Source organism: Mesobacillus sp. (assembly GCF_057785455.1).
The window spans coordinates 57,672-115,342 of record NZ_JBYNSB010000033.1 but is presented as its reverse complement, the minus strand read 5'-3'; the positions used below and the strand labels follow the sequence as shown (position 1 = coordinate 115,342).

57 protein-coding genes, 1 tRNA gene, 1 riboswitch and 3 other annotated features (2 of these 62 cut by a window edge) are annotated in these 57,671 nt (G+C 44.3%); of the genes, 6 read left to right on the top strand and 52 right to left on the bottom strand.

All coding sequences use genetic code 11. The features are described 5' to 3' along the window. The 19 genes from AC3EBE_RS13150 to AC3EBE_RS13060 form a co-directional block, all read right to left on the bottom strand. On the bottom strand, positions 1-628 hold the start of the coding sequence (locus tag AC3EBE_RS13150) for a 2-isopropylmalate synthase (protein WP_488595488.1). It extends 911 nt beyond the left edge of the window; 628 of the gene's 1,539 nt are visible here — the first part of the coding sequence; it begins with the start codon at positions 626-628; the stop codon falls past the left edge of the window. After that, on the bottom strand, positions 615-1,637 hold the full coding sequence (gene ilvC / locus AC3EBE_RS13145; protein ID WP_488595487.1) for a ketol-acid reductoisomerase: 1,023 nt from the start codon (positions 1,635-1,637) through the stop codon (positions 615-617). The genes AC3EBE_RS13150 and ilvC overlap by 14 nt, the downstream gene beginning before the upstream one ends. A gap of 83 nt (positions 1,638-1,720) precedes the next feature. Beyond that, the gene (gene ilvN / locus AC3EBE_RS13140) at positions 1,721-2,236 is read right to left on the bottom strand and encodes an acetolactate synthase small subunit (protein ID WP_488595486.1); all 516 of its coding nucleotides are present in this window, start codon (positions 2,234-2,236) and stop codon (positions 1,721-1,723) included. Further along, positions 2,233-3,948 carry an acetolactate synthase large subunit gene (gene ilvB, locus AC3EBE_RS13135; RefSeq protein ID WP_488595485.1) on the bottom strand — a complete coding sequence of 572 codons (1,716 nt, stop codon included), beginning with the start codon at positions 3,946-3,948 and terminating at the stop codon, positions 2,233-2,235. Before ilvB ends, ilvN begins: the two co-directional genes overlap by 4 nt. A gap of 103 nt (positions 3,949-4,051) precedes the next feature. Further along, positions 4,052-4,306, bottom strand: a binding site (T-box leader). Positions 4,307-4,317: 11 nt separating this feature from the next. After that, positions 4,318-5,220, bottom strand: coding sequence for a branched-chain-amino-acid transaminase (gene ilvE, locus AC3EBE_RS13130; protein ID WP_488595484.1), 903 nt, complete (start codon positions 5,218-5,220; stop codon positions 4,318-4,320). A gap of 393 nt (positions 5,221-5,613) precedes the next feature. Then, positions 5,614-5,690 (bottom strand) — tRNA-Arg (locus tag AC3EBE_RS13125). Positions 5,691-5,810: 120 nt separating this feature from the next. Next, positions 5,811-6,335, bottom strand: coding sequence for a metallophosphoesterase (locus AC3EBE_RS13120; protein WP_488595483.1), 525 nt, complete (start codon positions 6,333-6,335; stop codon positions 5,811-5,813). Position 6,336: 1 nt separating this feature from the next. Continuing rightward, positions 6,337-6,933: an XTP/dITP diphosphatase gene (locus tag AC3EBE_RS13115; RefSeq protein ID WP_488595482.1), complete on the bottom strand. Its 597-nt coding sequence runs from the start codon at positions 6,931-6,933 to the stop codon at positions 6,337-6,339. A 13-nt stretch (positions 6,934-6,946) separates the two neighbouring features. Next, a complete protein-coding gene (gene rph, locus AC3EBE_RS13110) occupies positions 6,947-7,702 on the bottom strand; it encodes a ribonuclease PH (RefSeq protein ID WP_488595481.1) in 756 nt (251 codons plus the stop codon). A gap of 124 nt (positions 7,703-7,826) precedes the next feature. Beyond that, positions 7,827-8,897, bottom strand: a complete 1,071-nt coding sequence (locus AC3EBE_RS13105) for a GerMN domain-containing protein (protein ID WP_488595480.1) — start codon at positions 8,895-8,897, stop codon at positions 7,827-7,829. A 44-nt stretch (positions 8,898-8,941) separates the two neighbouring features. After that, a complete protein-coding gene (locus AC3EBE_RS13100) occupies positions 8,942-9,139 on the bottom strand; it encodes a hypothetical protein (protein WP_488595479.1) in 198 nt (65 codons plus the stop codon). A gap of 28 nt (positions 9,140-9,167) precedes the next feature. Continuing rightward, positions 9,168-9,965, bottom strand: a complete 798-nt coding sequence (racE, locus tag AC3EBE_RS13095; protein ID WP_488595478.1) for a glutamate racemase — start codon at positions 9,963-9,965, stop codon at positions 9,168-9,170. Positions 9,966-9,975: 10 nt separating this feature from the next. Next, positions 9,976-10,434, bottom strand: coding sequence for a MarR family winged helix-turn-helix transcriptional regulator (locus AC3EBE_RS13090; protein WP_488595477.1), 459 nt, complete (start codon positions 10,432-10,434; stop codon positions 9,976-9,978). Between the two features lie 212 nt (positions 10,435-10,646). Further along, positions 10,647-10,871, bottom strand: coding sequence for a spore germination transcription factor GerE (gene gerE / locus AC3EBE_RS13085; RefSeq protein WP_019154738.1), 225 nt, complete (start codon positions 10,869-10,871; stop codon positions 10,647-10,649). 140 nt (positions 10,872-11,011) lie between these two features. Then, positions 11,012-11,479 carry an acyl-CoA thioesterase gene (locus AC3EBE_RS13080; RefSeq protein WP_488595476.1) on the bottom strand — a complete coding sequence of 156 codons (468 nt, stop codon included), beginning with the start codon at positions 11,477-11,479 and terminating at the stop codon, positions 11,012-11,014. 125 nt (positions 11,480-11,604) lie between these two features. Continuing rightward, positions 11,605-12,186 (bottom strand): class D sortase, encoded by a 582-nt coding sequence (locus AC3EBE_RS13075; RefSeq protein ID WP_488595475.1) that lies wholly within the window; start codon positions 12,184-12,186, stop codon positions 11,605-11,607. 540 nt (positions 12,187-12,726) lie between these two features. Beyond that, positions 12,727-13,488, bottom strand: a complete 762-nt coding sequence (gene sdhB / locus AC3EBE_RS13070) for a succinate dehydrogenase iron-sulfur subunit (protein ID WP_488595474.1) — start codon at positions 13,486-13,488, stop codon at positions 12,727-12,729. 6 nt (positions 13,489-13,494) lie between these two features. After that, positions 13,495-15,252 carry a succinate dehydrogenase flavoprotein subunit gene (gene sdhA, locus AC3EBE_RS13065; RefSeq protein ID WP_488595473.1) on the bottom strand — a complete coding sequence of 586 codons (1,758 nt, stop codon included), beginning with the start codon at positions 15,250-15,252 and terminating at the stop codon, positions 13,495-13,497. A 48-nt stretch (positions 15,253-15,300) separates the two neighbouring features. Then, the gene (locus tag AC3EBE_RS13060; RefSeq protein ID WP_488595472.1) at positions 15,301-15,909 is read right to left on the bottom strand and encodes a succinate dehydrogenase cytochrome b558 subunit; all 609 of its coding nucleotides are present in this window, start codon (positions 15,907-15,909) and stop codon (positions 15,301-15,303) included. Between the two features lie 853 nt (positions 15,910-16,762). Here AC3EBE_RS13060 and AC3EBE_RS13055 point away from each other — a divergent pair. Then, entirely contained in the window at positions 16,763-17,218 is a 456-nt protein-coding gene (locus AC3EBE_RS13055) for a YslB family protein (protein WP_488595471.1), read from the top strand. Positions 17,219-17,300: 82 nt separating this feature from the next. On the opposite strand, the gene AC3EBE_RS13050 is transcribed toward AC3EBE_RS13055, so the two are convergent. The 17 genes from AC3EBE_RS13050 to AC3EBE_RS12970 form a co-directional block, all read right to left on the bottom strand. Then, complete coding sequence (locus AC3EBE_RS13050; protein WP_488595470.1) at positions 17,301-18,335, bottom strand: nuclease-related domain-containing protein; 1,035 nt, start codon at positions 18,333-18,335, stop codon at positions 17,301-17,303. A 362-nt stretch (positions 18,336-18,697) separates the two neighbouring features. Beyond that, positions 18,698-19,930, bottom strand: coding sequence for an aspartate kinase (locus AC3EBE_RS13045; RefSeq protein WP_488595469.1), 1,233 nt, complete (start codon positions 19,928-19,930; stop codon positions 18,698-18,700). A gap of 394 nt (positions 19,931-20,324) precedes the next feature. After that, a riboswitch (Lysine riboswitch) is annotated at positions 20,325-20,503 on the bottom strand. A gap of 70 nt (positions 20,504-20,573) precedes the next feature. After that, positions 20,574-22,346, bottom strand: coding sequence for an excinuclease ABC subunit UvrC (uvrC, locus tag AC3EBE_RS13040; protein WP_488595468.1), 1,773 nt, complete (start codon positions 22,344-22,346; stop codon positions 20,574-20,576). A 16-nt stretch (positions 22,347-22,362) separates the two neighbouring features. Beyond that, complete coding sequence (locus AC3EBE_RS13035; RefSeq protein ID WP_488595467.1) at positions 22,363-23,823, bottom strand: hypothetical protein; 1,461 nt, start codon at positions 23,821-23,823, stop codon at positions 22,363-22,365. 107 nt (positions 23,824-23,930) lie between these two features. Further along, the gene (locus AC3EBE_RS13030) at positions 23,931-24,845 is read right to left on the bottom strand and encodes an FTR1 family iron permease (RefSeq protein ID WP_488595466.1); all 915 of its coding nucleotides are present in this window, start codon (positions 24,843-24,845) and stop codon (positions 23,931-23,933) included. 36 nt (positions 24,846-24,881) lie between these two features. Continuing rightward, positions 24,882-25,634: a hypothetical protein gene (locus tag AC3EBE_RS13025; RefSeq protein ID WP_488595465.1), complete on the bottom strand. Its 753-nt coding sequence runs from the start codon at positions 25,632-25,634 to the stop codon at positions 24,882-24,884. A 47-nt stretch (positions 25,635-25,681) separates the two neighbouring features. Beyond that, complete coding sequence (locus AC3EBE_RS13020) at positions 25,682-26,464, bottom strand: glycosyltransferase family 2 protein (RefSeq protein WP_488595464.1); 783 nt, start codon at positions 26,462-26,464, stop codon at positions 25,682-25,684. 1 nt (position 26,465) lies between these two features. Then, complete coding sequence (locus AC3EBE_RS13015; RefSeq protein WP_488595463.1) at positions 26,466-27,932, bottom strand: alkaline phosphatase family protein; 1,467 nt, start codon at positions 27,930-27,932, stop codon at positions 26,466-26,468. Continuing rightward, positions 27,929-28,900 (bottom strand): lysylphosphatidylglycerol synthase transmembrane domain-containing protein, encoded by a 972-nt coding sequence (locus AC3EBE_RS13010; RefSeq protein WP_488595462.1) that lies wholly within the window; start codon positions 28,898-28,900, stop codon positions 27,929-27,931. Before AC3EBE_RS13010 ends, AC3EBE_RS13015 begins: the two co-directional genes overlap by 4 nt. After that, entirely contained in the window at positions 28,845-29,795 is a 951-nt protein-coding gene (locus AC3EBE_RS13005; protein ID WP_488595461.1) for an NAD-dependent epimerase/dehydratase family protein, read from the bottom strand. The genes AC3EBE_RS13010 and AC3EBE_RS13005 overlap by 56 nt, the downstream gene beginning before the upstream one ends. 132 nt (positions 29,796-29,927) lie before the next feature. After that, entirely contained in the window at positions 29,928-31,133 is a 1,206-nt protein-coding gene (locus AC3EBE_RS13000; RefSeq protein ID WP_488595460.1) for a hypothetical protein, read from the bottom strand. A 204-nt stretch (positions 31,134-31,337) separates the two neighbouring features. Next, positions 31,338-31,652: a thioredoxin gene (gene trxA / locus AC3EBE_RS12995; RefSeq protein WP_488595459.1), complete on the bottom strand. Its 315-nt coding sequence runs from the start codon at positions 31,650-31,652 to the stop codon at positions 31,338-31,340. Positions 31,653-31,844: 192 nt separating this feature from the next. After that, positions 31,845-32,822: an electron transfer flavoprotein subunit alpha/FixB family protein gene (locus tag AC3EBE_RS12990; protein WP_488595458.1), complete on the bottom strand. Its 978-nt coding sequence runs from the start codon at positions 32,820-32,822 to the stop codon at positions 31,845-31,847. A gap of 39 nt (positions 32,823-32,861) precedes the next feature. Then, entirely contained in the window at positions 32,862-33,635 is a 774-nt protein-coding gene (locus tag AC3EBE_RS12985) for an electron transfer flavoprotein subunit beta/FixA family protein (protein ID WP_488595457.1), read from the bottom strand. A gap of 89 nt (positions 33,636-33,724) precedes the next feature. After that, entirely contained in the window at positions 33,725-34,498 is a 774-nt protein-coding gene (locus AC3EBE_RS12980) for an enoyl-CoA hydratase (protein WP_488595456.1), read from the bottom strand. A gap of 150 nt (positions 34,499-34,648) precedes the next feature. After that, positions 34,649-35,239, bottom strand: coding sequence for a fatty acid metabolism transcriptional regulator FadR (gene fadR / locus AC3EBE_RS12975; RefSeq protein WP_488595455.1), 591 nt, complete (start codon positions 35,237-35,239; stop codon positions 34,649-34,651). Positions 35,240-35,454: 215 nt separating this feature from the next. After that, positions 35,455-37,158, bottom strand: coding sequence for a long-chain-fatty-acid--CoA ligase (locus AC3EBE_RS12970; protein ID WP_488595454.1), 1,704 nt, complete (start codon positions 37,156-37,158; stop codon positions 35,455-35,457). Positions 37,159-37,406: 248 nt separating this feature from the next. On the opposite strand from AC3EBE_RS12970, the gene AC3EBE_RS12965 reads away from it, so the two are divergent. Further along, positions 37,407-37,817, top strand: coding sequence for a hypothetical protein (locus AC3EBE_RS12965; RefSeq protein ID WP_488595453.1), 411 nt, complete (start codon positions 37,407-37,409; stop codon positions 37,815-37,817). 771 nt (positions 37,818-38,588) lie between these two features. Here the strand turns inward: AC3EBE_RS12965 and AC3EBE_RS12960 are convergent. The 5 genes from AC3EBE_RS12960 to zapA all read right to left on the bottom strand — a co-directional run bounded on the left by AC3EBE_RS12960 (position 38,589) and on the right by zapA (position 44,272). Next, positions 38,589-38,993, bottom strand: coding sequence for a DUF350 domain-containing protein (locus tag AC3EBE_RS12960; RefSeq protein WP_488595452.1), 405 nt, complete (start codon positions 38,991-38,993; stop codon positions 38,589-38,591). Between the two features lie 119 nt (positions 38,994-39,112). Continuing rightward, positions 39,113-41,467 carry an endonuclease MutS2 gene (locus tag AC3EBE_RS12955; protein ID WP_488595512.1) on the bottom strand — a complete coding sequence of 785 codons (2,355 nt, stop codon included), beginning with the start codon at positions 41,465-41,467 and terminating at the stop codon, positions 39,113-39,115. 67 nt (positions 41,468-41,534) lie between these two features. Continuing rightward, complete coding sequence (gene polX / locus AC3EBE_RS12950) at positions 41,535-43,256, bottom strand: DNA polymerase/3'-5' exonuclease PolX (RefSeq protein WP_488595511.1); 1,722 nt, start codon at positions 43,254-43,256, stop codon at positions 41,535-41,537. Positions 43,257-43,460: 204 nt separating this feature from the next. Next, complete coding sequence (locus tag AC3EBE_RS12945; RefSeq protein ID WP_488595451.1) at positions 43,461-44,003, bottom strand: CvpA family protein; 543 nt, start codon at positions 44,001-44,003, stop codon at positions 43,461-43,463. A gap of 8 nt (positions 44,004-44,011) precedes the next feature. After that, positions 44,012-44,272, bottom strand: a complete 261-nt coding sequence (gene zapA, locus AC3EBE_RS12940) for a cell division protein ZapA (RefSeq protein WP_488595510.1) — start codon at positions 44,270-44,272, stop codon at positions 44,012-44,014. Between the two features lie 139 nt (positions 44,273-44,411). Here zapA and rnhC point away from each other — a divergent pair, with 139 nt between their 5' ends. Further along, positions 44,412-45,341: a ribonuclease HIII gene (gene rnhC, locus AC3EBE_RS12935; protein ID WP_488595450.1), complete on the top strand. Its 930-nt coding sequence runs from the start codon at positions 44,412-44,414 to the stop codon at positions 45,339-45,341. A 197-nt stretch (positions 45,342-45,538) separates the two neighbouring features. On the opposite strand, the gene pheT is transcribed toward rnhC, so the two are convergent. The 3 genes from pheT to AC3EBE_RS12920 all read right to left on the bottom strand — a co-directional run bounded on the left by pheT (position 45,539) and on the right by AC3EBE_RS12920 (position 50,142). Continuing rightward, positions 45,539-47,953 carry a phenylalanine--tRNA ligase subunit beta gene (gene pheT, locus AC3EBE_RS12930; protein WP_488595449.1) on the bottom strand — a complete coding sequence of 805 codons (2,415 nt, stop codon included), beginning with the start codon at positions 47,951-47,953 and terminating at the stop codon, positions 45,539-45,541. Between the two features lie 19 nt (positions 47,954-47,972). Continuing rightward, positions 47,973-49,010, bottom strand: coding sequence for a phenylalanine--tRNA ligase subunit alpha (gene pheS, locus AC3EBE_RS12925; RefSeq protein ID WP_488595448.1), 1,038 nt, complete (start codon positions 49,008-49,010; stop codon positions 47,973-47,975). Between the two features lie 62 nt (positions 49,011-49,072). Beyond that, positions 49,073-49,316 (bottom strand) — a binding site (T-box leader). Between the two features lie 70 nt (positions 49,317-49,386). After that, positions 49,387-50,142, bottom strand: a complete 756-nt coding sequence (locus tag AC3EBE_RS12920; RefSeq protein WP_488595447.1) for a TrmH family RNA methyltransferase — start codon at positions 50,140-50,142, stop codon at positions 49,387-49,389. Positions 50,143-50,266: 124 nt separating this feature from the next. Between AC3EBE_RS12920 and sspI the strand changes: the two genes are divergently transcribed. Next, complete coding sequence (gene sspI / locus AC3EBE_RS12915) at positions 50,267-50,479, top strand: small acid-soluble spore protein SspI (RefSeq protein ID WP_488595446.1); 213 nt, start codon at positions 50,267-50,269, stop codon at positions 50,477-50,479. Between the two features lie 87 nt (positions 50,480-50,566). Here the strand turns inward: sspI and AC3EBE_RS12910 are convergent, their stop codons facing one another. Beyond that, positions 50,567-51,652, bottom strand: a complete 1,086-nt coding sequence (locus AC3EBE_RS12910) for a M42 family metallopeptidase (RefSeq protein WP_488595445.1) — start codon at positions 51,650-51,652, stop codon at positions 50,567-50,569. Between the two features lie 74 nt (positions 51,653-51,726). Next, positions 51,727-52,218 carry a dUTP diphosphatase gene (locus AC3EBE_RS12905; RefSeq protein WP_488595444.1) on the bottom strand — a complete coding sequence of 164 codons (492 nt, stop codon included), beginning with the start codon at positions 52,216-52,218 and terminating at the stop codon, positions 51,727-51,729. 399 nt (positions 52,219-52,617) lie between these two features. Between AC3EBE_RS12905 and AC3EBE_RS12900 the strand changes: the two genes are divergently transcribed. Further along, positions 52,618-53,019: a sigma-w pathway protein ysdB gene (locus tag AC3EBE_RS12900; RefSeq protein ID WP_488595443.1), complete on the top strand. Its 402-nt coding sequence runs from the start codon at positions 52,618-52,620 to the stop codon at positions 53,017-53,019. Positions 53,020-53,158: 139 nt separating this feature from the next. Here the strand turns inward: AC3EBE_RS12900 and AC3EBE_RS12895 are convergent, their stop codons facing one another. The 5 genes from AC3EBE_RS12895 to infC form a co-directional block, all read right to left on the bottom strand. Next, positions 53,159-53,629: a TVP38/TMEM64 family protein gene (locus AC3EBE_RS12895; RefSeq protein WP_488595442.1), complete on the bottom strand. Its 471-nt coding sequence runs from the start codon at positions 53,627-53,629 to the stop codon at positions 53,159-53,161. Positions 53,630-53,689: 60 nt separating this feature from the next. Then, positions 53,690-53,968 (bottom strand): DUF1294 domain-containing protein, encoded by a 279-nt coding sequence (locus AC3EBE_RS12890; RefSeq protein WP_488595441.1) that lies wholly within the window; start codon positions 53,966-53,968, stop codon positions 53,690-53,692. Between the two features lie 541 nt (positions 53,969-54,509). Beyond that, complete coding sequence (rplT, locus tag AC3EBE_RS12885) at positions 54,510-54,869, bottom strand: 50S ribosomal protein L20 (protein WP_488595440.1); 360 nt, start codon at positions 54,867-54,869, stop codon at positions 54,510-54,512. Between the two features lie 37 nt (positions 54,870-54,906). Further along, entirely contained in the window at positions 54,907-55,107 is a 201-nt protein-coding gene (gene rpmI, locus AC3EBE_RS12880) for a 50S ribosomal protein L35 (RefSeq protein WP_023627047.1), read from the bottom strand. Between the two features lie 16 nt (positions 55,108-55,123). Beyond that, on the bottom strand, positions 55,124-55,627 hold the full coding sequence (gene infC, locus AC3EBE_RS12875; protein WP_144477486.1) for a translation initiation factor IF-3: 504 nt from the start codon (positions 55,625-55,627) through the stop codon (positions 55,124-55,126). A gap of 129 nt (positions 55,628-55,756) precedes the next feature. Beyond that, positions 55,757-55,883, bottom strand: a sequence feature (ribosomal protein L20 leader region). A gap of 243 nt (positions 55,884-56,126) precedes the next feature. Between infC and AC3EBE_RS12870 the strand changes: the two genes are divergently transcribed. Continuing rightward, a complete protein-coding gene (locus AC3EBE_RS12870) occupies positions 56,127-56,330 on the top strand; it encodes a hypothetical protein (RefSeq protein WP_488595439.1) in 204 nt (67 codons plus the stop codon). Positions 56,331-56,431: 101 nt separating this feature from the next. Here the strand turns inward: AC3EBE_RS12870 and thrS are convergent, their stop codons facing one another. Further along, positions 56,432-57,671: the 3' portion of a threonine--tRNA ligase gene (gene thrS, locus AC3EBE_RS12865; RefSeq protein ID WP_488595438.1), read on the bottom strand. Its footprint extends 692 nt past the window's final position; only the last 1,240 of its 1,932 coding nucleotides appear in the window; its start codon lies beyond the right edge, outside the window — the gene reads right to left on this strand; its stop codon occupies positions 56,432-56,434.

The window sequence follows — 57,671 nt, the reverse complement described above, 5'->3', positions numbered from 1 at the left end:
TCGCCATTCCCAGGTCATCATGGCAGTGAGCCGAAAGCTCTACCTTACTAATAGAAGGAACATGCTCCTGTAAGTATTTAAAAATATTGCCATACTCCATCGGCGAAATATAACCGACGGTGTCAGGTATATTGATTACCTTTGCTCCAGCTTTGATTACTTCTTCTACGATTTCAGCCAGGAATTCAGGCTCGGTCCTGCAGGCATCCTCGGCTGACCATTGGATAATCGGAAACTTTGCAGCGGCATATTTTACCGTCCTGACGGCTGTTTCAATCACTTCGGCTTTTGTCTGCTTCAGCTTATGTTTCCTGTGGATCGGAGAGGTAGCGATAAACAGATGCAGCCTTGGTTCTGCACCAGTCCTGAGCGCCTCCCAGGCTGCATCAATATCTGAAACTACCGATCTCGCCAGGCCTGTTACTGAACAGCCCTTTATCGTCCGGGAGATTTCGGCTACTGAAGCGAAATCTCCCTTTGAGGCAGCTGGAAATCCAGCCTCAATAATATCGACGTTAAGCCTTTCAAGCTGTCTTGCAATCTCCAGCTTTTCGGAAAAATTAAGGTTTACTCCTGCTGATTGCTCTCCATCTCTTAAGGTTGTGTCAAAAATCTTAATTCTTCGCACTGGCAGCCACTTCTCTCTGCTTATGTTTATTGACAAAAGGCATCATGCTTCTCAGTTCGCGGCCCACCTCTTCGATCTGGTGCCTGTTCTCTCTTTCATTGATTCCGTTGAAATCAGGACGGCCAGCTTCATTTTCGGCAATCCAGCCCTCAGCGAACTTTCCGTTTTGGATATCCTCTAACACCTTTTTCATTTCTTCCTTAACCGCTGCATTTACAACTCTCGGCCCGCTGACAAAATCTCCCCATTGTGCTGTATCTGAGATGGAGTAGCGCATCCCTTCAAGCCCGCCTTCATACATCAGGTCTACGATCAGCTTCAGTTCGTGCATCGTTTCAAAATAAGCCAGCTCTGGCTGATATCCTGCTTCTACGAGAGTCTCGAAGCCAGCCTTTACAAGTGAAGTCAGGCCGCCGCATAATACCGCCTGTTCACCGAATAAATCTGTTTCTGTTTCTTCTTTAAATGTAGTCTCCAATGCGCCCGCTCTCAATGCACCGATGGCTCTAGCGTAGGCGAGCGCCAATTCAGTGGCTTCTCCCGAGACATCCTGATGGATAGCAAATAGTGCAGGTACGCCGGCTCCTTCCTGATATGTCCGTCGTACAAGATGACCCGGACCCTTAGGGGCTACAAGCAGAACATCACATTGCTCCGGCGGTACAATCTGGTTGAAATGGATATTGAAGCCGTGGGCAAACATAAGCGCCTGGTTTGTAAGATTAGGCTCGATTTCGTTTTTGTACACCGCAGGCTGGAGTTCATCCGGGAGAAGGATCATGACCACATCCGCTTGTGCAACTGCTTCGGAAACCGTCTTGACTTCAAAACCGTCCTGTTCCGCTTTATCCCATGACTTACCTTTTCTTAAAGCAACAACAACCTCAACACCGCTGTCCCTCAGGTTTTGAGCATGTGCATGGCCCTGGGAGCCATAACCTACCACTGCCACTCTCTTTCCGTTAAAATAAGCCTCGTTCGCATCACCGTTATAATACATTTTCGCCATTTTTCCTCTTCCTCTCTTTTTTTAAAATAATTTTAAAAGTTTATATATGAAGAATTACTTGTTAACAAAGTTACGAAAAGAGCTTAAACAAAAGACAAAGATTTCTGCTGGCTGGATGGCTGGTATCCCCTCGGGAACGCTGTTGTACCGGTCCGTGCCATTTCTCTGATTCCATATGGTTTGATCAATTCTATGAAAGCTTCGATTTTCTCTGACTCCCCTGTCAGCTGGATGATGATGCTATCCTTGCTGACATCGATCACCGAAGCGCGGAATGGCTCAATCAGTGAATAAATCTCTGAGCGATTATGCGGCAGCACTGGTACCTTGACCAGGACCAGCTCCCTCGCAACAATCGCCTGGTCACTGATGTCGGCCACCTTAAGGACATCTATTTGCTTGTTCAGCTGCTTGGTAATCTGCTCAGCCACCCTGTCACCCTCAACATGGACAACACATGTGATCCGTGATACTCCCTCCTGTTCGGTATGTCCGACGGAGATACTTTCAATATTATAATTTCTCTTAGTAAACAAATTCGTGATCCTGTTCAGGACTCCCGGTCTGTTCAGTACAGTCAACGTTATGATCCGTTTCATTTCTTCACACCCACCATTTCGTGGATTCCTTTTCCTGGAGCGATCATAGGGTATACATTCTCGTCCCCATCCACCCTGAAATCCAGAAGTACAGGTTCCTTATCATGCATCACTTCGTTCAAAACAGCATGGGCCTCCTCTTCTGTCCTGATCTCGAATCCTTTAATTCCATAAGCTTCTGCCAGTTTGACAAAGGAAGGCTGAACCGGATTTTTGCTATGGGAAAAACGAGAATCATAGAAAATCTCCTGCCATTGCCTTACCATGCCTAAAGCTTTATTATTGAGAATCACTATTTTAATAGGGAGCTGGTACTCAGCGATGACTGACAGCTCCTGTGTGGACATCTGGAAGCCGCCATCACCCACCACGGCGATGACACAGGCCTGTGGATCGGCAAACTGTGCGCCAATGCTGGCCGGAAGCCCGAAGCCCATTGTGCCAAGTCCCCCTGAAGTCACCCAACGGTCTGCTTCCTTTAAAGGATAGTACTGGGCTGCCCACATTTGATGCTGCCCCACATCGGTTACGACAATCGCCTCTCCTGCTGTTTTTTCATATAAGAGCTCCAGTACTTTTTGCGGCTTGAGCATCCCGGTATTTTCATAATGATATGGGTATTCATTTTTCCAGGACGCAAGAGTTTGACTCCACTCATCCTGTTCAGGAGGCGTACCGTCCTGGAGGAGCAGCTGATTGAGGGCTGCTCGAGCATCGCCAACGACAGGGATATGTGTCGTGATATTTTTGCCGATTTCAGCTGGATCGACATCAATATGTGCTACCTTTGCATTCGGGGCAAAGTGCTTTAAATTCCCTGTCAGCCTGTCATCGAATCTTGCCCCGATATTGATCAATAGGTCACATTGATAGAGCGCCATATTCGCTGCATAGCAGCCATGCATCCCTGCCATCCCCAGGAATAATTCATGATTTGCAGGAAAACCTCCCAAACCGAGAAGGGTATGAACGACGTGAAGTTTTTGCTGCTCTGCGTATTCCTTTAACAAGTTAGAAGCTTTTGCATGCAGTATGCCAGCACCGGCAAGGATGACTGGACGCTTCGCCCTGCTGACTGCTTCCGCCAGTTTTCTTACTTGAAGGTAATTCGGCTCGATTGTCGGCTGATAGCCTGGGAGCGAGATCTCCTGCTCAGCAGGCTCTTCAGCTGCCGCGATTGCCATGTCCTTCGGAAAATCGATGACGACTGGACCAGGCCGTCCGCTGGTTGCAATATAAAAGGCTTCCTTGATGATTCTTGGGATATCCTTCACATCGCGCACCTGATAGTTATACTTTGTAATTGGAGTCGTGATTCCCAGGATGTCAGCTTCCTGAAAGGCATCCGTCCCAATCACTCCTGTAGCCACCTGGCCGGTGAACACTACAAGCGGCAGGGAATCCATCATCGCATCTGCCAGGCCCGTTATGATATTGGTTGCCCCGGGACCCGATGTAGCAATTACAACACCAGGTTTTCCGCTGATTCTTGCATATCCTTCAGCTGCGTGTATTCCGCCCTGTTCATGCCGCGGAAGCACATGAAGGATTTTCGAATCATAAAGTTTGTCATAGATTGGGAGGACAGCACCTCCTGGATAGCCAAAAATGACTTCAACATTTTCCTTTTCCAACGCTTTTAACAGTAAATCTGCACCGCTTAGCCCGGTTGCATGGGACTTTTTTTCCTTCAAGGCCGCTTCCTGCAACATTTTTACAACTCCCCCCTAATTTACGAGTTTTTCAAGTAATCTTTACCAGGATCAAACAAAATAAAAAAGCCTGTTCCATCTCCATATGCCTGGCTGTGCCAGACAAAGGGATGGAATAGGCTTTAGCTCCTGTTCCACGGTACCACCCTTATTCACGCAAGATTGCGTGCACTCGTGACAGCCTAGGCTGCCGGTTTTGGTAACGAGTGATAGACACTCGGCAGATTTTACTTGGTTGCCCTTTCAAATCCGCGCTCCAGGGTGAGTTCATTTGATGCGGCATGGCCGGTTCTCAGCATTCCCGGCTCTCTGTTCATGCTTATCGCAAAAAATTACTTGTCCCTGTCTCCGCTTTTAACACTATGCAATTTAGCTGACTTGGTGTGCTTCCTGTTCGTAAACCTGTATTCCTTCCGCTACTACCTTCGCACGGAATTCACGCAGGATATTTTGCGTGTGTCTGCCTGGATTTCCTTCCCCGATGACTCTGCCATCAACTTTTACAACGGCAATGACTTCAGCTGCAGTCCCTGTCAGAAAAACTTCATCTGCGGTATATACATCATGGCGGGTAAACGGTTCCTCCTTCACCTCATACCCAAGGTCTCTGGCGATTTCAATTACTGCGTTTCTCGTGATCCCTTCCAGCGCACCTACATATCCTGGCGGTGTGAGGAAGGTGTTCCCTCTGACAATGAAAACATTATCAGCAGAACCTTCCGCCACATATCCCTGGTCATTCAGCATCAGTGCCTCGCTGACATTTGCGAGATGGGCTTCAATTCTTACAAGCACATTGTTCAAATAATTCAGTGATTTCACTTTAGGACTTAGCACATCCGGGCGATTCCTTCTAGTCGCGACTGTTACGATATCGAGGCCGCGCTCATAAAGTTCCTTCGGAAAAATAGCCAGCGGTTCAACAATGACCACGACATTTGCATTTGGGCATTTGTAAGGATCCAGTCCCAGGTCACCGACTCCTCTTGAAACAACAATCCGGATATAAGCATCTCTCAGTTTGTTCCGCTTTACTGTCTCGACTACGAGATCTGTAAAGTCCTCTTTAGAGTGTGGCATGTTCAGCATAATGGATTTCGCTGACCGATAGAGCCGGTCCATATGCTCTTCCATCCGGAAGATGTTGCCGCTGTATACCCGAATCCCTTCAAAAACACCATCTCCGTATAAAAAGCCATGATCATATACAGAAACCTTAGCATTTTCCTTGGTGACAAATTCACCATTCAAATAAATCCATTGCTCGGGCACGAATAACACTCCTTTAGTAAATAGACGCTTTAAATTATTAAAATTTAGTTTTAAAAAAATACAATTTTACTCAATTCGAAATTGATATAAAACTGTGTTCCCAATTGGCTGTGTACCAACTTGTTCTTATATTTGAGGATTATCTTACGCCCAATTTCAGCCCTCGTCAACCGGTATTTTTTAAATTATTTGATAATTTCGATTAGTTAGTTTATTTGTATACGCTTACATTGTTGATATATTCACATTTAAGAAAAAGAAAATTTTTTTTGCTGAAGCTAGATTTTATGGCGAATGATACTGCGAAACAGCGAAGATCAAAAAGAGGCTCATCCAGGAAAGGGCAAAAAAAAACTCACCTGCGATAGGTGAGTTTAAGGTATGTAGTTTAAATGGCGTCCCAGGAGAGATTCGAACTCCCGACCGCACGCTTAGAAGGCGTGTGCTCTATCCAGCTGAGCTACTGGGACATAATTGTTTTTTAAAGACAAGATTTATTATATTAGCCAAATGACTAAATGTCAACAGAAAATGAAAAACTTTTTTGAGGAAAGCCGGATGACTCCCCTCAAAAAAATATTATAGTGGTTTTATTGATTTTTGTGAAGGGAAAATTCCTGCCTCAAGCCGGGCAATTCACCCTTTTGGTACTCATAGATTCGCACAGTCGCCCGCTCGCCTTCAAGATCAAGGATGACATATGTCTGTTCCTTTCTTCCCCGCGGGAGCCTGATGCTCCCCGGGTTGATAAAAAGGACATCTTCAATCATTTCCGCACCAAGAAGATGGGAGTGCCCAAAACAAACAATCTCCGCTCCTGCTTCTTTAGCCTTATAAAATAAATTGACCAAAGTGCTCTTCACTGAGTATAGATGCCCATGTGTCACGAGGATTTTAGTCCCGCTGATTTCATGTATTTCTTCATCAGGAAAATCACCGTAAAAATCACAATTTCCTTTGACGGACTTAAAGTTTTTGATGGCTGGATCACTTTCAGCTAACTCAGAGTCTCCGCAATGAAGCATCAGATCAACATGCGAACCATGGAGCTGCCCGATGTGCTCAAGCATCTCCGCAGAGCCATGGCTGTCACTGACAATCAAAATTTTAGCCATGTTAAAAATCCCGCCCCTTTAGAGCCTTCTCTAATTCTTTTATAGCAATTGCCCGGTGACTGATTTTATTTTTTTCTTCGGAAGGAAGCTCCGCCATCGCTTTTCCCAATGAATCCACAAAGAAAATAGGATCATAGCCGAAACCGTTTGAGCCCCTCCGCTCCCGAAGGATATGCCCTTCACAAGTTCCAAAGACTGTCAGCGTCTCCCTGCCCGGTTCTGCCATCGCCAGTGAACAGCAAAATCTTGCAGACCGCTCGGAATCTGGCACCTCTTGAAGCTCTTTGAGTACCTTGTCGATGTTTGCCTCATCATCTTTTTCCAATCCTGCATAACGTGCAGAATAAACACCTGGACGGCCCTCCAGTGCATCCACCTCAAGACCTGAATCATCTGAAATGACTCTTGCTCCCAAAGCCCTGGAAATTGTTTCGGCTTTTAACACTGCATTCTCCTCGAATGTCGTTCCTGTTTCTTCAACATCCTCAAGCTCAGGAAAATCAATCAGCGTTTTTACCGTAAGGCCATATGGTAAAAACAGCTTCTCAAATTCCTTTGCTTTTCCCTTATTTTTTGTAGCGATAATGACTGTTTCCATTGAAGTACCTCTCCTAAGCCTTTTTTGCACTGTTGATCTTTGCAGAAAGTTCTTCGCCGAGTGCTTCCTTCTGCTTATCAAAAAGCTCCATGATCCCTTCCTGTGCCGCCGACAGCAGTTCCTGGAGCTGGCTGTATGAAAATGTCGCTTCTTCTCCTGTACCCTGGAGCTCGACAAATTCGCCATTTCCTGTCATCACGACATTCATATCAACATGTGCAGCAGAATCCTCGACATAATTCAAATCGACAACCGCCTGACCGTTTGCTAGGATGCCAACACTGGTCGCGGCAAGGAAGTCCGTAATAGGGAATGATGAAAGTTTTTTCTGCTTGCTAAGCTTATAAAGCGCCTGTGCCATAGCCACATATGCGCCTGTAATGGAGGCGGTTCTCGTGCCGCCATCTGCCTGGATTACATCGCAATCGACCCAGACTGTACGCTCTCCAATCGCTTCAAGATTAACCACAGCTCTCAGGGCTCTGCCAATCAAGCGCTGGATTTCCATCGTCCTTCCTGTGATTTTACCCTTTGCAGCTTCCCTGATATTTCTCTGCTCAGTCGCACGGGGCAGCATGGAATATTCAGCCGTAATCCAGCCCTTGCCTTCCCCTCTCATGAATGGCGGAACCCGGTCTTCGATGGAGGCAGTACAAATCACCTTTGTGTCTCCCACCGAAATCAGAACAGAGCCTTCCGGATGCTTTAAATAATCAGTTTCAATATGTATTGGTCTTAATTGTAAAGGTTCACGACCGTCAAATCGCATGTGTGTGTCCTCCTTTTGCGTATATGGGAATCAGCAGTTCCTGACTTCCTGGTCACAATAAATAAGAGGCAGCATCATGACTGCCTCTTCATATGTCTTTATTTAGTATACCAAACTCCAGCTATTAAAAACTACCAGTGTTAACTTTTTCAGGACGGGTAACCGGCTCAGAAAGCTTCTCGCCCTTTTCAGTCAGGACATCAGTGGCCCCCTTCACCGTTAGGGCAACTCTTTCGACACCTTCCTGTTCAGTCAGGGAAAGCACTAGCGAGTTCAGGATATGCTCAGAAACCATTTTTTCCTCAAAACTGCCGTAGATGGCTTCATTGAAATTCAAAGTAACCTTGCCGCCTTCGAATTTAGGTTTATCCAGCAGCTTTACATCATTCTGGAACTCAGAAAGAAGGTTGGATGCGTAGGACGGACCTTCAACCAGTTCGTTTACGATCGCAGTAATATTGTCATTCACATTGTTGCTTACACGGCGGGTTACAGGCACATAATAATATGCTCCTTCTTCACCGCCAACATAATAGACTGTTACCGCCTTCGTATTGCTGATATCAACTACATCGGAGTTATCCATATTGATTCCATCGGCACGGCTTAAGTCCTCGCCAATAGGAGTGCCGTTGACAGGCATTGCCTCAAGAGGTTCTCCATTCAGCTGGAGCTTAACCTTGTTCACACTGTCAAACTGGGTAAGTGTCCATGTAACAGCCTGGAGGATTTTCTTCTCATCTTCTTTTTTATAGCCCGCAAACTCTTTGGAAAAATCAACAATTGCTGTTCCATCCTTGATATTCACGGTCATCTGGGTGTCAGCTGGAAGGACAGCACGGAATCCATTAGGCAGCATCTCCTGAACTGGCCCATTGGCTACCAGATACTCAAGCGCCTGCTTGGCAACACTTTCGGTTTTTGGAAGCTCCATCGCCTGGGATACAACATACCCATTTTTATCAATCAAGTAAAGCTCTGTCTGGACTGTTGTTTCCACGGCTTCTGCTCCGTCCTGCTTAGTTTCAGCAGAAGTATTTTGATCGACAGCCTCCCCATCCTCCATGAAGGTAACATCCTGCGGCGGATCAATTTTCTTTTTTTCTTCCCCGCCAAACAGCCCGCAGCCGGACAAGAAGACAGTGGTTGCCAATGTTGCCGCAGTAACGATGACCGCTTTATTATTTTTTGACATATAAATCCCTCCAAAGACAGTTTGTACTATCATGTATACGAGCCTCACGATATTTTAGACCGCCTTTGAAAAAGATTTTTGTACAAACCATTTTCGAGAGTGATTAATGCTGCGGATACTAATTGTTTTTGAAGCTCTGGGATATGGACCTGCTCCTTTAGCACTTGTTTCATAACGATTCGAAGTTGTTTAAAAATTGCTGTTACTCTTTTTTTGCTGGCTAAAATATTTCCTTGAAACACAAAAAGGCCCCCGAAAATGGAGGCCTGTTTATCCCAATTTAACTTTTTCGATATTATCAATTGGCTGTTCGAGCCATTGTGAGGCAATGCTCCTGAAAATGGTCCTTGAGCCGGTCGTATAAAAAAGGTGTTCTGGCAGCCCTTCCCTGTCCGCAAACATGTCATTATGGCCGAGGATTGTACTCACTTCACGTGCAGTCTCCTCGCCTGAGCTGATCACCTGGACTTCCTCACCCATCACTTCTTTAATAAGCTGCTCGAGCAAAGGATAATGTGTGCAGCCCAATATCAATGTATCAAGGCCTTTATTGCGCAAAGGCTCCAGTGTCTCCATGACAACCTTCCTGGCAACAGTTCCGTTATATTCACCGCTCTCTACCAGGGGTACGAATTTCGGGCAGGCAAGGCTTTCTACCTTTGTTTTGCGGTTGATTGCTTTAAGCGCATGCTCATACGCCTTGCTTTTCACCGTGCCAATAGTGCCAATTATGCCAATTTGATAGTTCTCGGTTACCTTTATGGCAGTTCTGGCTCCCGGCTGGATCACGCCCAATACCGGAATGGAAAGTTCATTCCTGATTTCTTCCAGTACAACAGCAGTTGCCGTGTTACAGGCAATCACAAGCATCTTAATATTCTTTTCAAGCAGGAAGCGGGTCATCTCCCATGTGAATCTCTTCACCTCTTCGACAGGTCGAGGGCCATATGGGCAGCGTGCCGTATCGCCTACATAGATGATCTGTTCATAAGGCAGCTGGCGCATTACTTCCTTCGCTACTGTCAACCCGCCAACACCTGAATCAATGATTCCGATTGGTTGGTTCAAAAAACTCGCCTCATTCTCCACGCATTTCTTGATGTAATTTTGCTAATCCATTTTTCAGAGAAACGACCTCATCGCCGGAAAAATCCTTCAGCACCTCCTGAAGATAAGCCTGGCGCTTCTTGATTACTTCATCAATGATCCTCTCTCCCTCTCCAAGGAGATGGATGCGGACAACTCGTCTGTCATTAGGATCCTTAACCCGGACAACAAGTTCATTTTTTTCCATGCGGTCTACCAGGTCAGTTGTCGTGCTGCAGGCCAGGAACATTTTATTCGATAGTTCGCCAATTGTCATATCCCCATCTTCAAACAGCCACTGAAGTGCCACAAACTGAGGCGGGGTGATTGTATAATTGCTAAGGAGCTCACGGCCCTTTTGCTTAATGATTCCAGATATGTACCTTAAATCTTTTTCAATATCAGCAACTGTGTCAAGATCCTGATGATTTTGGATTCCTTCAAGATTCATCTGTAACAACTCCTAAATTTGCATTCGCCAATTTTATCTATCCAAAAACATAAATTCATGCTGTATGACGTTTGATCTTATTTTCCTATTGCCCTTATTTTCTACTTTTTTCGAGCAAATTTCAAGATAGAATTGAGAATTACAGCTTATATCGCCTGATTTTGGCCCTTTAAATATCTTAACCGGCCTCCCAAAAGGTTGGCCGGTCTAGATTAAAGTTCTAGCTCTCCCATACGCAGGAGCTCTACAACAGCTTGGGAACGCCCCTTTACACCAAGCTTTTGCATGGCGTTGGAAATATGGTTCCGAACCGTTTTTTCGCTGATAAATAATTCACTAGCGATCTCTTTTGTTGTTTTGTCTTGTACTAACAGTTCGAAAACTTCTCTTTCGCGTTTAGTGAGTAATGGCTTGTGAGTATATTCATTTTCCTTCAAGTATTGTAACCCTCCTTGCCTTCGCCAGCTGTGAACTGCGGGGTGGGTATAAATTTAGTCAACATATCATATGTGAAGGAAAGATTGGAGTGACAATAATTCAGGGGCTTCCTGAGCTTTTTTATAAAAATGTTCAAAATTTATTTCACAGCGGATTTCTTGCTGTTTGCAAGCAGCTTGCGCATCTCTTCTGACCACGGAACACCCTTGCCTGTTTTCTTGGATATTTGAACGATTGTTCCGCGTCCTGCAAGGCAGATCGCCCCGTCCGCCTTTTTTCCCATATAGTGTAAATCAACCGAGGAGTTGCCGATTGAATTTGCTTTTACATAAATCTTTAAATCTTCATCAAAATAAATCTGGCTTAAATAACCACACTGCAAATCCGCAACCACGGGGATTGTTTCATTTTCTGGCCTGACCCAATCCTGCATGAAGCCCTGGCTTTTGAAAAAATCGATCCGTGCCATCTCAAAATAAGTAAACGGAACCGTGTTATTCAGGTGGCCAAACATATCTGTCTCTGAAAACCTGACCTTCACTTCATGATAATACTCAAACTCTTTTTCCCAGCTTACGATGTCTTCGATATAATTGGTATTCTTCATTTATATGCCTCCTGATAACTGAATGAACATTCATTCTTTTCTTTATTATAAATATATTTGGATTTTTTGAAAATAATAAAGACCAGGATTATCTTAAAAAGTATCCTGGTCTGCTTTTTATGTGATTAATCATTATCAGCTGTTCGTTTAGCATAAATAATAAAACGGTCGGGAGCATTGCCTAAGTATGAAAAGGGGTAGCAGGTCGTTAACAGCAATTCCTCTTCGTTGTTTTGCAAGGTGATAATACTAGTATCCTCGGCAGACACAATTTTTGTTTTAATAATTTCATAAGCAAATTTCCCATATGGCATCTGCACGATCAGCTGATCACCTATTTTCAACTCTCCTGCCTTCCGAAAAACAGTATCCCGGTGACCCGATAGTACAATCTGGCCGTTTTGCTGAGGATAGTAGGAGCCTTTATAATGCCCTACTCCCTTTTCAAGATCATCCGGGTCGGTCCCCTCCACAATTGGCAATTCAGCAGCAATTTTGGGTATGCTCAATAAACCGGATGCTTCTCCGGTTTCAGGCTTGAATTCGTCATGTAACAGCATCTTCCTATCCTGTTTTACCAGTGCCTTTGCAGCTTGATAGGCTTCCTTTTCCTGCTGATCAGCAGCAAGAATCTGCCATAATCCTTTTCCGAGAACGAGCAATCCGCATATGACAACAACAAGAGCTATAATTTTTGTCCCTCGCATCTATATCTCCACTTATTTCCTTTTCTTCAGTATAGCAGATGGATGCTTTTGACCCAGTAGTTATTAATAGATTAAATATGAGGATTTTCGACAGCTTTATCTCTGAAAATAGCTGTTTTCGCAAAGATTGTTGCTATACCTATGTTGAATTTAGATCCTGTTGATTGTTGTGGAAGGCGCGAAGACTCCTTCGGGATGAAGCGGGACAGGTGAGACCCCGGAAGAAATGGTCCGAAAAGAAGGGACCATTTTTCCCCGCAGGAGCGAGAGCGACGAGGAGGCTCACCGCACGCCCCGAGGAAAGCGAAGTGCCTGGAACGGAAATCAACAGCATTTTACTGCAAAGCCTTCTTTGAAAAACATCTAGAAGGAGATTTATAAGCATATAGAATAGCAACAAAGTATTTGAAAAGAGCCTTGAACATAGCGGTGGATTAATTGGAGGGATGCTCAATGAAATTAGCCATGTTAACAGAATTGAAATACCAGATTTAAAGAAAAAACCCCCTTTTTCTTTTGAGGAAAAAGGAGGTTGAATCATTATACTTGATCGCTTCCGAAGAAGTTTTTGAATGCTTGAAGTGTTGTATCACGGTTCAAGGCAGCAATCGAAGTAGTCAATGGAATACCTTTAGGGCAAGACTGTACGCAGTTCTGTGAGTTACCGCAGTTTGCAAGTCCTCCGTCTCCCATGATTGTTTCAAGTCGCTCGCCTTTGTTCAATGCACCTGTTGGGTGAGCGTTGAACAGACGTACCTGTGATAGTGGCTGAGGCCCGATGAAATCAGACTTGCTGTTTACATTAGGGCAAGCTTCAAGGCACACGCCGCAAGTCATACATTTTGAAAGCTCATATGCCCACTGGCGTTTCTTTTCAGGCATGCGTGGTCCTGGTCCAAGGTCATATGTTCCATCGATCGGAATCCAAGCTTTGACACGCTTCAAGGAATCGAACATGCGGCTGCGGTCAACCTGCAGGTCACGCACAACCGGGAATGTTCGCATTGGCTCAAGCCTGATTGGCTGTTCAAGCTGGTCAACAAGCGCAGAGCACGACTGGCGCGGACGTCCGTTGATGACCATGGAGCATGCTCCACAAACTTCCTCAAGGCAGTTCATATCCCATGCGATTGGAGTTGTAGCTTCACCCTTCGCATTCACCGGATTACGGCGGATTTCCATCAATGCTGAAATTACGTTCATATTTGGACGGTAATCTAATTCAAACTCTTCCTGATAAGGGGCTGAATCAGGAGTATCCTGACGGCTGATAATAAAACGAACAGTTTTCTTCTCTGACATCCCTCATTACTCCCCTTTCTTCTTAGAATAATCGCGCTTACGCGGCTGGATCAATGAAGTATCAACGTCTTCATAGTGGAATGCTGGCGCAGAGTCTGATGCAACAAACTTCGCCATCGTTGTTTTCAAGAAGTCCTCATCATTACGATCAGGGAATTCCGGTTTATAGTGAGCTCCACGGCTTTCATTACGGTTATAAGCTCCGATTGTGATAACACGCGCAAGCTGAAGCATATTTTGAAGCTGGCGAGTAAACACTGCGCCCTGGTTGCTCCATTTAGCTGTATCGTTAATGTTGATGCGCTTGTAGCGCTCCATCAATTCTACGATTTTCTCATCTGTCTTTAACAGTCGGTCATTGTAACGTACAACTGTCACGTTGTCGGTCATCCATTCACCAAGCTCTTTGTGGAGGACATACGCATTTTCAGTTCCATCCAATGACATCACATTCTGCCACTTCGCTTCTTCTTTTTGAACATGCTCGTCAAAGATAGAAGATGAAATAGCATCGGAGCTCTTCTCCAGCCCGTTGATGTAACGGATTGCATTCGGTCCGGCGACCATACCGCCATAGATTGCAGATAATAGAGAGTTAGCGCCAAGACGGTTCGCACCGTGCTGAGAGTAATCAACTTCACCAGCTGCAAATAGCCCAGGAATATTCGTCATTTGGTCATAATCAACCCATAGTCCGCCCATAGAATAGTGGACCGCAGGGAAGATTTTCATAGGGACTTTTCTAGGATCATCACCCATGAATTTTTCATAGATTTCAATGATACCGCCAAGCTTGATATCAAGCTCTTTTGGATCTTTATGCGAAAGGTCAAGATAAACCATGTTCTCGCCGTTGATTCCCAGCTTCTGGCTTACGCAAACGTCAAAGATTTCACGAGTTGCGATGTCACGAGGAACCAGGTTGCCGTATGCAGGATACTTCTCTTCAAGGAAGTACCATGGCTTACCGTCTTTATACGTCCATACTCGTCCACCTTCACCACGTGCAGATTCACTCATCAGGCGCAGCTTGTCGTCGCCAGGAATCGCAGTAGGGTGGATCTGGATGAATTCACCATTAGCGTAATAACCGCCCTGCTGGTAAACGATCGCAGCAGCAGAACCAGTATTGATGACAGAGTTAGTAGTCTTGCCAAAGATGATTCCAGGGCCGCCAGTTGCCATGATGACTGCATCTGCAGCAAAAGATCTGATTTCCATTGAAGTCAGGTTCTGTGCTACAACCCCGCGGCACACACCTTCATCATCCTTAACGATTCCGAGGAATTCCCAGCCTTCGTATTTCGTAACAAGGCCAGCTACCTCATGGCGGCGAACCTGCTCATCCAAAGCGTATAACAGCTGCTGGCCGGTTGTAGCACCTGCGAATGCAGTACGGTGATGCTGTGTCCCACCAAAGCGGCGGAAGTCAAGAAGGCCTTCAGGGGTACGGTTGAACATTACACCCATACGGTCAAGAAGGTGGATGATTCCTGGTGCTGCTTCAGCCATTGCTTTTACAGGAGGCTGGTTGGCAAGGAAGTCACCGCCGTAAACTGTATCATCGAAGTGCTCCCACGGGGAGTCACCTTCACCTTTTGTATTTACTGCACCGTTGATTCCGCCCTGTGCACAAACAGAGTGTGAACGTTTTACCGGCACAAGTGAGAATAGCTCAACAGGTGTTCCTGTTTCAGCCACCTTAATAGTGGCCATTAAGCCAGCCAGACCGCCGCCGACTACGATAACCTTACCTTTACTCATTGTGACTCACTCCCTTAAATCCATGTCTGTCTTACAAATCCGATCAATTTATACAAATGCCAAGATTGCGCGCACACCCACAATTGATAGCGCAATGAATACTCCGATAGTGATGTAAGTGGAAATCACCTGTGCACGAGGCGTAACCGTGATACCCCAGCTTACAAAGAATGACCACAATCCGTTAGCAAAGTGGAAAGTAGTAGAAATGACACCAATCAGGTAGAACCAAAGCATGAATGGCTCAGCAAGAATCGTCTCCATCATCTGGAAGTTCACTTCTGCACCAAACGCAGCCGCGATACGTGTTTCCCAGACGTGCCATGCGACAAAGATCAGTGTGATGACACCGGACACACGCTGAAGCATGAACATCCAGTTCCTGAAATATCCATATTGGCCTATATTGTTCTTAGCTGTAAAAGCAATATAAAGTCCGTAGATTGCATGGAATAATAATGGTAAGAAGATGATGAAAATTTCTAGAAAATACCTGAAAGGCAGCTGCTCCATAAAATGAGCCGCATTGTTAAATGATTCTTCTCCCCCCGTAGCAAAATGGTTGACTACAAGGTGCTGCGTAAGGAAAAGACCTACTGGAATGACACCCAGCAGCGAGTGCAGCCTCCGCCAATAAAACTCTTGTTTACCTGCCATATGTATACCCCCCTTGAAATTTGGCCGTGATGTCCAGGCTTCTCTCCCTAACCCTATTAACCTTACAGATCGAATAAACCCAACATCAAATTACTAAACAAATAAACAAATCTTACAATTATGTGACATGTTCATTTTACTCCCATCATAATAGAGCGTCAAGAAAACGGATACATAAAAATGCTTATATAACGAAAATTTTTTAAATATATTGATATTGTAAAAATGCCACTTTCTAATTATTTTATCGTCTGCAAGAGTATATTAAAATAATAGTATTGTCTTATATAATCACGATTCATTTTTTTTTGCAGGTGAAAATTTTAGCCTGTAAGAAAATGGGTATGGTATTAACATGAAAAAAATCCAATAAAATTTCTAATGTGCCTGCAATACTTTGGACCTGGGCAGACTGCCATCAGTGGAAAATGATTCTTGCATAGGCTTTGTTAATGCTGCATGATGAAGTATAAACCCTGTTGATTGTAGTGGAAGGCGCGTAGACTCCTCCGAAAATGCTACCGCATTTCCATCGTGCGTGGGTAAACTCGCAGAAGCCTATTCAATGTCCTGCGGGCGCAGCTGGACAGGTGAGACCTAGGTAGAAATGAACCGAAAGAAGGTTCATTTTACCCCGCAGGAGCAAAGCGACGAGGAGGCTCAGCGCCAGCCCCGCGGAAAGCGAAGCGCCTGGAACGGAAATCAACCGCCCTGTTAAACAGAGCCTTTATAAAAACCAAAATGCCAATGCAATCACGGAACAAAACTAAAATTTAACAGTAATGAAATACAGAATCCCTGGTTGTTTTTTTAGCAAATTGTTTATAATAGAATCATAGAAAGAGGGGAAAATATGAGTGAATTAACAACTTCAGAGCAGCAAGCTGGAAGCGAGGCCCTTACCGTTTCCCAATTTGGCTATGAGCTTGTGAGGGAGATCCTGATTCCCGAGCTGCTCGGCAAAGATACCGCAGAAATTCTTTATTGGGCAGGAAAACGCCTTGCCCGGAAATACCCGTTGGCCGACCTGGACGAAACCATCCGTTTTTTCCATGATGCAGGCTGGGGCAGACTGATAATCAAGGAAGAAACACGAAAAGAAATGGTGCTGGAACTTGGCAGCGAGCTGATTTCCTCTCGTTTAAAAAATAATCCCAACACCACATTCCAGCTTGAGGCAGGCTTTCTCGCACAGCAAATCGAGCTGCAAAAGAAAGCAACAGCAGAAGCCTTCGAACACCCCAATAAGCGTTCATTCCGCATTCAATTCACCATCAAATGGGACAAAAACGACTTTATTAATGAATGAGTAACGGTCACTGAAGGATTTTGAATTCAGTGTGCAAGTAGAGGAATTATATTGCTAACACTAGCGGCGAGGCCAGGGAAATTTATTTCTCTGGTTTTTTTGGTTTAGAAGTATGGTTTAAATTACGTTTTTCTTGAGCCCATTGGACAAGAGCCTCAAAATCTTCAGGCATTTTGTAAATCCGGCCCTTAGTGCAACCGTCTATTGGAAGCTTCATAGCTGACAGCATATTTCCCATAGCTCGCGAATTTTCTAACAGGATGAATTTACTCATTTCCGAATTTGTTAGAGTTTGGCTGATAAGAAGAAAATAATCAATCACACTTGTATAATGAGCAGTTTTAGAGTGAATTGAGCAATGAGAGCAAACCCATTTACGTTTCAACCGCTCCATTCCAAAAGCAGAGCAAGAAGGACATCGAACTCCCTTTTGAAGGTCAGCTAATGATAGTGAATATTTAGAGAGCAGCGAAGGGTAGTGTGGCTTGTGTTTTTTGACGAGGGTTTTGGAGAGTTTTTTAATTTCCTTTTCTGTAAAGAAGTCGCTTAAAGTAGAGCTATCCATTTTCTTGATTCTATCGACAAGGATATCCCCTTTTATAACATACTTATAAAGTTTAAGATCATTGGTTTTAATTATCGTTGCGGAATTGCTGATGGCAACCAGGGTATAGATGGGAGGGACTTTGAAATTGTTTTCTATAAGCCATCTCTTAAGATGCCATTTTTGATTTTTGACTTGAATCACTGGATTATCAAATGCCTTTTCTTTCTCTTGCTTTGTTTGGATCATTTGCTCGGAATCTTTTTCAAAGAAGATGGTACCCGAGAAGTTTTTTGTCTCAATGAGAAGAATATACCGATGGGTTATTATGAGGGTGTCAATCTGGAAATGCCATGTGCCATCCTGCAGCCTTATATCTCTAATAATCCAATAATCTTTTTCGGGCAAGAAGCTTAAACGGTAATCCGTTTGCAGTTCCCCTTTATACCCTGCCCACCAGCCTTTGTAATCCTCCTCAATTTCCCCCCTTCTCGGACAATTTTCCTTAAGTCTGCTTAATAATGCCTCATACATTCTCAATCTAATTGGATAAATTCTATCTTTTACAATCATGCGAATCCCTCCTCCGGTATTTTTCATAAGAATTCTTTAAAAATATTTAGATTCCTGCCCCCATATAATCACAATCTTGAACTTTCTTTGACAAAACAATTATTTAGATCAGGTAAACTTGGATTTCTCAATAGTAGAAAGGTGTTTTAAGGAGGTATGAAAATTTATTCACCAGTAGGAAAGGATTTTTGACTAGTAGGAGAAGTTTTTTGACTAGTAGGAACAGGTTTTTCACCAGTAAAAGAGATTTATTCACCAGTAAGCGATTTCCGACCGATTTCCAACCAATTTTCTACCCGATTTTCACCCCAAATCCCAACAAAAAAAGCCCCCCAAACCCGGAAGGCTTTCCAATCCACAACTTATTTCGTCTTCACTGACTCTGAATACAATTCAAACGCTTCGTGCAGGGCTTCTACTGCATGAACCATCTGCTCCTCTTCAAGTACGGTTGATACCTTGATTTCGGATGTGCTGACCATTTTCACCTGGATGCCGTTGCCTTCAAGCACTTCGAACATCTTGGCTGCTACACCCGGGTTGGATACCATTCCGGATCCTACGATCGACACCTTCGCAAGGCCTGTTTCAGATTCAATTTCCTTGTAGTTCAGCACTTCTTTATTACTGTCCAATACATCCAAAGTTTCAGCCAGATCATTGCTCTTGATGGAAAAAGAAATGTTGGCAGTGTTAGCTTCTGTGCGGCTTTGGACGATAATGTCGACGTTGATATGATGCTGGGCCAATGTTGTAAAAATAGTGGAAAGTCCTTTCAATGATGTGCTCACTCCAAGGACTGATACTCTCGTGATTTGGTCTTCAAACGCGACTCCGCGCACTACTAAATTCTGTTCCATTCCAATCTCCTCCTCAATGATCGTGCCTCTTTCTCTCTCCATGCTGGATCTTACCTCGATCGGCAGTCCATAGTTCTTGGCGAATTCCACCGCACGCGGATGGAGCACGCCTGCTCCAAGGTTTGCAAGCTCAAGCATTTCATCATAAGAAACACTCAGCAGCTTCCTTGCACTTTTCACATATCTTGGGTCTGTTGTAAACACACCGGTGACGTCTGTATAAATATCACACTTATCAGCCTTTAAAGCGGCTGCCAATGCAACAGCCGTTGTATCAGAACCGCCGCGGCCCAATGTCGTGATCTGGCCGTCATCTGTCACTCCCTGGAAGCCAGCCACAATCACAACTCTGCCGTCCTTTAAATCGCCAGCAATCCTGTCTGTTTCGATATCAAGGATTCGAGCGTTGCTATGCACTGCTTCAGTTTTGATGCCCGCCTGCCAGCCGGTATAGGAAACAGCTTCGATTCCCATTTGCGCCAGCGCCATTGAATAAAGGGCAATCGTGATCTGCTCGCCAGTTGTCAAAAGCATATCCATTTCTCGTTTTGATGGAGCGGTGGAGATTTCATTCGCCATATCGACCAGATGGTCCGTTGTTTTACCCATTGCTGAAACGACGACAACCACATTATTTCCATTTTGCAATTCTTCTGCAGTCCTGCTGGCTGCATTCTTGATTTTTTCAACACTGCCAACCGATGTTCCGCCAAATTTCTGTACAATTAATCCCATAATTTCCTTTCCCCTGCCTTTTCTTTCTATTTTTTCTGCCTCTAAAAAAGAGCTTCATGGATTAGCCGCATATGTATTTTTTCCCTAAGGCTTGATTTGCATGACAATCTGTTTTCACAGATTCAAAGAAAATTGCCTTTTAAAAACAAAGCTCTGTTAAACTAGGCTGTAGATTTTCGTTCCAGGCGCTTCGCTTTCCTCGGGGCGTGCGCTGGGCCTCCTCGTCACTTTGCTCCTGCGGGGTCTCACCTGCCCGCTTCATCCCGAAGGAGTCTTCGCGCCATCCACTCCAATCAGCAGGGTTTAAAAACCAGCATTCAGCATTAACAGAGCCAAATACAAAAAAGCAATGAGAGTGGCTCCCATTGCTTTATAAACGTGTATATACGCTGCAACATGAGATAGCACTCCAAGACGGCAAATCTTGACAATCCAGCGTTTATTCAACGAAGGACCAGCGGGAAAAAATATAGGCTCTCCCCCACTTCGGCGAACGTCCCCTTTCAAAGCCCTTCCCGGAATCCTATTATTCTCCAGGCTTTTACTCTTGAAGCTCGCACCTCTATCTTCACTTTAATGCTCTAAAGTGATAGCAATATGAAATTTTCCTCATTATAGCACACAAAAAAATAGAATGCTACTATTAGTTTTGCAATTTTGTGTGCAATTCCTGTGCAACTACTGCCGGCAATCCAGCCGCCGCCAGCTCCTCGATGGTCGCTTCCTTCATTTTTTTCACAGAGCCAAAATGCTTCAGCAATGCTTTTTTCCGCTTCTCGCCAATGCCCGGAATCTCATCAAGCAATGATTGAAAAGCACTTTTCCCCCTAAGCTGGCGATGGAACGTAATCGCAAAGCGGTGGACTTCATCCTGTATCCTTTGCAGGAGATAAAACTCCTGGCTGTTCCTTGGCAGGCTGATGATCTGCAGTGGATTCCCATATAACAGCTGTGATGTCTTGTGCTTATCATCCTTTGCCAGCCCGGCGAGGGGGATATCAAGCCCAAGCTCATTTTCCAGCACATCGCGCGCCGATTCGATATGGCCTTTACCGCCATCGATTATGACCAGGTCCGGAAGAGGAAGCCCTTCCTTCAGGGCTCTTGAATAGCGCCTTCTCACGACCTCGCGCATCGATTCATAATCATCCGGTCCCTTGACTGTCTTGATTTTATATTTTCGGTACTCCCTTTTTTCAGGCTTGCCGTCAATAAATACGATCATCGCCGATACCGGGTCAGTTCCCTGGATGTTCGAGTTATCGAATGCCTCAATTCTATGCGGCGTATAGATGCCCATTTGCTGCCCGAGGTTCTCGACTGCCTTGATAGTCCGCTCTTCATCGCGTTCAATCAGCGAGAACTTCTCTGTTAAAGCAATGCCTGCATTTTTGGATGCCAGGCGGACAAGGTCTTTTTTCTGGCCACGCTGCGGCTGGAGCACTTTCACCTCAAGCAGCGCCTCTGCCATTTCAGTATTCACGCCTTCTGGGACAAGAACTTCCTTCGGCTTGAAGTGCTCAGTCTTTGAGTAAAACTGGCCAAGGAAAGAAAGGATGTCTTCTTCTGGTTCATTGTGCAGCGGGAACATAGAAACTTCACGCTCGATCAATTTTCCCTGGCGGATAAAAAATACCTGGACACACATCCAGCCTTTATCGACTGCATAGCCAAACACATCGCGGTCGGTAAAATCTGTGCTCGTCATCTTCTGCTTTTCCATCGTTGCTTCAATATGGGCAATCTTGTCACGGAATTCCTTTGCCCGCTCAAAATCAAGATCCTCGGCTGCGGCAGCCATTTTCGATGTTAAATCGGCTTTAATCTCCTTAAAGCCGCCATTCAAAAAGCGAGTGATCTCATCCGTGATCGTCTTGTACTCTTCCCTGCTTACATCCTTCACACACGGAGCAAGACACTGGCCCATATGGTAATAGAGGCATACTCGGTCAGGAAGGGTAGAGCATTTCCTGAGCGGATAGATTCTGTCCAGTAGCTTTTTCGTTTCATTTGCTGCCTGGACATTTGGATAAGGCCCAAAATATTTGCCGCTGTCTTTTTTTACCTTGCGGGTAATGATCAGCTTAGGATGGCGCTCGGCGGTGAGCTTGATGAATGGATAGGATTTATCATCCTTCAGCATGACATTGTATTTAGGGTCATGCTTCTTGATCAGATTGATTTCAAGGACAAGCGCCTCCATATCCGAGGAGGTAACGATATACTCAAAGTCCTCTATTTCATTCACAAGGCGCAGCGTCTTGCCATCATGCGAGCCGGTAAAATAGGAACGGACTCTGTTTTTCAGGATTTTGGCTTTCCCTACGTAAATGATCGTCCCCTGCCGGTCCTTCATCAAATAACACCCTGGCTGTGCCGGAAGAAGCGCCAATTTATTTCTAATATTATCGTTCATCCTTTTTCACCTCCTGCTATGGTATCCATTTATATAAAATAATCTCATGATAGACTGGATCAAAGACTTTATCAGAATCGAATTGTTTAAATTTTTTCACCTTGCCGTCCATATCAATGCCCTGCGCCTCAAAACCTTGTACTACACTGCCAGTCAAATAGACCGTTCGGCCTTTGTATAAGTCCATGTCATGGAGGAAGACATTGTAAGTGTACACCCGTTTATGAGGGAATGGCATATCCAGATACTCAAGCACTCTCGTTTCCTCCCAGGTGTATAAAACGAAGTCTCCCTCCTGGTCTTCCAGGAAACTGGCCAGCTGGTAGACAGCAGGCTGTTCGACGGCCTGTTTTTTCACCAGACTTGCCGCGGTCATTGCCTGGGCAATAACAAGTACCAGAATCATCACTCCGGCAAAGAAGCTCTCCCGCTTCCTGAAAAAAGCAAACATTCCCAGCAGCAATATCAGCAGCGCAACCGGTAGGATATGCCTTGGCTTATCAATGTTTTGCGCAAAAAATGCCCAGCTGCCATAAGCAAGCAACATGATGGCTCCCAGTGCAAAAGGCTGCCCGGGATAATTCCGGCCATTTTTACCAGGCAAAAAAATAAATATGCCGATAACTATATATAATACCACCAAAACAGGTGTTCTTGAAAATATTCCCCACCAAAAAATATTGGTAAACAAAAAAATCTTTAACCTCATAAAAAAGGAGAGCTCGCTGGAAGCAGTAGTGCCGCCCCAATCCTGAAAATGGCCTCCGGTGAATCCAAAGGCAAGCTCAAGAAAATTAGTGATGCCTCCTTCTGAAAAAACCAGCGCGGCAACCCAAATGAGCTGAAATCCTGCGGCGATTGCCGTGTATTTGATAATGCCCGCCAAGCTGATTTGCCCGTCCCTCCACTTCTTAATAAGCAGATAAAGCACTCCAACACCCATTGGAATATAGCTTAGTCTGACTCCAAGAAGGATGCTGAATAATAGCAATGGCAGCAGCGTCCATTTTCCGGGTTCTTTTTCAGATGCGACTGCAATACTCCAAAAATACCACCAGAAAACAGCGAGTGCTGCCCCTTCAGACATCGGTTCATTTACAATCACAAGCGGGTAGCTTGCTGTGTAGATCAAAGCGGCTGTAAGGAACGCATGCGGACGGGATATCAACCTGGAACCCAGAAAAAATACTGGGATGATCGAGCTAGCGTAAATCAGGATATTGAATAGCACAAGGGCTTGTTGAGGCTGGCCGGCAACCCCTTTCAGGAGCATTCCGCCCAATATGAAATAGGGGTAGCCAGGGAAATGCGGCTGCATAGCCCTAAGATCATATCTTTCCAATGCAAGCGAAAAGTCTACTTGATCCCATGAAGCAGCAAAGGGGTTAAGATAATTCAGCTGGACATAGAGCACGTACAGGATTGCTGCCAGTCCGGCCATATATACAACTGAATTTTTCCATATCATATATGACATTTTTCATTCACCAACTATCTTAATTCCGCAAGGCAGACTCCTTGCGTATGAAAAAAGTACAAGGAAATTCCCTGTACTTTTTGGAGAGAGCAGTATCTGTTTTTTCGTTATTTCACCTGAGGCTTCAAAACATTGACTTGCTGATCGGCTGCCTTTTCTTTCTTCGTGCTTCTTGAGGAAGTAAGAAGGAAGATACCTGCAAAATAACCGATGTAAGCAATGACTTCTTCAATTGATGGCATGGATGAATAACCGAACAATGCCTTCAAAAAGATTCCAACATCCCCTGATAATAGCGGGGCGACTCCATTGTCGCGAACATAGTGGGCATAATCGATCGGGTGCTCTGGCATCAGCCATGTAATATCATACACATGCGGCATGACACTGCCGATCAGGTTGATATCCTGCATCATGGAAATCGCCTGTACAAGAAGGCCTGCTGAAATCAAAATGATGAATGCACCAGTAAGCTGGAAGAAGGTTTTTAGCTTCACCTTCATTGTTCCTTTAAAGAACATATAGGATACGACGACAGCAATCAATGTTCCTGTAATAGCTCCCCAGCCCTGCATCGCAGCTCCGATATTACCGCCCGTGATTGCAGCGAAGAAGAATACAGTTTCAATTCCTTCACGCAATACAACAAGGAAGGAGTGGATGACCATACCGACAATATTTCCGGTTGAAATGAATTTGTTCATTTTCCCTTCCATATTGCCCTTCAGATTTTTGCTATGGCTTGCCATCCAGAACACCATTTGTGTCAGAAGGACTGTGGAAACAATCATGATTCCTATTTTGAGGTAAATCTCACTGCCCATTGCTGCGAATCCAGTGAAGACGACCTGGAACAGGATCGCGACGCCAACGCTCGCCAGCACTGCCAGTCCTGCCCCCAGCCAGACATACTTCGTATATTTGGAGTGATCCATCCTCTTTAAGTATGTGGTGATGATCCCGATGATTAATAACGCTTCCAATACTTCACGAAATGTAATCAATAATGCTTGTATTTCCATAGCCTATACTCCCCTCTCCAAGGTGTGGTCTAGCTTTTATGCTCTTCTTTTTCTAATGCCGATGAAAACTACTGCTGCAATAATGCCGACAATGATGATAATGGGAATCCAGTTTCGGACATTGGATAGATCTGTCCATTCTTTCTTTCCCGTGCCTTCCTCTTCAACCGTATCTGTGAAGTGGCCGACTTCAAGGCTCGCAAGATTGAATTCCTTTTGCAGAGAATCAAGGATGTCCTGCTTGCTGTTTTTAAATGCTTCTATGTCTGATGGCTTCTTGCCAACTCCGAACAGTCCTGGATTTCCAAGGGCTGCAAGAGCTGCATCAAAATCAGCCTTCATTTTTTTATCTGCTTCCGCATTGTTTGCTTCTACCTTAGGTGATAACGCTTGATATGTAGCAAAACCCTTCGCCAGAAGTTTTTTGGAAGTGTCATACTCGTCGAAATTATTTTCAATACTTTCAAGTCTTCTCGCAATATTCAAAACGAGGAGCTTTTCCATGTTATCAATGGCCGCTTCCTTGTCTTCAGCCTTGAGGCTTTTCATAATAACTTCTCCGGGTTCTGTCCCCATGTGCATGTCAACTTCTTCTTTCACTGTTTCAAACAGGGACGTTGCCGCCGAAAAATTCGGAGGGTCTTCATCTAATTTCAACTGCATTTCCTTATAAACCTCAGCAACCTTCTCTTCATTCGGATCTCCGTATGAATAGGCGCTTGCCGGCTGTGGATTGCCGTTAATGAGAATCAGTATCAGTGAAAAGCAAAAAAATATAGCCTTTTTCATTTGTTTCCCTCCTACAATGATAATGATAATGATTATCATTTTGAATGTCAATCATATTTGATAATCGTCATTTTTTTGTCACTATTTTTACTGCTTTTATGCTGGTAACTGACTTGGCCGGGTTTGGCTGCTGCTTTTTTTACAGGCCTGGACATTTCTCGAAATACAGCCGGAACAACGTTTGTCATATACCTTCGGAAGGAGATAAAAGAAGTTCCCGTCGTCCTGACCTGGTACTGAATTGGTATCTCCATTACCCGAAAGCCTTTGCGCACAAGGTTCAGCGTCAGTACCTGCGCATAATTATAATCATGGATGATTTCCGCATGCTCCAGCACCGGACGTGAAAAGGCACGCATCCCTGATTGTCCGTCATAAAGCCACTTTCGTAAAAGCAGGGTTTGCAGGAAGGTGAAAAAATAATTTCCCATCCTGCGGTGGAATTTCATGCCTTTTATTGTGCCCATAAAGCGGGATCCCATTGTATAATCTGCTTTATTTTCAAGAATGGGCCTCACCAGATCGGGGATTTGCACAGCCGGATATTCTCCGTCGGCATCAATCATTACTCCCACATCGGCACCAAGCTTAAAGCATTCTTCAATTCCAGTTCTAACCGCGGCGCCAAGTCCGCGGTTCTTTTCAAAACTGATTATATAGTCTGCTCCAGCTTTTTTTGCTTCCAAAACCGTCTCGTCTGTTGAGCCATCGTCAATGACAAGGACCTCAACTGCTTCCGCGCCAGCAAATTCACGCGGAATATTTCCAATGACCTCCCCGATGGATTCTTCTTCATTAAAAGCGGGCAAAAATACGATAATTTTGCTCAAATCATTTCTCTTCCTTCTGTTCTGTGATTGCATCCATTAAGACCTTCCCTCTGCTGTTCGCCGGGTAAGGGGCACCGAGCAAATAGGAGATAGTCGGGGCCATGGATACGAGGCTGTGCTTCTCCTGGACTTTATTGCCTCTGGCGATATGAGGGCCATGCATGAAAAATGGCACAAATCTTTCTCCTTCATCAAGATGTCCATGCCCGCCAATCCCATCTGCTTGTCCATGATCCGCACAGATGATGAGTGTGGTATTCTCCATTTTGCCTTCAGCTTCTAGCCACTGGACAAAATCTTTAATCAGCGCGTCAGCTTCTTCAATTTTTTCAATATAATCTTCATAAAGGACGCCGCGGCTATGCCCTACCTGATCTGTCCCGATCATCTGGACGATAAACAAGTCTGGATCCTGCTCCTTCATGATTTTCCTTGCTTTAGCAAGCATATTGGGATCTGCCTTGTCCTTGTGCATAACCGCTGTGACAGTCTCGACATCACTGCCCATGGCATCGACAAGATGGGCTATTCCCAGCAGTCTTCCCCGCTTGCCTACCTTTCTGAGGGAATCAAATATGCTTTCAGTTTTAATCCCAAGTCTCCACACCATATTAGAGGTGATTCCATGCTCGAATGGATAGGTCCCTGTGAACATCGAGCTGAAACATACGACGGTGCGGGCAGGATAAAGTGTCTCCATATTTAAATATTCTGTGCCATTCTCTTTCAAGCTGTCCAGAAATGGAGTATTCGCTTCATAAAACCGCTCTTTTCGCATTCCATCAATAACAATGACGATAACCTTTTCCGAAAGGCCATTTTCCGGAATGTCCGGACCGGTATCTTTCGTGAAGGTTTCATATGCTTTTGGCTTCCAATCAAATAAATACTTATGAAGGATAAAAGTGAAGACTAACACAAATACATAGAATAGACCTAGGTTTGTATAATCCATTCCTTTACTCATTGCTAAAATATTGTAGGAAAGCTCCCATATTGATAAGAGCAATAATACCTTCGGCAGCTGTTCCTGGGCATTTCCGCTTGTTGAATCACTATTTTTCAGGACAAGCTTCCAGAATCTCGTAAAGTTCAGCCATGAAGTCCCGATTCTTAAATGATAGTAAAGAGTTCCCCAGAAAAAAACTGTAAAGAAAAAATAAAGGCCGGCAGCAAAGAACAGCAGACCAATATTCAGATTGGGCCAAATGGTGATAAAGACTATAAAAGGAATCCATAGATAGTTTCTCAAAAACAAAGGAAAATCATAAATAAAATAGATAACAAACAGCGGAAGAATCGTCAGCATCGCTAACAGCAAATCTGCAATCCTTTCAGTGCTGCTTAAATCACCGAGGTGGAATAATAGCATTGTACCAACGGTGAAGATAGGCGTGAAAGGCTTGCCCTCATTCAGCAGATTCCAGCATCGGGCCGCGAATTTTTCGAATTTAGAAGCACTTTTCATGATTCGTTGCCCCTTTCTCTTGTCCATTTTTTTAGTAAATGTATCGGCACAGGAAAGGCAGCCAAGGCTGCAGCACCGACAATAAAGGTAAATATATATTTTAATCCATGCGTGATGATGGCAGCAGAATAAGCTTTTTCAGCTCCCAGCCCCGCAGCACCGAGGGCAAAAATCATCACAGCTTCATAGCTGGCGATCCCGCCCGGCGTAATCTGGAAGATTTGGCCGGCAACCGTTATGCTGTTCACCCATACAGCCTGAATAAAATGGAAGTCGTTATTGCCATTCAGGACAACTCCATAAATCACAGCGGCTTCAAGTATCCAGCTGATAAGGGTCAATGCTAGTATCGATAACCCACGCCAACCTGAGAATGCACTTTTCAATAGATATAAATGCTTGATGAAAAACTTCCTGAATATCATTAGCAACATTAAAAATACAGCTACTCCCCCAGCGATAAAAGGAATTAAGGGAGCCGCATTTATTGGCAGCTCCAAGAACGCCAGGCCGGCAAAAGCCATCAAGAATAAAATAGCAGTATCCAAAAGCCTCAAAACAATTACACTATGGAAGGCTTCATCAGCTGGTATCCTTGATTCCCTTGCCTTCAGAATCCCGATCCTTGCAAGATCACCGGCTTTAACCGGCAGAATATGATTTAACAGCAAGCTGTAAAACAGGCCATACATGCAGGTTTTCAGGCTCGCCCTGTTTTTCAGGTACATTTTCCAGGCAATTCCCCTTGCCAGGAACGCAAGAAAATAGCTGAGAAATATCAGCAAAAGCACAATGGGTCTTGAGGCTAGCATTTTTATCTCTGCAAACAGGTTCCCGGCATCCAGAAAGAACCATGTCAGCATAAGAAAAGAGGTGATAAGCACTACTGAAATTGCTGGTTTGATTAGCTTTTTAAAGGAATTTTTCATATTGTTCAGCCCAGCGAACCGTTTTTTCAATTCCTTCACTAAAATCGACCTTAGGTGCATATCCCAGCACTTCTGCAGCAAGCGAAATGTCTGCCCATGTCTGGTCAACATCCCCGGCACGCTCACCTTCATGCTTCACCTTCATATCAGGATAATGCTTTTTAAGCTCTGATAAAAGCTCATCCATAGAAACAGGCCTTCCTGATCCTATATTTAAAATTGAACTTCCTTTGAGATTTGTTAAAGTGAGGCTGATGCCATTCACTATATCACTGACATATGTATAATCTCTTGAGCCGCCCTGGCCGAAAACGGTAATTTCTTCACCATTTTTAAGCTTCTTGATAAAATTGGCGATCGCCATATCTGGTCTCCCCCATGGTCCATATACCGTGAAAAAACGGAGGATTTTGATATCCAGCCCGTATAGGTGGCCATATACATGACAAAATGACTCTGCAGCATACTTTGAGGCTGCATATGGCGATATCGGTTTTCCTGAGGCCATATCCTCTTTAAAGGGAATATTCTTGATATTACCGTAAACAGAAGAAGAGGATGCAAAAATGACCTGCTTAACGCCGGCCTTGGCAGCTCCATCCAGCACATTTACAGTTGCTTTTACATCAAAATCTATATATTCAAGCGGCCGAAGGATAGAGTAAGCCACTCCGGGCAATGCTGCGAGATGGACAATGGCATCAGGGGATATTTGCTTTATTGAAGCGATTGTTTCTTCGCGGTCCAGCAAATCATTTTGATAAAAAGAGTACTCCCCAGCTTCCTTTATTATATCAAGATGCTGGCGCTTTCTCTCAGGAGGATAATACGGATGAAGATTATCCAGTATGACTACCTCATGCTGTTCCTCAAGCATTTTTACAGCAAAATGGCTGCCGATGAAGCCTGCTCCTCCTGTAATCAGTATTTTCAAAGTTAACACCTCACTTTTTCCTCAACAAAAGCCATTTTACCATAGTACATGCCCATTCTATTAGTTTTGGTCTTTTTTAGTATTTGTTTCATATGTAAGAAAGAGCCGCATCACTGCGACTCTTCACCACTATTATTGAACCAGTCCATTAATTGCTGTCAACACAGGCTCACCTTTTGCTTTGGCTTCTTCTGTATTGTTTTCAGCAATCGCAGTGTACCAGGCTTCAGCATCAGTGAAGACAGCATTTGCCTTCTCTTCACCCAGCTTCTCATTCAGTTGTCCTTGCAGCATTTTCAGGAACATATTTCCTTCCATTGCTCCTGCTTTTGCTTCAACTGCATTGTCTTCAGCCAGTAGCTGTGGTGCTTTTTCATAGTAACCCTGAATCTTGCCAATGACCGCTTTTGCGAATAATGCATTTGTTTCTGAAGCTTTGATCGCAGCAGGGTCTGTCGTATTCAATGTGAAGATTTTATCCAGCTGAGCTGCAGCAGCTTCGTCCCCTCCGCCAAGGGAGCCTTTAATTGCCTGATAGAACCCCCATGCTTCAGCCTGCATGATTGACAATTCTTGTTTGTCCTTGCCTTCTTTTGCACCTGCTTCAATCTTTTCAGCATAGGATTTTGCTGCAAGATAGTAGCTTCTGTAAATGGATTTATCCGTTACCTGCAGGTAAACCTGGAAGTCTTCTGCATTTCCGGCATTCAATGCTTCCTCCTGTGCAGACAAACCAGAATTGATGTTTTCTGCAATGCTTGCATCCCCGCTTAACTCGTAATAGCTGTCACGCTTTTCTGCTGTCGGGATAAAGACTGTTTCTGCGAGATGCTTAATTTGCATAAAAGCAAGGCTGGCTTCATCCTTTTTGTCTTCCGTCAAAGCAGCGACAGCTTCCTTTTGCAATGCTTTTTGGTTTTGATAAAAATAGGATTGAGTCGTTTTGTCTATTAATTCATAGGCAACTACTGCATCCATTTCTCCACTTTTCCCGGCAGCAATGGCAGCCTGGATAGCCTGATCGAATTCCGGGGTAGTTTCTGCCAGCTCCTTCTGAAGCCCGGCTTCATATTTTTCCTGTACTGTATCCCAGTTTACCTCTTGTCCCTCTTCTGCCTTTTCCAGCTCTTCTTTGATTTCTTTATAAACAGCTGTCTGTTTTCCTGCATCAGTATCTTCTACTTTAACTTCCTTCGGCTCTTCAGCCTTGGTGTCAGTTTCCGCTTGTTTTTGCTCTTTCGGTTTTTCAGCTGTTTCCTCTCCGCTATTGCATGCAGCCAGGACTGCAGAGGCCATTAAAAAACTGGCAAAGATACTTTTCAGGTGCTTCTTCTTCATTATTGTGTCCCCCTATGTAATAAGTAAAATTATAATTGATAATCGTTTTCATTTGACAGTTGTAATTATAAACGAGAATGATTTTCACTGTCAACTAACTTCCTGTGAAAAGTTTGACAAAGATTTGAACGATTTAGTTTAGTTTTTCACTTTTCACACAAAAAAAAACCCGCCTTCATTTGAAGGCGGGTTCTTATTCATTGTTTACATATGCTGGGACAGTCTGCCTGCTAATGCTTCTTTAGGCTGGAAGCCAACAACTTTATCAACCTGTTGTCCATCTTTCAGCACAAGCAGAGTTGGAATGCTCATGATTCCGTATTGCGCAGCAGTCTGCTGGTTATCATCAACATCAAGTTTAACGATCTTTACTTTGTCTCCCATTTCAGCATCTAACTCTTCAAGGACTGGAGCGATCATTTTACAAGGTCCGCACCATGGAGCCCAGAAGTCAACAAGCACTAAGCCTGATTCTGTTTCTGCAGCAAAGTTTTGGTCTGTAGCATGTGTAATAGCCATTTATATGCCTCCTAGTATCTGAATAATAACGAAAGTATAACATCGTTTACCAATTGATGCTATTTATTTGCTCTCGTTGTAATTTACCCTTCTCACTAATGAATATTCCCCAAAAACGGACGAAAAAAACGGACGTCTTTGCGCCCGTTTTTTCAGTTTGATCATTTTTAATGATTAAGTGAATGCAGCTGATCAAGCATTTACTTTAAGCTTCTTGAACTCTTCGGTAAGCATCGGGATTACCTCGAACAAGTCTCCAACAATTCCATAGTCAGCAACCTTGAAGATGTTTGCTTCTGGGTCCTTATTGATTGCCACGATTACCTTTGAGTTGGACATACCAGCCAGGTGCTGGATCGCTCCGGAAATACCAGCAGCAATATACAGGTCTGGAGTAACTACTTTACCAGTTTGGCCGATCTGCAAGGAATAATCACAGTAATCAGCATCACAAGCGCCACGGGATGCTCCTACTGCGCCGCCAAGAACATCGGCAAGTTCCTTGAGCGGGCTGAATCCATCCGCACTCTTCACTCCGCGGCCGCCGGCTACGACAACCTTCGCTTCTGACAGATCAACACCCTCAGTTGCCTTGCGAACAACATCCTTGATGATTGTTCTGAGGTCCTTGATTTCTGCAGAAACTGCTGCAACTTCCCCAGACTTGCTCTCATCCTTTTGCAGTGGAGCAATATTGTTTGGACGGATTGTCGCGAAAATAAGGCCGTCTGTTACAATTTTCTTTTCAAATGCTTTGCCTGAATAGATTGGGCGTGTGAATACGATATTTCCGCCTGCTTCTTCAACACCGATTGCATCGGAGATCAGGCCAGAGTTTAACTTGCTTGCAATTTTAGGAGAAAGGTCTTTTCCTAATGAAGTATGGCCAAAAATGATCCCTTCCGGCTTCTCCTGTTCAATTACTGCCATCAAAGCCTGTGAATAGCCATCTGGTGTGTATTGGGCAAGCTTGGAATCCTCAACTGCCACTACTCTGTCTGCTCCGAACTGATATAGATCCTTGCCAAGGGAACTTACAGATTCCCCGATTAACACTCCAACAACTTCTCCGCCTTCAGCTACAGTTTTAGCAGCAGCGATTGCTTCAAAGGATACATTCCTAAGTGATCCGTCACGAGCTTCTCCTAGTACCAATACTTTTCTTGCCATTGTATATACCTCCTGCGTTTTTATTCTTCCTGTAATGTCTTAAACGACTTTCGCTTCTGAATGAAGCAGGCTGACAAGCTCCTTAACCTGGTCTGCAAGATCGCCTTGAAGGACTTTTCCTGCTTCTTTCTTAGGAGGAAGATAAATTTCAATTGTTTTCGTCTTCGCTTCTACGTCATCTTCTTCTAAATCAAGATCATCCAGTTCAAGCTCATCTAAAGGCTTTTTCTTTGCCTTCATGATTCCTGGAAGAGATGGATAACGCGGTTCGTTAAGACCCTGCTGTGCAGTCACAAGAACCGGAAGGCTAGTTTCGATTACTTCTGAATCTCCTTCTACATCTCTAGTGATTGTTGCAGTTGAACCGTTGATTTCCAGCTTTGTGATCGTTGTTACATATGGAATGCCTAATTGATCAGCTACACGGGGACCAACCTGGCCAGATCCGCCATCAATTGCCACGTTGCCTCCAAGGATCAGGTCAGCATCCTTATCCTTTAGATATTCTGCAAGGATCTTTGCGGTCGTGAACTGGTCACCGTTTTCCACATCATCCTCAGTGTTGATCAGGACTGCCTTGTCCGCACCCATTGCAAGAGCTGTGCGCAGCTGCTTTTCAGCTTCTTCGCCTCCTACAGTCACGACTGTTACTTCGCCGCCCTGTGCATCTCTTACCTGGATCGCTTCCTCAACAGCGTACTCATCGTAAGGGTTGATGATGAACTCGGCGCCATCTTCATTGATTTTGCCATTCGTGACCGTAATCTTTTCTTCTGTATCAAATGTCCTTTTCAATAGAACGTAGATATTCATTATTTGACCTCCTAAGTATTCAAACATTTTAGCTGTTCTAAAGATTATAAAAATTCATCCCAAAAAAATATTGCTGCTAAAAGGTTTGCTTATTTGCCTTTGAAATCCGGGCTTCTTTTTTCAAGGAAAGCCTGGATGCCTTCCTGGCCATCCTCAGACAGGAATACTTCTCCAAAGAGCGCCGCTTCTTCCTTGACTCCTTTATAAAAAGAATCTGTCTTTGAATGGTTAAGCAGTTTGATTGCTGCTCCGATTGATACAGGGCTTTTCTTGGCAATCTTGCCCGCCATCTTGTATGCGTTTACAAGAAGCTCCTCTTCAGGGTAGGCATGATTGGCCAATCCGAACTGCACTGCTTCTGTACCCGTAATTGGATCACTAGTAAACAGCATTTCAGCTGCTCTTGCCACCCCTACATAACGCGGCAGTCGCTGGCTGCCCGCAAAACCCGGGATTAATCCGAGCTGCAGCTCTGGCAAACCGAGCTTGGCATTTTCTGCGACCAGACGGAAATGGCAGGCCATTGCAAGCTCGAGACCGCCGCCAAGGGCAGCGCCATGAATTGCCGCAATGATTGGTTTTGGGTAATATTCCATTCTTTCAAATAAGTCCTGGCCATACTCTGCCAGTTTAGCAAAATCTTCTCCAGTTGTAATAGTAGTGAATTCCTTGATATCTGCTCCGGCTGAGAAGAACCTTCCTTCCCCATGGATCAGCACTACCCTGATTTCCTGGTTTCCTTCAATTTCATCCAATACTGCTGAAAGCTCCCTCAGTAATCCGGATGAAAGTGCATTGGCCGGCGGACGTGCAATCGTGATGGTTGCAATTCTGTCCTCCGTTGACCACTTTAGATACTCCACATTTCCCCCTCCTTTTATGTAAAGGCTGATTCCCGAATGAAATTTCGGAAAAAAGCCTTATTTCGTGCTCCGTGCTTTCAGCTGGAATCCATCCCAATGGATTTGTAATCAGGATAAACTGGCCGACACAAACGAGCTTTAGAGGACCGGTTATTTGCCCTGGTGACCGCAGCCATTGATCAATAGCTGATGGACGGCCTTGGCCAGGTCTGGAAGATTGTATTTCTGCTCATTCATGACCCATGAAGTGACAGTTTCATCAACCGTTCCAAAAATCATCTGCCTTGCAAGACGCAAATCCAGGGAGCTTGAGAACTCTCCATTCTCTATGCCTTCAGAAATGATTCTGTCAATCAGCATCAAGTAGCCCTTCAGCACTTCGTTGATCTTATGCCGCAGCTCCTTGTTTGACTGCCTTAGTTCCAGCTGGGTTACAATTGCAAGATGCCGGTCTTTGGAAAGCATCTTAAAATGCGTTTCCACCAACATGTATAATTTCTCCGTTGCCGTTGTTTTTCCTGCAATTTTTTGTTCGATGTTTTCAACAAAGTAACCCATTTTCTCCTGAAAAAGAGAAATCAGAATGTCTTCTTTATTCTTAAAGTACAAATAAATTGTTCCGTCGGCCACTCCAGCTTGCTTGGCTATTTTAGACACTTGAGCCTGGTGGTAGCCGTTTTCTGCGATAACGACAACTGCTGCGTCAATTATTTGCATATATTTCGGCTTATTTTTTTTCATTACTTTCACTCCCGCTCCAGGAAAAGCACAAGCATTAAAATGCTACAGTGACACACTCCCGTTTTACGATTTTAGTCTGCAACAGTTCACTGAATGAATCATCATTCATATTTTTATAATAGTATTCACTCACATTTCTGTCAAGAAAATGTGTTTGATTTGGACAAGCCTTATTTTCCAAAAAGAAAGAGCCGATTGAAGAGCCGGCTTTTAGCTTAAGCACGCTTCTGCTCATCTTCTTGTCTTTTTGCTTTTTCTTCATCTACCAAAGCTCTGCGCAGAATTTTGCCGACTGCGGTTTTTGGCAGTTCTTTTCTGAATTCATATAATCTTGGAACCTTGTATGCTGCCAAATGCTTTCTTGCATACTCATTCAGTTCTGCTTCTGTTGCATGAGCGCCTTCCTTCAGAACAATATATACCTTCACTGTTTCACCACGGTACGGATCCGGTATACCTGCAGCGACGACCTCCTGGACCGCCGGATGTTCATAGAAAACTTCTTCGATTTCGCGCGGATAGATATTGAAGCCTCCCGCAATGATCATATCCTTTTTTCGGTCAACAACATAAAAATATCCTTCATCATCCATATAGCCAAGGTCCCCTGTCAGCAGCCATCCATCCCTCAGGACCTGCTCCGTTTCTTCAGGCCTGTTCCAGTAGCCTTTCATGACCTGCGGCCCCTTTACAGCTATTTCACCGATTTCTCCTGGAGGGAGAGGTTCGCCTGTTTCCATTGACAGAATCACAGAATCAGTATCAGGCCAAGGTACTCCGATGCTTCCTTTAACCCTCTTTTTATCCCAAAGGAAGTTTGCGTGAGTAACAGGGGATGATTCAGTCAATCCATAGCCTTCTACTAATTTCCCGCCAGTAACCTCTTCAAACTGCTCCTGTACTTCAACTGGCAGAGGAGCCGAGCCGCTGATACATGAATCGATCGATGAAAGATCATATTTACCCAAATCAGGATGATTAAGCAATCCAATATAAATAGTCGGTGCCCCAGGAAATAAAGTCGGCTTTTGCTTCTGAATCGTTTTCAGGGTTGTCTCTGGATCGAACTTAGGTAAAAGCACCATTTTCTGGCCTTGCATTACGGAAAGGATGACTACAGCTGTCATGCCATAGACATGGAAAAATGGCAGAATCGCAAGAACTGTCTCTTCACCCTCCTTACACTTATAAAGCCAGGCATTGCACATTGCGGCATTGGCAACAAGATTCTTATGAGTAAGCATAACACCTTTCGGGAAGCCGGTCGTTCCGCCTGTGTACTGCAGCAATGCCAAATCTTCCTCAAAGTCAAAATCATATTCTTTAATCTGGCCGGCAGGCTGCTTCATGATTTCCGTGAACAAGTGGTTCTGTCCTTCATGCTTAACATTTACGATAATGCCATACTGTTTTTTCTGGATGAATGGGTATACGAGATTTTTAGGGAAAGGAAGATAATCTTTGATAGCGGTTACAATTACATTCTCTAAATCCGTGTTGGCGATGACTTTTGAAACCCTTGGGAACAATATATCCAGTGTGATGATTGCCTTTGCACCCGAATCCTTCATCTGGTACTCAAGCTCGCGTTCCATATACAAAGGATTGGTCTGGACTACAATTCCGCCGGCCATTAAAATTGCATAATAGCTGATGATTGCCTGAGGAGTGTTAGGGAGCATGATGGCCACCCTGTCACCTTTTTCAATTCCCAATGACTGCAGATAAGCCGCTAACTTCTTGGCATAATTATAAACCTGCCTGTAAGTCAGCTCCTTGCCCATAAAGTGGATTGCCACCTTGTCAGGATATTTCTCCGCAGTATGCTTCAAATAATTTTGGACTGTTGCTTCCTTTAAGTCCAGCGTTGCTGGAATCTCGGGTGGATACTGTGAAAGCCATGGCCTGTTTTCCACCAATTATAACCCCCTTATTTAAAATTTTTTGAAAATTCTTTGTTATTGTACATTATAATATAATGGTCTTTTCATGACAATTAGAATAGTTTTTTGTAGGATATTTGGTCTATAGGGCATGTCCTGACGAATGATTGATTTTGGTTTGAGGAATTTAGTGAGAAATAGGATTTGGTTCGAACTTGGTGATGAATTGCTTATTAAATCGGGGGAGAATAGTTTTAATATGAATACCAAAGGATTGAGTGAGAATGAGTTTAGCTTCCTACATTGGCTGCAATATAGAATTATATATAATGGATAATGAATATTCAGGTGACTTTTTTTATATTGGAAGTTGTTTTGCAGGAGAAAGAGAACTCCAAAATGTAAAGAAATATCAGTTTACTACCTCTTATGTTTACGAGGTATCAAGTCACTGGGGAATTGAGATTTCGGAATATATGGATCAAGAAACATGTGCTGAATCAAAAGTAAAGCTGTTAGAACTTTGTAAAAGAATGGACAACTATCTTGAAAAAGGGGATTATTTTGAACTGTTTAGTTGTTGGATTGGAGAAGAAACGGATAAGCGAGAAGGTAAGATAACTCTTCAAATCAATAACTTTGATATTGACCAGGTTGAAATACCAGAAAAAACTTTAGTGAGATTCGAAAAATAATGGCTTCATCAAGTGCTTTAGTTAAAGAGGGACTCGATCAAAATTAAAATTGCTTAACGCTACTGTTAAGCGCGAAAAAAGACTTATGTGTAGTTCCACGCTAAGTTTAAAAATCCTGTTGATTGGAGTGAAAGGCGCGTAGACTCCTCCGAAAATGCTAACGCATTTCCATCGTGCGTGGGCCCATTCAAGGATGCTTTTCAGAGTCCTGCGGGATCAGACGGACAGGTGAGACCCCGCAGGCGCCAGCGGCGACGAGGAGGCTCAGCGCCGGCCCCGCGGAAAGCGAAGCGCCTGAAACGGAAATCAACAGCCCCATTCCAGCACTAACCCCAAAAAAGACTGTAAACAAACACGATTTTCATCGAACTTGTCTACAGTCTGAATCGCTTAACGCTACTGTTAAGCGATTTTTTTCATTACCAATACTTATTCTGTTAGCAAAATTGCCAGGTAAAATGTACCGTAATTTGCACCCTTACAGAAGTGTCCGTTAGTCTGCAAATTATACAAATTCTATAACAAAAAAATAAAATCTATTATTATAAATGCATGTATATCAATAAAAATAGACCATCATTTTTAATTACAATTTGATGGTCTATTTGCTATACATAAATGACAGGTAACTGAACCCGTTATGCACACCAGGCGGTTTTTAAAATCATTCTATGCAAAAAAGATCATATACATTAAGCCGACTAACAGGAACACTCCACATAGAATCAGCAATATTTTTGCCAGTCTTTCCATCTGTCTTAAATCCTCCTGTTATATTCCTGCTCCGATAATATAAGACAAGCCAACTGAGATAACCAGGGATATAAAGCCGACTGCGCGGTTATCATTCTCGATTTCCTTGTCTATATTAAACTTCGGAGTAAGGAATTCATAAATAAAATAGCCGGTCAAAAGCAGCAAGAAGCCGAAAACTCCCCAGCTGATCATAGTCAGCAGTGAGTCATGCTGGTTGATGGAATGGCGAAAAATATTGGCGACTCCAAAGATTTTCCCTCCGGTTGCCATCGCAACAGAAAGATTGCCATTCTTGATTTCATCCCAATTGCGGTACTTGGTGACCAGCTCAAAAACGGCCAGGAACAAGACCATGCAGAGGATGGCTACACTATAATAACCTGCCGTAATGACAAATTCGTTTTCCCAGAAATGTTTCATACCCATTCTCCCCGTTGATAGTAAACCTTATCAGGTATTCCCTGTAAATAAAGCTAACACCATTAATCTTCCAGGTCAAAGATTTTTTTCGCCGTTATAAGAAATCGGTCACTGCCGGCCTATTTAAATTCCACTACGGTAACTCCGGTACCGCCCTCACCTGCATCGCCGAACCTGATTTTCTTCACGGAGCGATGGTTCTTAAGATATTCCTGGACACCCTGCCTTAAGGCGCCTGTTCCTTTTCCATGAATGATGCTGACACGAGGGTATCCTGCTAGCAGCGCATCATCAATATATTTCTCCACTCTCATAAGAGCATCTTCGTAGCGTTCTCCTCTGAGGTCGAGCTCGAGGCCAACGTGGAAATCCTTCCCTTTCACCGTTGCAATCGGCCTTGTTTCAACTTGCTTAGGAGAATTGATATACTCCATATCGGATTCCTTCACTTTCATTTTCAGGATCCCGATCTGGACTACCCATTCATTGCCCGAGCTTCGTTCCACCAGATTCCCCCTCTGGTCAAAGGTCAGGACCTTGACTTCATCGCCAGGCTGGAATTCATGCTTTGCAGACTTGGCCTTCACGCCTTTTTTCATTTTATTAAGTTCTGGTGCAGCTTCGCCCAGACGGCGTTTTGCGTCAATCAGTTCGTGCTCTTTGATTTCTGCTCCTTTTTCAAGACGGAGCTTCCGGAGTTCACGAATGATTTGTTCTGCTTCTTCCTTCGCCTGTTCAACAATGGAGGCAGCCTTTTCCTTGGCTTTATCTGCAAGTTCATCTTTTCTCTCATAATAAGCTGCCATCTGCTTTTGCAGATCTTTATGGAGATGCTCTGCATCCTTCAGGTACTGATGGGCCTCATCCCGGTCCCTTTCAGCCTGTCGTCTGCTCTCCTCCAGGGAAGCAATCATGTTTTCAACTTCATTGCTGTCAGCACTAATATAGGACCTTGCCGTATCAATGACCGATTCCTTCAAGCCAAGCCTTTTGGATATCTCAAAGGCATTGCTTCGGCCTGGCACACCAACCAGGAGTTTATAGGTTGGGCTCAAGGTTTCCACATTGAATTCGACGCTTGCATTAATGACACCTTCGCGATTATAGCCATAGGCCTTAAGTTCAGGATAGTGTGTGGTGGCAATTACCCTTGCTCCGCACTTGTACACCTCATCCAGGATGGAAATGGCGAGTGCCGCTCCTTCCTGCGGATCGGTTCCTGCTCCAAGCTCATCGAATAGAACGAGGCTGTTATAATCCACGTTATTTAAAATTTCGACGATATTCACCATATGTGATGAAAAAGTACTCAAGCTCTGCTCGATCGACTGCTCATCGCCGATATCGGCAAAAACAGATCCAAACACCGCAACTTCAGAACCATCGAGAGCGGGGATTTGCAGCCCTGCCTGTGCCATCAGCGTACAGAGCCCGACTGTCTTAAGCGTTACAGTTTTACCTCCTGTATTCGGTCCCGTAATGACAATCGTTGTATAATCCTTTCCTAAAGGAATGCTGTTGGAAACTACTTCATCGATTGGAATCAAGGGATGCCGTGCTTTGATCAGATCAATTCGGCCTTCATTGTTGACAATCGGCTTGGAGGCTTTGATTTTCGCACCATACCTTGCCTTCGCAAACATAAAATCCAGCTCGGCAAGAATAACGACGATTTCAAGAAGCTCGTCCTTGAATTCCGCAGTCAGTGCAGATAGCTCTGCCAGAATCCGTTCGATTTCCTGCTGTTCTTTTACCCTGATGCTCTGCAGTTCATTATTCAGCTGGACCACGGATTGCGGTTCGATGAATAGTGTTTGTCCGGATGAACTCTGGTCATGGATGATACCGCCGTAATGGCTTCTGTATTCCTGTTTCACCGGAATGACAAAGCGGTCATTCCTGATGGTGATAATCGCATCTGACAGCATTTTTGATGCATTCGAAGAGCGGATCATGCTTTCAAGCTTTTCCCGCACTCTTGCTTCCCTTGTACGCATCTGCTGACGGAGCGATCTTAATGCTTCACTGGCACTGTCCAGCACCTCGCCGCCTTCATCAATCGCATTGCGGATTGATTCCTCAAGCTGGGCGAGAACGATGATTCTGTCAGCATAGCTCAGAAGGATCGGCACTTCGGTCACTTCCTGTAGATCTTCGATAAAACGCTTCATTTGCCGGCTTGCATGTACCGTGCTTGCAACCTGAATCAGTTCATGCGGGCTAAGAATCCCGCCAATTTGCGCCCGTTTGGCATGTGGCCTGATATCATGGATGCCGCCTAAAGGAACACTGCCCTTCAGCCTGATGACTTTGGCAGCCTCGTCTGTTTCCTCCTGCAGCCGTTTTACCTCTTCAAAGTCCACGGAAGGCATCAAGCTTTGTGCTTTTTCCCGACCCAGCGACGAATGTGTATGCTCAACCAGCTGATTCCTGACTTTATCAAATTCCAGTGTTTTCAATACTCTTTGCTGCATCATATATCCTCCTTCTTCTCAATCGAAGGTTCTTTTTTACAAGGGTTTGGTTCCCCAAGAATACCCCTTACTTATTACGGCCATGCAGGAAATCAAGCAAGTCATCCAGTTCCAAGGCATTTAGAACTGATCCTTCCTGGACCCATCCCTTCCTGGCCGCTGTCACGCCGATTCCCATATGTTCAAGTGTGTCCACTTTATGTGCGTCAGTATTAATGACTATTTTAACGCCTGCTTCCTGTGCTTTTCGCAAATATTCAGCCGCCAGATCCAATCTGTTCGGATTGGCATTTAACTCAAGTGCCGTGTTGGTATCCTTCGCCAATTCAATCAGCATATCAATATCAACAGGATATCCCTCTCTTCTGCCAATCAATCTGCCGGTCGGATGGGCAATCAGATCCACATTCGCGTTAACCAGTGCCGTTTTCAGGCGGTGCATGATTTTCTCTACAGGCTGGGAAAAAGAAGAGTGAATCGAAGCAATTACAATATCCAGCTCTGCAAGCAGATCATCATCGAAATCAAGGCTGCCATCCGGCAGGATATCCATTTCGATTCCTGTCAGGATTGTAAAATCATCGAATTTTTTGTTCAGCTCACGTACCTCTTCCATCTGCTTCCGCAGGCGTTCCGGTGTCAGGCCGTTCGCTACCTTCAAATACTGAGAATGATCTGTAATCGCCATATACTTATATCCTCTTCGAATACACTCGTTGGCCATTTCCTCAATTGAATGGCCGCCATCACTCCATGTTGAGTGCATATGAAGGTCGCCTTTAATCGCCTCAAGAGTAATCAGTTTTACATCTTCTTTATACAACTCGACTTCGGAACCATCCTCACGCAGCTCAGGCGGAATAAATGGAAGACCAAAGTGATGATAAAACTCTTCTTCAGAACTAAAGGTTGTTACTTCGCCAGTTTCAACATTTTCCACGCCATACTCACTGATTTTTCCGCCCTTTTCCTTTGCCAGCTGGCGCATTCTGACATTATGGTCCTTTGAGCCTGTAAAATGATGGAGCGCGGTAACAAACTCTTCTGGTGAAACAAGGCGGAAATCCACGTTCACATCGTAACTAAGATCAAGAGTCACAGAAACCTTTGTCTCTCCAGCAGCGATGATTTCCTTGATTTTCGGAAGCTTAACAAGTTCTTCCTTTACCGCTGCCGGATTTTCAGACGAAATGATAAAATCCAGGTCCTTTATCGTTTCTCTCAACCTTCTCAGGCTGCCTGCCCGGGAAAAACGTTCAATTTCTGTTATCTTTTGAAGATAGGATTCAATTAATTCTGCTACTGGAAGCATATAAGCCAGTGGCAGGCGTTCTGGCCTTGTGCCGAAATTTTCAATCGACGCCAGAATTTTTTCTTCTGTTTTTTGGCCAAAGCCTGCAAGTCCGCGGATTTTACCTGCCCGTGCTGCTTCCTCAAGGTCATGGATGTTTTCCACTCCAAGCTCTTTATACAGCTTGGCAATTTTTTTGCCGCCCATTCCCGGCAGCTGCAGAAGCGGAATCAGTCCGGATGGGACCTCTTCCTGCAATTCTGCCAGCTCGGTGGATTTGCCTGTTTCCATGAATTCGATGATAACAGAAGCCGTTCCCTTCCCGATTCCCTTGAGTTCCGTCACGTCGCCCATTTCAGACATGCTTCGTTCATCGGTTTCCAGCGCATTGGCTGCCTTTCGGAAAGCTGATACCTTAAATGGATTTTCACCTTTAAGTTCCATATATATAGCAATTGTCTCTAGCAATTGTACGATATCTTTTTTATTTGCTGACATCATGCCCACCTGCCTTGTAAATTCGAAGATTGTATTCTGTAATCTATTGTAATGAAAATGAGCTTCGCTGTGAAATTTAATGGAGCATTGCGCTTTGCTCTCGAGGTTCTGATATTTTAAGTTGCCCAATTTTTCAAAGCATAGGGAGTTATTTTCGAGCGCTGAACCTCCAGCTAAAAGAAAAACTTCTCCACAAAAGAGAAGTTATGCAGCCATATATTCAATCCAAAGTTGTTTAATTTGCTTGGAAAATACCGGAGTATTTTTTATGATATTTTCGGCAAGAATTGAATCGTTCAATGGATCCTGGATTGCCTGGATGGGCAGAAGGGCAGCTATGTATAAAACAATGAATATGATAAGATAGACTTCAATAAAACCAAGAACCCCTCCGGCCCATACATTCAGCTGGCGGAGAATCGGCAGATGGGAAACGAAATCCAGCATCGAACCGATAATCTGAAGCAGGATCTTAACAGCAAAAAAGATAGCTGCAAACGCAATTGCGCGATAATAGGCACCTTCAAGATTTTCATTTTCAAAGATTAAATTCAAAGTGCCGTTTTCACCGAAATTCGGGTACGGAATCCATAAAGTCAGTTTCGGTGCCAGCTGCTCATAGTATATGTATGCGACGATAAATGCGACGATAAATCCTACCAGATGGATCGTTTGGAGGATGAACCCCCTTTTCAGGCCAACAAAAAAGCCGATGACCAAAATAGCTAAAATAGCAAGATCAAGCATGAATATGTTCAGTCCTTTAACCTTTTAATTTCCGCTTCCAGCGATTCTACACGATCTTTCAATTTTATGTAATCATTGACTGCATTCACAGCAGTTAATACAGCTAGCTTATTGATATCAAGTGAAGGATTCGCTGAGCTTATTTCACGCATTTTGTCATCTACCATCGAGGCAATGAGCCGGATGTGGCTGGTGCTTTCTGTGCCGACTATGACATATTGCTGTCCATATATATCAACAGTCGATCGATTTTTTTTTCTGTCTGACAACATTTATGCCCCCATTCATAAGAATCCTATTTTATACTATATCATGAACATAAATGGCTGGGAAGTATTTGCCTGTCACATACATAGGAATCATGGAAGAAAATGTCTAAGAGAATTTGGTATACAGGGAGTGTAATTTATGGGAAATACCGTCCTGCAAAAAAGCCCGGAAGAAATCTACAAAATGAAAGAATACTATAGCAAATACCTGGTGGATAAGCTTCCGCCCGGCAGCGTTTTTGCTGCCAAAACCGCTGCCTGCGCAATTACTGCGTATAAGTCAGGGAAGGTGCTTTTCCAGGGAAAGGATGGAGAAAGCGAGGCTGCGAAATGGGGTACTGCTGCCGAACCCTCTGCTAAAAAAACAATAGCAAAGCCTGCAGCATCTCATTTGCCCAAAAACATAAGTGAAATGGCAATCGTCGGATCTGATGAAGTTGGAACAGGAGATTTCTTCGGCCCGATAACCGTCGTTGCCGCCTATGTAAGAAGAGAGGATATACCGATTTTAAAAGAACTTGGAGTCCAGGACTCAAAGAACTTAAAGGATGACAAAATCATCGAGATTGCCAAACATCTGGTAACCTTTGTGCCCCATAGCCTGCTTACCTTGCATAACGAGAAATACAATCAAATGCAGATGAAGGGCATGTCCCAGGGCAAGCTTAAGGCGCTGCTTCATAATCAAGCCATCAACCATGTACTGGAAAAAATAGCGCCAGAAAAGCCAGAAGCAATTTTAATCGATCAGTTCGCAAAAGAAGAAATCTATTACGCCCATTTGCGCGGGCAGAAAAACATCATGCGCGAAAACGTGCTGTTCAGCACGAAAGCAGAGAGCATCCATTTAGGTGTTGCTGCTGCGTCAATGATTGCCCGATACGCGTTTGTCCGCCATTTTGAAAACCTGAGCAAGCGGGCCGGATTCACCATCCCTAAAGGTGCAGGTGCAGCAGTGGACAAGGCAGCTGCGAGACTGATCATCGAAAAAGGCGTCGAAGTTCTTCCTGAATTTGTAAAGCTGCACTTTGCCAATACGGAGAAAGCGAAGAAGATTGCGAGGGTATAGGAGCGAGCGGTCCTCTTAATTAAAACTGGAAAAATCCTTTGGTTTTTTCCAGTTTGCGGGATTTCGACAAAGATTCGCGGAATCTTTAGTTATTTTTGTGGAATACAGACCTATGATTGCGGGATTTCGACATAAATTTGCGGAATAAGTTTTACATTAAGGAAAAAAGGCAGCCACCCAGGCTGCCTTTTCCCATCTTATCCTCTTAATACTGCTCCAGCTTGCTCTTCAAGGGCTTTAAGTACTTTATTGTGAGCCTTCGCAATATCTTCATCCGTCAGTGTTTTTTCTGGATCGAAATATTTCAATGAGAAGGCAAGGGATTTCTTGCCTGGCTCCATTTTCTCCCCTTCGTACAGGTCGAATACATGGACTTCTTTTAACAACGCTCCGCCTGCTTCTGTAATGACAGCCTTAAGGCTACCGGCAGCTGTTTCCTTTTCAACGACAAGCGCGATATCTCTTGTGATTGATGGGAAACGAGGAATCGCTGTGTATTGAAGCGGTGCAGTTTCAGCCTGCAATAAAGCTTTCAGCGATAATTCGAATACATATGTTTCTTTCAGGTCCATAGCTTTTTGCATCGTTGGGTGGACCTGGCCGATAAATCCGATGGCATCACCATTCAATGTAACTCGAGCAGTACGGCCAGGGTGCATGCCTTCGAGTTCAGCTTTTTGGAAGCCCAGCTGGCGTTCAAGGCCAAGCTTGGCGAATAGACCTTCGACGATTCCCTTTAATACGAAGAAATCAACCGGCTTCTTTTCACCCTGCCAAGGATGGCTTTCCCAAAGCCCAGTGATGGCTGCAGCCAGGTGCTCGCGCTCTTCAGGAAGATCCTCATTGCTGTTCTTCAAGAATACAGCTCCCGTTTCATACACTGCCACGCTGTCGTTCTGGCGCGCGATATTGTATTTAAGGACTTCCAGCAGCTGTGGAATAATGCTCAGACGCAAAAGGCTGCGGTCTTCGCTCATTGGCATTGCCAGTTCAACAGGCTCGCGCTTATCTAAAGCATATTGAGTCGCCTTTTCTGCGCTAGTCAGTGAATATGTCACTGCCTGGTAAAGTCCTGCCCCTTCAAGGAAACGGCGGACAACACGTCGTTTTTTCTGGTATTCAGATAGATGTCCCGGCAGAGAAGCGCCAATAGGAAGAGTCGTTGGCAGATTATCGTAGCCGTACAGGCGGCCTACCTCTTCAATCAAGTCTTCCTCAATAGTAATATCTCCGCGTCGAGTCGGAACTGTCACAGAAATTGTATTGTTATCAACAGCTGTTTCGAACTTCAGGCGGGCAAAAATGTCTTCAACCTGATTCATTTCGAGCTGTGTTCCAAGAACTTTGTTGATTTTTTCAAGAGTAGTGGAAACAACTGCCGGCTCGACCTGTAAGTGATCCGCTTCAACTGTTCCGCCAAGCACTTCCCCGCCAGCAAGCTGGATCATCAATTCAGCGGCACGTTCAGCAGCTGGACGGACTCTCTCAGGATCCACGCCTTTTTCGTAGCGGGAGCTTGCTTCGCTTCTCAAGCCATGGTCTTTTGAAGCCTTGCGGATGACTCCGCCAGTGAAGTATGCAGATTCAAGCAATACGGTTGTCGTATCGCTGCCAACCTCTGAGTTCGCTCCGCCCATAACCCCTGCCATTGCAACAGGCACTGTGCCATTCGTGATGACAAGGTGGTCAGCTGTTAATGTACGCTTGACATCATCAAGCGTCTCAATCACTTCTCCATCTTTCGCGCGGCGGACAAGGATTTCCTTTGAACCAAACTTGTCGTAATCGAATGCGTGAAGCGGCTGGCCATATTCCAATAAAATATAGTTCGTGATATCAACAATATTGTTGTGCGGACGAATACCCGCAGCAATCAATCTTGCCTGCATCCAAACCGGTGAAGGGCCAACCTTTACATTTTTAATTACCTTTGCGACATATAGAGGATTATCTTCTGTCGCCTCAACTGTTACATTGATATAATCACTTGCCTGCTCTGATGAAGTTTCAGGCTGTGGATTCGGCAGGCTGATGTCTTTGCCAAGGATTGCTCCAACTTCATAGGCGACACCGATCATGCTCATAGCGTCCGCTCTGTTTGGCGTCAAACCAAGCTCAAGGACCTCATCATCCCTGTTTAAAACTGCCAAGGCATCCTGCCCGATTTCTGTATCCGGAGTGAAATTGTAAATTCCTTCAGCGTACTCCTTTGGTGCCAGCTTTGCTTCGATTCCAAGCTCCTGAAGGGAACAGATCATTCCGTGTGATTCTTCGCCGCGAAGCTTCGCTTTCTTGATTTTGAAGTTGCCTGGCAATACTGCTCCAACAGTCGCAACAGCAACCTTTTGGCCTTTGCCTACATTCGGTGCGCCGCAAATGATCTGGACTTGCTCCCCGTTTCCAAGGTCAACAAGAGTTTTGTTCAATTTTTCTGCATTAGGATGCTTTTCGCATTCAAGTACATGGCCTACTACTACACCGCTCATGCCCTCGTTCAACTTTTCAACACCCTCAACCTCGATGCCGCTTTTCGTAATCTTTTCAGCAAGCTCCTCTGCGGATACGCCTGCTAAATCAATATAATCCTGCAGCCATTTATAAGATACCAACATGGTTTAATCCTCCTAATCGTTATTCTTCAACTGAAAATTGTTTTAAGAAGCGGACATCATTTGTATAGAAGTGACGGATGTCATCGACACCATATTTCAGCATGGCAATCCGCTCTGGTCCCATTCCGAATGCGAAGCCAGTGTATTTCTTTGAATCATAGCCTGCCATTTCAAGAACATTCGGGTGAACCATTCCAGCTCCAAGAATTTCGATCCAGCCAGTTCCCTTACATACATTGCAGCCAGAGCCTCCACAGATCTTACAGGAAATGTCCATTTCGACTGACGGCTCAGTGAACGGGAAGAAGCTTGGGCGCAGACGGATTTCACGGTCTTCACCGAACATCTTCTTGGCGAAAACTTCAAGTGTCCCCTTAAGGTCGCTCATACGAACGTTCTCATCGACTACAAGTCCTTCAATTTGCATGAACTGGTGGGAGTGTGTTGCGTCGTCATTGTCACGGCGATAAACTTTACCCGGGCAGATGATCTTTACTGGACCTTTGCCTTGATGCTTTTCCATCGTTCTTGCCTGAACCGGAGATGTGTGGGTACGCATCAGGATTTCTTCGGTAATATAGAATGAATCCTGCATGTCCCGCGCCGGATGTCCCTTTGGAAGGTTCAGCGCTTCAAAGTTATAATAATCCTTTTCCACTTCTGGGCCTTCCTCAACTGTATAGCCCATTCCGATGAAAAGATCTTCGATTTCTTCAATGATGCTGGTCAGCGGATGATGGCTGCCCGTTTTGACAGGTCTTCCCGGAAGCGTCACATCAATTTGCTCTGCAGCCAATTGCTTCTCTACTGCTGCTGCTTCAAGCTCCTGCTGCTTTACTTCGATCTGGCCGGAAATCGCGTCGCGCACTTCGTTTGCGAGAGCTCCCATTTTCGGTCTTTCTTCAGCGGATAATTTGCCCATCCCTTTTAAAACTTCAGTGATTGGACCTTTTTTCCCAAGATAGGAAACGCGAATATCATTCAATTCCTTAAGGTCAGCTGCTGCAGCCACTTTTTCAAGAGCCTCAGCCTGCAGTTCTTTTAAACGATCCTGCATTGTAAATCCTCCTTCATTTTCATCCATTTTCATTTGTGAACACAAAAAGACCCCATCCCATATAAAGGGACGAGGTCTTTGGTTTCGCGGTACCACCCTTTTTAACAGGCGATACGGTATGTATCACTTGTTCGCTTCATTAGGATAACGGCTTGTGCCGATGCATCTTTACGCCTGTAAAAGCGGTCCCGATGCCAACTCTGGAGGTGAACTTCGCTTGCCTGTTCCATAAAAATGCTCCCAGTCACCGGCATTTTCTCCCTGAATGGCCATTCTCAAGCTACTTTTCTCCGTCATCGTTTTTGAAATATTATTTTTGCTGTTTATTATAGTATAATCTTCGCACAGTATCAAATGCTTTTGCAAAAAAATAAGCCTATTTTGCCGTTTTCAAATAATAAAGCAAAATACCCGCTGCTACTGCGACATTCAGCGATTCACTTTTACCGAATATCGGAATGTAGAGATTTTGGGTTGTCCTTGCCAGCAGCTCTTTACTGACCCCGCTTCCCTCATTGCCTACGAGGAGCGCAAAGGATTCGCCTGGACTTGCTTCAGTATAAACAGCGCCGTTTTCAAGTGCTGTTCCGTAAACTGGGATATCTTCATCATTAAGGCGATCGATCCACTCTGATAAATCACCGCCGATTACCGGCAAGTGGAAATGGCTGCCCTGGGCGGAGCGCAGTACCTTAGGGTTATAAATATCAACACTGCCCTTCCCGACGATAACAGCGTCAATACCCGCCGCATCAGCAGTCCGGATCATCGTCCCCAGGTTGCCAGGGTCCTGGACGGAATCGATCAGCAAAAATGTTTTGCCTCCCTCCAGCTGTTGGCCAGGCTGCCGGCAAACAGCGAATATCCCCTGTGTTGTTTCCGTATCGGCAAGCTGCCTGCTTATTTCTTCCGTTACCATTGTGACTGGAGTATCACCATAATCCCAGCCGTGAGGCATCTCAGTTTTCTCATTTAAAATAATTTCCAGCACATGTTCCTTTTCTTTAAGGGCTTCTTCAACAAGGTGAAAGCCCTCAATCAGAAATGTGCCAGATCGGTCACGTTCCTTGCGCGTCTGCAATTTCTTCCATTGTTTGACCTGTGGATTTTTATCAGATTGAATATACTTCAACTCTGGCTCTCCTTTTATTTGGCATGTTCAATTTCATTATTATATCTCAAATTACATACATAATAAAACCAAAATGGCGAATTCTATAATCAATGTTGGAATTTGAAAGGAGTTTGAGCAAACGATGAACTTAAACCTTAGAAATGCAGTTATTTCAAATGTATCAGGCAATACGCAGGATGAACTGAAGGATACAATTGTGGATGCAATCCAGACTGGCGAAGAAAAAATGCTTCCTGGACTTGGTGTTTTATTTGAAGTCATCTGGCAGAATGCCTCTGAAGAAGAGAAGCAGGAAATGCTGAATGCACTTGAGGCTGGTTTGAAAGGGAAATAAGTCATAGTTAAGAACTCCTTTAATCAGAGGAGTTCTTTTTAATTAATCAAAAAAGGAAGGCTGTATGCCCTCCTTTTTTACATCCTCTTATTCAAAAGTTAGCTTATCAACCGTTTCCTTATCGAGACGCTTGATGACTTCGACTATCAATTTCACTGCATTTTCATAGTCGTCACGATGAAGCATTGCAGCGTGTGAGTGGATATAACGCGTAGCAATCGTGATGGACAACGCTGGTACGCCACGGTGTGTCAGATGGATTGCACCTGAGTCTGTTCCTCCGCCAGCGACTGCATCGAACTGGTATGGGATGTTCAATTCGTCAGCTAAATCGGTAACGAAGTCGCGAAGGCCTTTATGTGACACCATTGAAGCATCATAAATGATGATTTGCGGTCCGTCACCCATCTTGCTTAGTGCTTCTTTTTCCGTTACTCCTGGAGTATCTCCGGCAATCCCCACATCCACACCAAAAGCGATATCCGGCTGGATAGCCTGTGCAGATGTCTTGGCTCCGCGAAGGCCAACTTCCTCCTGGACTGTACCGACACCGTAAACTACGTTTGGATGTTCCTGGCCTTTAAGCTGCTTTAGTACATCGATAGCGATCGCGCAGCCGATGCGGTTATCCCACGCTTTAGCCAAAAGCATTTTTTCATTGTTCATCACAGTGAATTCAAAATAAGGAACAACCATGTCGCCAGGTGTGACTCCCCATTCCTTCACTTCATCACGGCTTGATGCACCGATATCGATGAACATATCTTTAATATCAACTGGCTTTTTGCGAGCTTCGGCAGAAAGAATATGAGGCGGTTTGGAACCGATGACCCCAGTAATCTCACCTTTGCGAGTCACAATCGTCACACGCTGGGCAAGCATAACCTGAGACCACCAGCCGCCAACAGGCTGGAAGCGGATGAAGCCTTTATCATCAACGCTTGTTACCATGAAGCCAACTTCATCAAGATGGCCGGCAACCATGATCTTCGGACCGTTTTGATCTCCTACCTTCTTGGCGATCAAGCTGCCAAGGCCATCAGTGGTTACTTCGTCTGCAAATGGAGTTATGTATCGTTTCATTACTTCCCTTGGCTCACGCTCATTGCCGGGAATTCCTTTGGCATCAGTTAAATCTTTTAACATCGTAAGTGTTTCATCTAGTTTTGCCATTATTTCGACTCCCTTAATATGTAGTTTCGAATCCTATTATACTAAAAAGGAAAAGCATTGTACAAAAAATTCTGCTAATATCCTTTGCGCTGCCTCTCATAATTTACTTCATTTTTTTGAATATATGCCTGTTCAATTTCTTTCTCCATCAGCCCTAAAAGTTCCGCAAGCTTCAAATAGCTTTCGAATAAAAAGATGAAATCCTCTTTTGAGCGGCTATCTCTGAAATCATGAACGGATTTATAAATTTCAAGAAACTGGGTGCTTACAGTTGTTTCTTCACTTTTTGCTGGAAAAATGAAAGTGATGTGATCAAATCCGCATTCAATGCCCAGGGAGAGGATGAAATGGACACCATCAACAAACTCCTCTAGAATAACTGCTTTTTCTGAAGAAGGCTTCACGCTCCAAAACTTGAAGCACCTCGTTTCATTAGCCAGCTCCCCGAGTTCCACCAGCAGTGCCAGCACCTTTCTGTCAAACAAATCCTTATCCATCAGCCCATGCTGTGTTTCAATATGTTTATCCAATTCCTTTTGCATCGTAAAAAGCTTTTCAGTGTTCATTTCCTTCTCCTTTGTATCTTTAGGCATGCCCTGCTCATATGTTGTCAGTATAGAAAAGTTATTTTTTCTTTAAGCATGCTGTTTATTTTAAATATAGGGTCAGTTTAACAAGGCTGTTGATTTTCGTTCCAGGCGCTTCGCTATCCTCGGGGCGTACTGTGAGCCTCCTCGTCGCTGCGCTCCTGCGGGGTCTCACCGTCCTGCTTCATCCCGAAAGAGTCTTCGCGCCTTCCACTACAATCAACATGGTTTAAAAATCAACATTCAGCTTTTACAAAGCCTAAATATATAGGTCTATAACAGAACCTTTCTAAAAAAAGTATAAAGGAACTTAAAAAATGTTGAAACTATTTAGAATCTCATTCGTAAATTAGGAAAGTTAGCATTGGAGGGGCAATTATGATCCTGCTTTTACGTCTTATCATATTGCTTGTATTCATTTTTCTAATATACAGCGCGGTAAAATATTTATTCCACCCAAAGCGAAAGCTCGAGCTTGCTCATGAGCAAAAACGTTTTTATTTTCTTGATGAGCAAGAAAATGTCCGCAAGAACTTCCTTTTAACCTACAAAGGGGTTTTATTTGAAGGGGAAAAATATTTAGGCACCACCGATTCAGCGTTCGAAGTGGTATCAATCTTTATTTGGCCGAAAAAGACCTCTGCTCTTAAAGGGCTCGTCCTTGAGGATTTCCAGTTCATCGAAAGAAAGGTCCGCGAAGTATATCCTGTTGCAAAGATTGACTGGAAAAGCCCAATAAAGGAATTTATGGCAAACCACGAACAGGATGAAGAATCATAAGCTAAAACAAGCGTCCGGTACAGATGTCCGGACGCTTTTTACATAGTCGAATTGAAAAATTCCCGCCATTTAATAAACGCTATTTTTTCCCTGAGCAAATAAGTGAATATCAAAATAGCAGCTGTCAGGAGGGCTCCTGTTATAGCATTAAAATGGCCAATGTATTCGCCGAATAATGTATAAAGATTGTAAATGGTATATTTGCCAGAAAGCTGGCCCTTACAAAAATTTTAAAGCTGCGATATCGTTCGTAGAGGCAAAAGCTTAGCAAGTGATAATGAATGACCGGAATCAGCCTGAGCAGCGTGACCTGGGCAATCGTCAAATCTCTGTACCGCCCGACCAGCCGCAGCTTAATTTTGCGCAGTTTACCTTCTGCCGCAGGGGCCTGATTCATTAATAGATAAAAAAAGATACTCGCACCGGTCAGGCCGATTAAAGAATAAAGGATTCCCGGGATCATGCCGAACAGCAGGCCGCCTGCAATACAGACTACTGCAGGGGGAATGAATAAGAATTGCCGAAAGATATGAAAAGTAATGAAGAGTGCAGGGGCATACCAGCTCCCTGACTCAAAAACTATCAGCAGCAAGGACCAAAGCTCTTCCATATATGTCACCTGCCTTGGCAATCTAGGATGCTAATAAAACATATAGAATTGCCCAGGCTGTTATGCTAAAAGCTTTAAAATATATCCAAAAATACCAGCCTCAATAACGGCAAGTACAGGCAGCCCATACTTGAACTGGGCATGCTTTGTTTTATGGCGATAATGCTTCATACCCGCCGCAGCCCCAATGGCGCCTCCCAGGAAAGCTACATTCCACAGCGTACTCTCACTGATTCTATAAACATTCTTTTTTGCCCGTTTTTTATCGGCTCCCATGATGAAAAAGCCAATCAAGTTCATTATAACGATAAGCGCAATTACGATTAGGATTAGATCCATTGTTTTTCACTTCCTTTAAATGCATTGTTCAATATGTAGTTTGAGGTATTGCTCCCCGCTTCATTATAGCTTAGATATGGATTGATTGAGGTTCTTTTTTGATGGAGGATTTATCATTTAGGTAACCTTGTTTATTTATTGAGTTGGGACAGCTGCATTATGTCCGTAATGAAGGATAATACCAGTTGAGAACAAGATAATACCAGTTGGAAAGGATTTAATACCAATTGGAAGCATTTTAATACCAGTTGAACTGTTTTTAATTCCAGTTGAAGCAATTACGGCTAATTAAGACCCCATATATAGATAAGGCTTTTACCGCTGGATGACCTCCCAATGACTTCTGAACGGAACTTGGTATCCTTATAGAACTACACAACATCGTGTTCGAAGTTCATATTCAGGTCTCACCTCAGCAACAACTCAACACCATAATAGTATTACCATCCGTATGACTCAACCACAATCACTGCAAAAAACCTCCCCTAAAAACAAGAAAAAGCCATCCTCATACGAGAATGGCTTAGATCTTATAAGTTAATTACTTGTTGAATTGGCTTTTAGCTGTTTCTGCTAATTGAGCGAATGCAGCTGCATCGCTTACTGCAAGTTCAGCAAGCATCTTGCGGTTTACTTCGATACCAGCAAGCTTCAGGCCGTGCATCATACGGCTGTAAGAAAGGCCGTTCATGCGAGCTGCTGCGTTGATACGAGCAATCCAAAGTTTGCGGAAGTCGCGCTTCTTCTGGCGACGGTCGCGGAATGCATACATTAGGGATTTCATAACCTGCTGGTTAGCAACCTTGTATAATGTATGTTTTGAACCGTAATAACCTTTTGCTAATTTAATGACTTTTTTACGACGCTTGCGCGTAACTGTACCGCCTTTTACACGTGGCATGTAATTTCCCTCCTATATAAATCGAGATCGCTCGAATTTACTTAATGTTGTCAAGCATGTGACGAATACGTTTGAAATCGCCTTTTGAAACAATTGCAGATTTGCGAAGCTTACGCTTAGCTTTTGTAGACTTGTTAGCAAATAAGTGGCTAGTGTACGCGTGTGAACGCTTAAGCTTGCCAGTTCCAGTTTTCTTGAAACGCTTGGCAGTGCCGCGGTGAGTTTTCATTTTTGGCATAGGGACTTCCTCCTCGTTACTTTTCAGTTTTAGGTGCTAAGACCAGGAACATGCTTCGGCCATCCATCTTTGGATGCGATTCGATTGTCGCTACATCTTTGCAAGCTTCAGAGAAGCGATCAAGAACACGCTGACCGATTTCCTTGTGTGTTATAGCACGTCCTTTAAAACGGATTGATGCTTTAACTTTATCGCCTTTTTCCAGGAACTTGATGGCATTGCGCAACTTCGTGTTGAAGTCATGCTCATCAATTGTCGGGCTAAGACGGACTTCTTTGGTTGTGATGATTTTTTGGTTCTTGCGTGCTTCTTTTTCTTTCTTTTGCTGTTCGAACTTGAATTTTCCGTAGTCCATGATTCGGCCTACAGGAGGCTTCGCGTTCGGTGCAACAAGCACAAGATCAAGATTGACGCGCGCTGCGATCTCAAGAGCCTCAGCTTTGGATTTGATTCCTAATTGCTCGCCGTTTTGATCGATCAGACGAATTTCGCGAGCACGAATTCCCTCGTTTAGTAACATCGCATCTTTGCTAATAATTAGCCACCTCCAGGGTTTTATCGAATACATTGTCCAGGAGAAGAAGTACATTGCCGGCCGAAGCCTCATCTTGCTCACACAATGACATACGATATGGTCCATTTTTATTTTGCAATAAAAAAAGTGCAGGCGACAACACCCACACTTACGAAAACAAAATAATAAGACGTTTACGTATTACCTGCCAACAGCCAGAATGCGTCAGCCAGGTGAGAAGCGGGTGCTTCTTCTTTCCTAAAACTTGTATTCAGTTCACTTTTGCTAATATAACACAAAGAATTTGATGTGTCAAACGAATCACTTTCGTTAACTGCAACAAAAAGTATTTTATCAGATAGAAAAACACCCTGCAATACTTTTTTTGAAAATATATTTATCACAGCTTATCATCATGCATTTTGATATAATTTAACAAAGCAGTTAATTGAACTTCTAGAAGAATCCGACTTTTCTATAGAACCAAAGAAAGCTGGTGTTTTTAATGCTGGTTGCAATCATAATTACTGGTGTCGTCACAGGCCTGCTTGCAGGCAGCGCCCTGAAGTTTTACCGGACAGGCTATGGTTTTGCAAATGATATTGACAATAAGCCTGTGATGCTGAAATCCTGCAGGTATTGCGGCGAGAGAATCCAGCGGAGCTATACCAAGAACCTCTGCCCATCCTGCTCAAAACCACTGGAGTAAAAAAATGCCCATTCAAACAGCACATTTACACCAAGGCATGCTCATGCTGGCAGCTGGTAAATAAAAAAATGAGAGAAGCCCCGCGGCTCCTCTCATTTTTTTTATTTCTTCGCTTCTTTCCTGAAAGCTTCCAGGAATTCGTCGAATGATACTGTTTCTGATTTTTGTTCGCCGTATTTACGGACATTGACAGCCTTATCAGCCACTTCGTTGTCACCGACAACCAGCATATAAGGAACTTTTTGCATTTGAGCTTCACGGATTTTGTAGCCGATCTTCTCGTCACGGCTGTCAATCTCAACACGGAAGCCCTCTGCCTTGAGCTTTTCCTTGATTTCACGAGCATAATCGAAGTGTACAGCTGGTGAAACAGGAATAATCTGAGCCTGGACTGGAGCAAGCCAAGTTGGGAATGCACCTTTGTATTCTTCGATCAGGAAGGCAACGAATCGTTCCATCGTCGATACTACACCGCGGTGGATAACGACTGGGCGATGATGCTTTCCGTCTTCTCCGATATAAGTCAATTCGAAGCGCTCTGGAAGCAAGAAATCAAGCTGGACAGTTGAAAGAGTTTCCTCTTTGCCAAGCGCAGTCTTTACCTGGACGTCAAGCTTAGGACCGTAGAATGCCGCTTCGCCCTCTGCTTCAAAGTACTCAAGACCCATTTCATCCATTGCTTCCTTAAGCATGGCCTGGGCTTTTTCCCACATTTGGTCATCATCGAAGTACTTTTCCTTGTCCTCTGGATCACGGTAGGACAGACGGAAGGAATAATCATTCATGTCGAAGTCCTTGTATACTTCAAGGACCAGCTGAACAACGCGCTTGAACTCTTCCTTGATCTGGTCGGGACGGACAAAGATATGTGCGTCATTCAAAGTCATGCCGCGTACACGCTGAAGCCCGGCAAGAGCTCCTGACATTTCGTAACGGTGCATCGTTCCAAGCTCAGCGATCCTGATTGGAAGCTCTCTGTAGCTGTGGATGCTGTTTTTGTACACCATCATGTGATGCGGGCAGTTCATCGGTCTTAATACTAGCTGCTCATTTTCCATTTCCATTACAGGGAACATGTTCTCTTGGTAGTGGTCCCAATGGCCGGATGTTTTGTACAGCTCAACACTTCCCATTACAGGAGTGTAGACATGGTCATAACCAAGGCTTACTTCCTTGTCGACAATGTAACGCTCAATAATGCGGCGGATTGTCGCGCCCTTTGGAAGCCAAAGCGGAAGTCCCTGGCCAACCTTTTGAGAGTTAGTGAATAGGTCAAGCTCTTTGCCAAGCTTGCGGTGATCGCGTTCCTTTGCTTCCTCAATCAATCGGAGGTGCTCTTTC

What these genes read in the sequence shown, in the direction of transcription:
- ilvC (WP_488595487.1), bottom strand. Translation starts at nt 1,637, where the DNA reads ATGGCGAAAATGTATTATAACGGTGATGCGAACGAGGCTTATTTTAAC.
- ilvN (WP_488595486.1), bottom strand. Translation starts at nt 2,236, where the DNA reads ATGAAACGGATCATAACGTTGACTGTACTGAACAGACCGGGAGTCCTG.
- ilvB (WP_488595485.1), bottom strand. Translation starts at nt 3,948, where the DNA reads ATGTTGCAGGAAGCGGCCTTGAAGGAAAAAAAGTCCCATGCAACCGGG.
- AC3EBE_RS13120 (WP_488595483.1), bottom strand. Translation starts at nt 6,335, where the DNA reads ATGGCTAAAATTTTGATTGTCAGTGACAGCCATGGCTCTGCGGAGATG.
- AC3EBE_RS13115 (WP_488595482.1), bottom strand. Translation starts at nt 6,933, where the DNA reads ATGGAAACAGTCATTATCGCTACAAAAAATAAGGGAAAAGCAAAGGAA.
- rph (WP_488595481.1), bottom strand. Translation starts at nt 7,702, where the DNA reads ATGCGATTTGACGGTCGTGAACCTTTACAATTAAGACCAATACATATT.
- AC3EBE_RS13105 (WP_488595480.1), bottom strand. Translation starts at nt 8,897, where the DNA reads ATGTCAAAAAATAATAAAGCGGTCATCGTTACTGCGGCAACATTGGCA.
- AC3EBE_RS13090 (WP_488595477.1), bottom strand. Translation starts at nt 10,434, where the DNA reads ATGAATCTTGAAGGAATCCAAAATCATCAGGATCTTGACACAGTTGCT.
- AC3EBE_RS13080 (WP_488595476.1), bottom strand. Translation starts at nt 11,479, where the DNA reads ATGAAGAATACCAATTATATCGAAGACATCGTAAGCTGGGAAAAAGAG.
- AC3EBE_RS13075 (WP_488595475.1), bottom strand. Translation starts at nt 12,186, where the DNA reads ATGCGAGGGACAAAAATTATAGCTCTTGTTGTTGTCATATGCGGATTG.
- sdhB (WP_488595474.1), bottom strand. Translation starts at nt 13,488, where the DNA reads ATGTCAGAGAAGAAAACTGTTCGTTTTATTATCAGCCGTCAGGATACT.
- sdhA (WP_488595473.1), bottom strand. Translation starts at nt 15,252, where the DNA reads ATGAGTAAAGGTAAGGTTATCGTAGTCGGCGGCGGTCTGGCTGGCTTA.
- AC3EBE_RS13060 (WP_488595472.1), bottom strand. Translation starts at nt 15,909, where the DNA reads ATGGCAGGTAAACAAGAGTTTTATTGGCGGAGGCTGCACTCGCTGCTG.
- AC3EBE_RS13055 (WP_488595471.1), top strand. Translation starts at nt 16,763, where the DNA reads ATGAGTGAATTAACAACTTCAGAGCAGCAAGCTGGAAGCGAGGCCCTT.
- AC3EBE_RS13050 (WP_488595470.1), bottom strand. Translation starts at nt 18,335, where the DNA reads ATGATTGTAAAAGATAGAATTTATCCAATTAGATTGAGAATGTATGAG.
- AC3EBE_RS13045 (WP_488595469.1), bottom strand. Translation starts at nt 19,930, where the DNA reads ATGGGATTAATTGTACAGAAATTTGGCGGAACATCGGTTGGCAGTGTT.
- uvrC (WP_488595468.1), bottom strand. Translation starts at nt 22,346, where the DNA reads ATGAACGATAATATTAGAAATAAATTGGCGCTTCTTCCGGCACAGCCA.
- AC3EBE_RS13035 (WP_488595467.1), bottom strand. Translation starts at nt 23,823, where the DNA reads ATGTCATATATGATATGGAAAAATTCAGTTGTATATATGGCCGGACTG.
- AC3EBE_RS13030 (WP_488595466.1), bottom strand. Translation starts at nt 24,845, where the DNA reads ATGGAAATACAAGCATTATTGATTACATTTCGTGAAGTATTGGAAGCG.
- AC3EBE_RS13025 (WP_488595465.1), bottom strand. Translation starts at nt 25,634, where the DNA reads ATGAAAAAGGCTATATTTTTTTGCTTTTCACTGATACTGATTCTCATT.
- AC3EBE_RS13015 (WP_488595463.1), bottom strand. Translation starts at nt 27,932, where the DNA reads ATGAAAAGTGCTTCTAAATTCGAAAAATTCGCGGCCCGATGCTGGAAT.
- AC3EBE_RS13000 (WP_488595460.1), bottom strand. Translation starts at nt 31,133, where the DNA reads ATGAAGAAGAAGCACCTGAAAAGTATCTTTGCCAGTTTTTTAATGGCC.
- trxA (WP_488595459.1), bottom strand. Translation starts at nt 31,652, where the DNA reads ATGGCTATTACACATGCTACAGACCAAAACTTTGCTGCAGAAACAGAA.
- AC3EBE_RS12990 (WP_488595458.1), bottom strand. Translation starts at nt 32,822, where the DNA reads ATGGCAAGAAAAGTATTGGTACTAGGAGAAGCTCGTGACGGATCACTT.
- AC3EBE_RS12985 (WP_488595457.1), bottom strand. Translation starts at nt 33,635, where the DNA reads ATGAATATCTACGTTCTATTGAAAAGGACATTTGATACAGAAGAAAAG.
- fadR (WP_488595455.1), bottom strand. Translation starts at nt 35,239, where the DNA reads ATGAAAAAAAATAAGCCGAAATATATGCAAATAATTGACGCAGCAGTT.
- AC3EBE_RS12965 (WP_488595453.1), top strand. Translation starts at nt 37,407, where the DNA reads ATGAGTTTAGCTTCCTACATTGGCTGCAATATAGAATTATATATAATG.
- AC3EBE_RS12960 (WP_488595452.1), bottom strand. Translation starts at nt 38,993, where the DNA reads ATGAAACATTTCTGGGAAAACGAATTTGTCATTACGGCAGGTTATTAT.
- AC3EBE_RS12955 (WP_488595512.1), bottom strand. Translation starts at nt 41,467, where the DNA reads ATGCAGCAAAGAGTATTGAAAACACTGGAATTTGATAAAGTCAGGAAT.
- polX (WP_488595511.1), bottom strand. Translation starts at nt 43,256, where the DNA reads ATGTCAGCAAATAAAAAAGATATCGTACAATTGCTAGAGACAATTGCT.
- AC3EBE_RS12945 (WP_488595451.1), bottom strand. Translation starts at nt 44,003, where the DNA reads ATGCTTGATCTTGCTATTTTAGCTATTTTGGTCATCGGCTTTTTTGTT.
- rnhC (WP_488595450.1), top strand. Translation starts at nt 44,412, where the DNA reads ATGGGAAATACCGTCCTGCAAAAAAGCCCGGAAGAAATCTACAAAATG.
- pheT (WP_488595449.1), bottom strand. Translation starts at nt 47,953, where the DNA reads ATGTTGGTATCTTATAAATGGCTGCAGGATTATATTGATTTAGCAGGC.
- pheS (WP_488595448.1), bottom strand. Translation starts at nt 49,010, where the DNA reads ATGCAGGATCGTTTAAAAGAACTGCAGGCTGAGGCTCTTGAAAAAGTG.
- sspI (WP_488595446.1), top strand. Translation starts at nt 50,267, where the DNA reads ATGAACTTAAACCTTAGAAATGCAGTTATTTCAAATGTATCAGGCAAT.
- AC3EBE_RS12910 (WP_488595445.1), bottom strand. Translation starts at nt 51,652, where the DNA reads ATGGCAAAACTAGATGAAACACTTACGATGTTAAAAGATTTAACTGAT.
- AC3EBE_RS12905 (WP_488595444.1), bottom strand. Translation starts at nt 52,218, where the DNA reads ATGAACACTGAAAAGCTTTTTACGATGCAAAAGGAATTGGATAAACAT.
- AC3EBE_RS12900 (WP_488595443.1), top strand. Translation starts at nt 52,618, where the DNA reads ATGATCCTGCTTTTACGTCTTATCATATTGCTTGTATTCATTTTTCTA.
- AC3EBE_RS12895 (WP_488595442.1), bottom strand. Translation starts at nt 53,629, where the DNA reads ATGGAAGAGCTTTGGTCCTTGCTGCTGATAGTTTTTGAGTCAGGGAGC.
- AC3EBE_RS12890 (WP_488595441.1), bottom strand. Translation starts at nt 53,968, where the DNA reads ATGGATCTAATCCTAATCGTAATTGCGCTTATCGTTATAATGAACTTG.
- rplT (WP_488595440.1), bottom strand. Translation starts at nt 54,869, where the DNA reads ATGCCACGTGTAAAAGGCGGTACAGTTACGCGCAAGCGTCGTAAAAAA.
- rpmI (WP_023627047.1), bottom strand. Translation starts at nt 55,107, where the DNA reads ATGCCAAAAATGAAAACTCACCGCGGCACTGCCAAGCGTTTCAAGAAA.
- infC (WP_144477486.1), bottom strand. Translation starts at nt 55,627, where the DNA reads ATGTTACTAAACGAGGGAATTCGTGCTCGCGAAATTCGTCTGATCGAT.
- AC3EBE_RS12870 (WP_488595439.1), top strand. Translation starts at nt 56,127, where the DNA reads ATGCTGGTTGCAATCATAATTACTGGTGTCGTCACAGGCCTGCTTGCA.